General features: G+C 70.4%; 59 protein-coding genes and 1 tRNA gene. 33 read left to right on the top strand and 27 right to left on the bottom strand.

Annotated elements, in window-relative coordinates; all coding sequences use genetic code 11:
• Positions 1 to 345: 345 nt before the first annotated feature.
• The 5 genes from LL648_RS38715 (at position 346) to LL648_RS38695 (ending at position 6,865) form a co-directional block, all read left to right on the top strand.
• The gene (locus LL648_RS38715) at positions 346 to 564 is read left to right on the top strand and encodes a hypothetical protein (RefSeq protein WP_232667937.1); all 219 of its coding nucleotides are present in this window, start codon (positions 346 to 348) and stop codon (positions 562 to 564) included.
• Positions 561 to 3,548: a helix-turn-helix transcriptional regulator gene (locus LL648_RS38710; RefSeq protein ID WP_232667936.1), complete on the top strand. Its 2,988-nt coding sequence runs from the start codon at positions 561 to 563 to the stop codon at positions 3,546 to 3,548. The genes LL648_RS38715 and LL648_RS38710 overlap by 4 nt, the downstream gene beginning before the upstream one ends.
• 48 nt (positions 3,549 to 3,596) lie before the next feature.
• Positions 3,597 to 4,901: a cytochrome P450 gene (locus tag LL648_RS38705; protein ID WP_232667935.1), complete on the top strand. Its 1,305-nt coding sequence runs from the start codon at positions 3,597 to 3,599 to the stop codon at positions 4,899 to 4,901.
• Positions 4,898 to 6,571 (top strand): class I adenylate-forming enzyme family protein, encoded by a 1,674-nt coding sequence (locus LL648_RS38700; protein WP_232667934.1) that lies wholly within the window; start codon positions 4,898 to 4,900, stop codon positions 6,569 to 6,571. The genes LL648_RS38705 and LL648_RS38700 overlap by 4 nt, the downstream gene beginning before the upstream one ends.
• Before the next feature lie 111 nt (positions 6,572 to 6,682).
• Positions 6,683 to 6,865 carry a hypothetical protein gene (locus LL648_RS38695; protein ID WP_232667933.1) on the top strand — a complete coding sequence of 61 codons (183 nt, stop codon included), beginning with the start codon at positions 6,683 to 6,685 and terminating at the stop codon, positions 6,863 to 6,865.
• Between the two features lie 16 nt (positions 6,866 to 6,881).
• Here the strand turns inward: LL648_RS38695 and LL648_RS38690 are convergent, their stop codons facing one another.
• Both LL648_RS38690 and LL648_RS38685 read right to left on the bottom strand, forming a co-directional pair.
• Positions 6,882 to 7,097 (bottom strand): hypothetical protein, encoded by a 216-nt coding sequence (locus LL648_RS38690; protein WP_232667932.1) that lies wholly within the window; start codon positions 7,095 to 7,097, stop codon positions 6,882 to 6,884.
• 218 nt (positions 7,098 to 7,315) lie between these two features.
• Positions 7,316 to 8,446, bottom strand: a complete 1,131-nt coding sequence (locus LL648_RS38685; protein WP_232667931.1) for an acyl-CoA dehydrogenase family protein — start codon at positions 8,444 to 8,446, stop codon at positions 7,316 to 7,318.
• A 125-nt stretch (positions 8,447 to 8,571) separates the two neighbouring features.
• Between LL648_RS38685 and LL648_RS38680 the strand changes: the two genes are divergently transcribed.
• Positions 8,572 to 9,261 (top strand): winged helix-turn-helix transcriptional regulator, encoded by a 690-nt coding sequence (locus LL648_RS38680; protein ID WP_232667930.1) that lies wholly within the window; start codon positions 8,572 to 8,574, stop codon positions 9,259 to 9,261.
• Here LL648_RS38680 and LL648_RS38675 read toward each other — a convergent pair.
• The 3 genes from LL648_RS38675 to LL648_RS38665 are packed head-to-tail and all read right to left on the bottom strand — an operon-like array spanning position 9,233 to position 11,216.
• A complete protein-coding gene (locus LL648_RS38675) occupies positions 9,233 to 9,628 on the bottom strand; it encodes a phage holin family protein (protein WP_232667929.1) in 396 nt (131 codons plus the stop codon). The genes LL648_RS38680 and LL648_RS38675 overlap by 29 nt on opposite strands.
• Positions 9,628 to 10,863, bottom strand: a complete 1,236-nt coding sequence (locus LL648_RS38670; protein ID WP_232667928.1) for a serine hydrolase domain-containing protein — start codon at positions 10,861 to 10,863, stop codon at positions 9,628 to 9,630. Before LL648_RS38670 ends, LL648_RS38675 begins: the two co-directional genes overlap by 1 nt.
• A gap of 32 nt (positions 10,864 to 10,895) precedes the next feature.
• Entirely contained in the window at positions 10,896 to 11,216 is a 321-nt protein-coding gene (locus LL648_RS38665) for a DMT family transporter (RefSeq protein ID WP_232667927.1), read from the bottom strand.
• An 89-nt stretch (positions 11,217 to 11,305) separates the two neighbouring features.
• Here LL648_RS38665 and LL648_RS38660 point away from each other — a divergent pair, with 89 nt between their 5' ends.
• From LL648_RS38660 to LL648_RS38635, 6 genes are all read left to right on the top strand, one after another.
• Positions 11,306 to 12,856 (top strand): FAD-binding oxidoreductase, encoded by a 1,551-nt coding sequence (locus LL648_RS38660; protein WP_232667926.1) that lies wholly within the window; start codon positions 11,306 to 11,308, stop codon positions 12,854 to 12,856.
• Between the two features lie 116 nt (positions 12,857 to 12,972).
• The gene (locus LL648_RS38655) at positions 12,973 to 13,488 is read left to right on the top strand and encodes a 2'-5' RNA ligase family protein (protein WP_232667925.1); all 516 of its coding nucleotides are present in this window, start codon (positions 12,973 to 12,975) and stop codon (positions 13,486 to 13,488) included.
• Entirely contained in the window at positions 13,485 to 14,447 is a 963-nt protein-coding gene (locus LL648_RS38650; protein WP_232667924.1) for a patatin-like phospholipase family protein, read from the top strand. Before LL648_RS38655 ends, LL648_RS38650 begins: the two co-directional genes overlap by 4 nt.
• 110 nt (positions 14,448 to 14,557) lie before the next feature.
• Positions 14,558 to 16,219 carry an FAD-binding dehydrogenase gene (locus tag LL648_RS38645; protein ID WP_232667923.1) on the top strand — a complete coding sequence of 554 codons (1,662 nt, stop codon included), beginning with the start codon at positions 14,558 to 14,560 and terminating at the stop codon, positions 16,217 to 16,219.
• A 61-nt stretch (positions 16,220 to 16,280) separates the two neighbouring features.
• Complete coding sequence (uppS, locus tag LL648_RS38640) at positions 16,281 to 17,057, top strand: polyprenyl diphosphate synthase (RefSeq protein ID WP_232667922.1); 777 nt, start codon at positions 16,281 to 16,283, stop codon at positions 17,055 to 17,057.
• 68 nt (positions 17,058 to 17,125) lie between these two features.
• Positions 17,126 to 17,497: a YciI family protein gene (locus LL648_RS38635; protein ID WP_232667921.1), complete on the top strand. Its 372-nt coding sequence runs from the start codon at positions 17,126 to 17,128 to the stop codon at positions 17,495 to 17,497.
• A gap of 209 nt (positions 17,498 to 17,706) precedes the next feature.
• Here LL648_RS38635 and LL648_RS38630 read toward each other — a convergent pair whose 3' ends face one another.
• A complete protein-coding gene (locus LL648_RS38630) occupies positions 17,707 to 18,462 on the bottom strand; it encodes a class I SAM-dependent methyltransferase (protein ID WP_232667920.1) in 756 nt (251 codons plus the stop codon).
• A gap of 33 nt (positions 18,463 to 18,495) precedes the next feature.
• Between LL648_RS38630 and LL648_RS38625 the strand changes: the two genes are divergently transcribed.
• A complete protein-coding gene (locus tag LL648_RS38625) occupies positions 18,496 to 18,945 on the top strand; it encodes a GNAT family N-acetyltransferase (RefSeq protein ID WP_232667919.1) in 450 nt (149 codons plus the stop codon).
• Here LL648_RS38625 and LL648_RS38620 read toward each other — a convergent pair.
• Both LL648_RS38620 and LL648_RS38615 read right to left on the bottom strand, forming a co-directional pair.
• Positions 18,933 to 19,343: a VOC family protein gene (locus tag LL648_RS38620; protein ID WP_232667918.1), complete on the bottom strand. Its 411-nt coding sequence runs from the start codon at positions 19,341 to 19,343 to the stop codon at positions 18,933 to 18,935. The two genes, LL648_RS38625 and LL648_RS38620, sit on opposite strands and share 13 nt — an antisense overlap.
• A 22-nt stretch (positions 19,344 to 19,365) precedes the next feature.
• On the bottom strand, positions 19,366 to 19,773 hold the full coding sequence (locus tag LL648_RS38615; RefSeq protein WP_232667917.1) for a VOC family protein: 408 nt from the start codon (positions 19,771 to 19,773) through the stop codon (positions 19,366 to 19,368).
• A gap of 89 nt (positions 19,774 to 19,862) precedes the next feature.
• Between LL648_RS38615 and LL648_RS38610 the strand changes: the two genes are divergently transcribed.
• The gene (locus tag LL648_RS38610; protein WP_232667916.1) at positions 19,863 to 20,807 is read left to right on the top strand and encodes a helix-turn-helix transcriptional regulator; all 945 of its coding nucleotides are present in this window, start codon (positions 19,863 to 19,865) and stop codon (positions 20,805 to 20,807) included.
• Here LL648_RS38610 and LL648_RS38605 read toward each other — a convergent pair.
• Positions 20,795 to 21,670 carry a gamma carbonic anhydrase family protein gene (locus LL648_RS38605; protein ID WP_232667915.1) on the bottom strand — a complete coding sequence of 292 codons (876 nt, stop codon included), beginning with the start codon at positions 21,668 to 21,670 and terminating at the stop codon, positions 20,795 to 20,797. The genes LL648_RS38610 and LL648_RS38605 overlap by 13 nt on opposite strands.
• On the opposite strand from LL648_RS38605, the gene LL648_RS38600 reads away from it, so the two are divergent.
• The gene (locus LL648_RS38600) at positions 21,642 to 22,466 is read left to right on the top strand and encodes a nitroreductase/quinone reductase family protein (RefSeq protein WP_232667914.1); all 825 of its coding nucleotides are present in this window, start codon (positions 21,642 to 21,644) and stop codon (positions 22,464 to 22,466) included. The genes LL648_RS38605 and LL648_RS38600 overlap by 29 nt on opposite strands.
• Positions 22,467 to 22,488: 22 nt before the next feature.
• Here the strand turns inward: LL648_RS38600 and LL648_RS38595 are convergent, their stop codons facing one another.
• Entirely contained in the window at positions 22,489 to 23,094 is a 606-nt protein-coding gene (locus LL648_RS38595) for a class I SAM-dependent methyltransferase (RefSeq protein WP_232667913.1), read from the bottom strand.
• Between the two features lie 115 nt (positions 23,095 to 23,209).
• Between LL648_RS38595 and LL648_RS38590 the strand changes: the two genes are divergently transcribed.
• A complete protein-coding gene (locus LL648_RS38590; protein ID WP_232667912.1) occupies positions 23,210 to 23,557 on the top strand; it encodes a VOC family protein in 348 nt (115 codons plus the stop codon).
• Between the two features lie 53 nt (positions 23,558 to 23,610).
• Here the strand turns inward: LL648_RS38590 and trpD are convergent, their stop codons facing one another.
• From trpD to LL648_RS38575, 3 genes are all read right to left on the bottom strand, one after another.
• The gene (trpD, locus tag LL648_RS38585) at positions 23,611 to 24,657 is read right to left on the bottom strand and encodes an anthranilate phosphoribosyltransferase (protein ID WP_232667911.1); all 1,047 of its coding nucleotides are present in this window, start codon (positions 24,655 to 24,657) and stop codon (positions 23,611 to 23,613) included.
• 193 nt (positions 24,658 to 24,850) lie between these two features.
• Complete coding sequence (locus LL648_RS38580) at positions 24,851 to 25,597, bottom strand: class I SAM-dependent methyltransferase (protein WP_232667910.1); 747 nt, start codon at positions 25,595 to 25,597, stop codon at positions 24,851 to 24,853.
• 61 nt (positions 25,598 to 25,658) lie between these two features.
• Complete coding sequence (locus LL648_RS38575; protein WP_232667909.1) at positions 25,659 to 26,270, bottom strand: hypothetical protein; 612 nt, start codon at positions 26,268 to 26,270, stop codon at positions 25,659 to 25,661.
• Positions 26,271 to 26,334: 64 nt separating this feature from the next.
• On the opposite strand from LL648_RS38575, the gene LL648_RS38570 reads away from it, so the two are divergent.
• Both LL648_RS38570 and LL648_RS38565 read left to right on the top strand, forming a co-directional pair.
• Positions 26,335 to 26,679 (top strand): winged helix-turn-helix transcriptional regulator, encoded by a 345-nt coding sequence (locus LL648_RS38570; RefSeq protein WP_232667908.1) that lies wholly within the window; start codon positions 26,335 to 26,337, stop codon positions 26,677 to 26,679.
• Positions 26,680 to 26,754: 75 nt separating this feature from the next.
• Complete coding sequence (locus LL648_RS38565; RefSeq protein WP_232667907.1) at positions 26,755 to 27,549, top strand: hypothetical protein; 795 nt, start codon at positions 26,755 to 26,757, stop codon at positions 27,547 to 27,549.
• On the opposite strand, the gene LL648_RS38560 is transcribed toward LL648_RS38565, so the two are convergent.
• Positions 27,525 to 28,499, bottom strand: a complete 975-nt coding sequence (locus tag LL648_RS38560; protein ID WP_232667906.1) for a helix-turn-helix transcriptional regulator — start codon at positions 28,497 to 28,499, stop codon at positions 27,525 to 27,527. The two genes, LL648_RS38565 and LL648_RS38560, sit on opposite strands and share 25 nt — an antisense overlap.
• Positions 28,500 to 28,562: 63 nt before the next feature.
• Between LL648_RS38560 and LL648_RS38555 the strand changes: the two genes are divergently transcribed.
• Entirely contained in the window at positions 28,563 to 29,681 is a 1,119-nt protein-coding gene (locus LL648_RS38555) for an epoxide hydrolase family protein (RefSeq protein WP_232667905.1), read from the top strand.
• A gap of 4 nt (positions 29,682 to 29,685) precedes the next feature.
• Positions 29,686 to 30,774 (top strand): winged helix DNA-binding domain-containing protein, encoded by a 1,089-nt coding sequence (locus tag LL648_RS38550; protein WP_232667904.1) that lies wholly within the window; start codon positions 29,686 to 29,688, stop codon positions 30,772 to 30,774.
• 24 nt (positions 30,775 to 30,798) lie between these two features.
• Here LL648_RS38550 and LL648_RS38545 read toward each other — a convergent pair whose 3' ends face one another.
• The 3 genes from LL648_RS38545 to LL648_RS38535 all read right to left on the bottom strand — a co-directional run bounded on the left by LL648_RS38545 (position 30,799) and on the right by LL648_RS38535 (position 32,338).
• On the bottom strand, positions 30,799 to 31,185 hold the full coding sequence (locus tag LL648_RS38545) for a hypothetical protein (RefSeq protein ID WP_232667903.1): 387 nt from the start codon (positions 31,183 to 31,185) through the stop codon (positions 30,799 to 30,801).
• A gap of 236 nt (positions 31,186 to 31,421) precedes the next feature.
• Positions 31,422 to 32,030: a hypothetical protein gene (locus LL648_RS38540; RefSeq protein WP_232667902.1), complete on the bottom strand. Its 609-nt coding sequence runs from the start codon at positions 32,028 to 32,030 to the stop codon at positions 31,422 to 31,424.
• Positions 32,031 to 32,257: 227 nt separating this feature from the next.
• Positions 32,258 to 32,338, bottom strand: a tRNA-Tyr gene (locus LL648_RS38535).
• 79 nt (positions 32,339 to 32,417) lie between these two features.
• Between LL648_RS38535 and LL648_RS38530 the strand changes: the two genes are divergently transcribed.
• Positions 32,418 to 32,909 carry a YajQ family cyclic di-GMP-binding protein gene (locus tag LL648_RS38530; RefSeq protein WP_232667901.1) on the top strand — a complete coding sequence of 164 codons (492 nt, stop codon included), beginning with the start codon at positions 32,418 to 32,420 and terminating at the stop codon, positions 32,907 to 32,909.
• Positions 32,910 to 32,982: 73 nt separating this feature from the next.
• Here the strand turns inward: LL648_RS38530 and LL648_RS38525 are convergent, their stop codons facing one another.
• Both LL648_RS38525 and LL648_RS38520 read right to left on the bottom strand, forming a co-directional pair.
• Complete coding sequence (locus tag LL648_RS38525; protein WP_232667900.1) at positions 32,983 to 34,197, bottom strand: tyrosine-type recombinase/integrase; 1,215 nt, start codon at positions 34,195 to 34,197, stop codon at positions 32,983 to 32,985.
• Positions 34,184 to 34,828 carry a hypothetical protein gene (locus tag LL648_RS38520; protein WP_232667899.1) on the bottom strand — a complete coding sequence of 215 codons (645 nt, stop codon included), beginning with the start codon at positions 34,826 to 34,828 and terminating at the stop codon, positions 34,184 to 34,186. Before LL648_RS38520 ends, LL648_RS38525 begins: the two co-directional genes overlap by 14 nt.
• An 88-nt stretch (positions 34,829 to 34,916) precedes the next feature.
• Here LL648_RS38520 and LL648_RS38515 point away from each other — a divergent pair, with 88 nt between their 5' ends.
• The 8 genes from LL648_RS38515 (at position 34,917) to LL648_RS38480 (ending at position 40,253) form a co-directional block, all read left to right on the top strand.
• The gene (locus LL648_RS38515) at positions 34,917 to 35,183 is read left to right on the top strand and encodes a helix-turn-helix transcriptional regulator (protein ID WP_308190448.1); all 267 of its coding nucleotides are present in this window, start codon (positions 34,917 to 34,919) and stop codon (positions 35,181 to 35,183) included.
• Position 35,184: 1 nt separating this feature from the next.
• Complete coding sequence (locus LL648_RS38510) at positions 35,185 to 35,511, top strand: hypothetical protein (protein WP_232667898.1); 327 nt, start codon at positions 35,185 to 35,187, stop codon at positions 35,509 to 35,511.
• Complete coding sequence (locus LL648_RS38505) at positions 35,508 to 35,957, top strand: hypothetical protein (RefSeq protein WP_232667897.1); 450 nt, start codon at positions 35,508 to 35,510, stop codon at positions 35,955 to 35,957. Before LL648_RS38510 ends, LL648_RS38505 begins: the two co-directional genes overlap by 4 nt.
• On the top strand, positions 35,954 to 37,648 hold the full coding sequence (locus LL648_RS38500) for a hypothetical protein (protein ID WP_232667896.1): 1,695 nt from the start codon (positions 35,954 to 35,956) through the stop codon (positions 37,646 to 37,648). Before LL648_RS38505 ends, LL648_RS38500 begins: the two co-directional genes overlap by 4 nt.
• The gene (locus tag LL648_RS38495; protein WP_232667895.1) at positions 37,632 to 38,690 is read left to right on the top strand and encodes a hypothetical protein; all 1,059 of its coding nucleotides are present in this window, start codon (positions 37,632 to 37,634) and stop codon (positions 38,688 to 38,690) included. Before LL648_RS38500 ends, LL648_RS38495 begins: the two co-directional genes overlap by 17 nt.
• A complete protein-coding gene (locus LL648_RS38490) occupies positions 38,687 to 38,980 on the top strand; it encodes a hypothetical protein (protein ID WP_232667894.1) in 294 nt (97 codons plus the stop codon). The genes LL648_RS38495 and LL648_RS38490 overlap by 4 nt, the downstream gene beginning before the upstream one ends.
• A gap of 47 nt (positions 38,981 to 39,027) precedes the next feature.
• Positions 39,028 to 39,681: a hypothetical protein gene (locus LL648_RS38485; protein ID WP_232667893.1), complete on the top strand. Its 654-nt coding sequence runs from the start codon at positions 39,028 to 39,030 to the stop codon at positions 39,679 to 39,681.
• A gap of 239 nt (positions 39,682 to 39,920) precedes the next feature.
• Positions 39,921 to 40,253, top strand: a complete 333-nt coding sequence (locus tag LL648_RS38480; protein WP_232667892.1) for a hypothetical protein — start codon at positions 39,921 to 39,923, stop codon at positions 40,251 to 40,253.
• Between the two features lie 235 nt (positions 40,254 to 40,488).
• On the opposite strand, the gene LL648_RS38475 is transcribed toward LL648_RS38480, so the two are convergent.
• Positions 40,489 to 40,668 (bottom strand): hypothetical protein, encoded by a 180-nt coding sequence (locus LL648_RS38475; RefSeq protein ID WP_232667891.1) that lies wholly within the window; start codon positions 40,666 to 40,668, stop codon positions 40,489 to 40,491.
• Between the two features lie 201 nt (positions 40,669 to 40,869).
• Between LL648_RS38475 and LL648_RS38470 the strand changes: the two genes are divergently transcribed.
• The gene (locus LL648_RS38470) at positions 40,870 to 41,103 is read left to right on the top strand and encodes a hypothetical protein (protein WP_232667890.1); all 234 of its coding nucleotides are present in this window, start codon (positions 40,870 to 40,872) and stop codon (positions 41,101 to 41,103) included.
• Positions 41,104 to 41,231: 128 nt separating this feature from the next.
• Positions 41,232 to 44,693, top strand: coding sequence for a hypothetical protein (locus LL648_RS38465; RefSeq protein WP_232667889.1), 3,462 nt, complete (start codon positions 41,232 to 41,234; stop codon positions 44,691 to 44,693).
• 21 nt (positions 44,694 to 44,714) lie between these two features.
• On the opposite strand, the gene LL648_RS38460 is transcribed toward LL648_RS38465, so the two are convergent.
• Positions 44,715 to 44,996 (bottom strand): hypothetical protein, encoded by a 282-nt coding sequence (locus LL648_RS38460; protein ID WP_232667888.1) that lies wholly within the window; start codon positions 44,994 to 44,996, stop codon positions 44,715 to 44,717.
• Between the two features lie 462 nt (positions 44,997 to 45,458).
• Here LL648_RS38460 and LL648_RS38455 point away from each other — a divergent pair, with 462 nt between their 5' ends.
• A complete protein-coding gene (locus tag LL648_RS38455; RefSeq protein WP_232667887.1) occupies positions 45,459 to 45,917 on the top strand; it encodes a DUF2335 domain-containing protein in 459 nt (152 codons plus the stop codon).
• A gap of 85 nt (positions 45,918 to 46,002) precedes the next feature.
• Here the strand turns inward: LL648_RS38455 and LL648_RS38450 are convergent, their stop codons facing one another.
• The 6 genes from LL648_RS38450 to LL648_RS38425 all read right to left on the bottom strand — a co-directional run bounded on the left by LL648_RS38450 (position 46,003) and on the right by LL648_RS38425 (position 50,429).
• A complete protein-coding gene (locus LL648_RS38450; protein ID WP_232667886.1) occupies positions 46,003 to 46,200 on the bottom strand; it encodes a hypothetical protein in 198 nt (65 codons plus the stop codon).
• 443 nt (positions 46,201 to 46,643) lie between these two features.
• Positions 46,644 to 48,746, bottom strand: a complete 2,103-nt coding sequence (locus tag LL648_RS38445; protein ID WP_232667885.1) for a zonular occludens toxin domain-containing protein — start codon at positions 48,744 to 48,746, stop codon at positions 46,644 to 46,646.
• A complete protein-coding gene (locus LL648_RS38440) occupies positions 48,743 to 48,922 on the bottom strand; it encodes a hypothetical protein (RefSeq protein WP_232667884.1) in 180 nt (59 codons plus the stop codon). Before LL648_RS38440 ends, LL648_RS38445 begins: the two co-directional genes overlap by 4 nt.
• Positions 48,919 to 49,794 carry an ABC transporter permease gene (locus LL648_RS38435; protein WP_232667883.1) on the bottom strand — a complete coding sequence of 292 codons (876 nt, stop codon included), beginning with the start codon at positions 49,792 to 49,794 and terminating at the stop codon, positions 48,919 to 48,921. The genes LL648_RS38440 and LL648_RS38435 overlap by 4 nt, the downstream gene beginning before the upstream one ends.
• Positions 49,795 to 49,992: 198 nt before the next feature.
• A complete protein-coding gene (locus LL648_RS38430) occupies positions 49,993 to 50,184 on the bottom strand; it encodes a hypothetical protein (protein ID WP_232667882.1) in 192 nt (63 codons plus the stop codon).
• On the bottom strand, positions 50,181 to 50,429 hold the full coding sequence (locus LL648_RS38425) for a hypothetical protein (RefSeq protein WP_232667881.1): 249 nt from the start codon (positions 50,427 to 50,429) through the stop codon (positions 50,181 to 50,183). The genes LL648_RS38430 and LL648_RS38425 overlap by 4 nt, the downstream gene beginning before the upstream one ends.
• Positions 50,430 to 50,845: 416 nt before the next feature.
• On the opposite strand from LL648_RS38425, the gene LL648_RS38420 reads away from it, so the two are divergent.
• Positions 50,846 to 51,265 carry a GNAT family N-acetyltransferase gene (locus LL648_RS38420; protein ID WP_232667880.1) on the top strand — a complete coding sequence of 140 codons (420 nt, stop codon included), beginning with the start codon at positions 50,846 to 50,848 and terminating at the stop codon, positions 51,263 to 51,265.
• Positions 51,266 to 51,471 lie beyond the last annotated feature (206 nt).

Genomic DNA, 51,471 nt, shown 5'->3' with positions numbered 1-51,471 from the left:
GATGCGTGCGTTCCGCACGCGAGGGCAGGAAAGCCACTTTCCGGCCCTCACAGGGCAGGAAAGTGGCTTTCCTGCCCTGTCCCCAGCCCCGGGGTGAGCTGAGCGAGTGCCTACGGCCGGCCAAGTGCACGGCACACGCCAGGTGTGCACAAGTGCGGCTTTCCCCACCCGAGCCCGCCCTTCCGGCCCGGCGACGTACCGGCGGTCCGACTAGCCCCTGTCTCGGTCCGGCCCCTCCCCGCCACCCACCCCTGAGGGCCCTTACCCCCGCCGGTGTCCTGAGGCCCCCCAGCACGACGTGATCGCCCGATGCCCGAGGGCATGCCTCAGGCCGAACCTAGAGTCATGTTCTTCGACGCACGCTCAGCCATCGAGTCCGACCACCACCGCCAGGCGCTCCTGGACGACGCCGCGGCCTACCGCCTCGCCAAGCAGGCCCGGGCCGCGCGTCGGAACGCGGCGGCCGACCCGCCGCCCGCCCGTCCTGCCGAGCCCGCTCCCGCCGCGGCCGAAGGGGATCAGCACAACTCCGACGCAGAACGTCGGTATGCCGTGTCACGATGACCGATGTGCCACGGCTCGGCTTCGGGATTGCGCTGGTAGGGCGCCGACAGGAGATGTCGGCGCTCAGTGCCGCGCTCGAACGGGCGGCCGCGGGCAGGCCGACCGGCGTACTGGTGTCGGGGGACGCCGGGGTCGGCAAGTCCCGTCTGGTCGCGGAGACGATCGAGCAGGCGGCGGGGCGCGGGTTCACCGTGCTGCTGGGGCGCTGTCTCGATACGGCCGAGTCGTCGCTGCCCTACCTCCCCTTCACCGAGATCGTCGGGGCGCTCGCGGCCAGCCACCCCGACGTGATCACCGAGCGGCCCGCCTTGCGGCACCTGCTCCCGGGCGGCCACGTCCACAGCGCCGGGCGCGGCGACAACCGCGACCTGGGCCAGCTGCAGGTGTTCGACGCCATGCTCTCGGCGCTCGACGCGCTGAGCACCACGGCGCCGGTGCTGCTCGCCGTCGAAGACCTGCACTGGGCCGACCGCTCCAGCCGCGACCTGCTGACGTTCCTGCTCTCCCGGCTCACCGCGCAGCGGCTGGTGATCATGTCCACCTACCGCACCGACGACCTGCACCGCCGCCACCCGCTGCGTGGCGTGCTGTCCGAGCTGGTGCGGCTGCCCGCCGTCGAGCGCATCGAGCTGCAGCGCTTCCCGCTCGCCGAGTCGGTCGACTTCGTGCGCAGGCTGGCCGATGGCAGCCTCTCGGAGAGCATGGTCCAGCGGGTGGCGCGGCGCAGCGAGGGCAACGCGTTCTTCGCCGAGGAGCTGGTCTCCGCGTCGTCCGACCACCTGCCCTCCGGCCTGGCCGAGGTGCTGATGGCACGCGTCGAGGGCCTCTCCGCGAGCGCCCAGAGGGTGCTGCGAGCGGCGTCCGTCGCCGGCCGCTTCGTCCGCCACGAGCGGCTCGCGGCGGTGCTCAAGCTGCCGGAGGACGAGCTGGAGCAGGCGCTGCGCGAGGCGGTCGCCCACCACGTGCTGGTCACCGAGCCGGCGGGCGCCGTCGACGAGTACTCCTTCCGCCACGCGTTGCTGCGCGAAGCCGTCTACGCGGAGCTGCTGCCGGGTGAACGCAGCCGCCTGCACGCCGCGTACACGCAGCTGCTCGGGAGCGCGACCGCCGATCCGGAGGTCGCGGCCGAGATGGCCTACCACGCGCTCGCCGCGCACGACCTGCCCTGCGCGCTCGCGGCCTCGGTCTCCGCCGCGCGCGAGGCCAACAACCGCGAGGCGCCCGCCGAGATGCTGCTGCACGCCGAGCAGGCGCTGGAGCTGTGGCAGGCGGTGCCCGATGCCGAGTCGGTCGCCGGGATCGACGAGCTCGACCTCACGCGGCTCGCCGCGTGGGCGGCGAGCGCCACCGGCGATCCCGACCGCGGCATCGCGCTCGCCAGCCGGGCGCTCGAGCTGGCCGAGCAGCGCGGCGATCCCGTCGTCAGCGCCAACATCGGCCGCCGCTACGCGCTTCGCCTGCTCGACCTGGCCGGCCGCGAGCAGGAGGCGCTCGACGTCGCACGCACCTCGCTCGCACTGATCGCCGACCGGCCGCCGTCGGCCGACCTCGCGTGGGCCTACGCCGTACTGGCCCGCACGCTCGGCCGGATCGACCGGTGGCAGGAGGCCAGCGAGGCCGCGAAGACGGCGCTGAAGGTGGCGGAGGCCGCCCCGGCCGACGATCTGGACGCGCTCGGGGCGAGGTCCGACGCGCTGATCTCCCTCGCCGTCTCCAACGAGCTGTCGGGCGACCCGGCACGGGCCCGGGAGCAGCTGGCGTCGGCGAAGGGGCTCGCCCGGCGCTCCGGCAACTTCGCCGTCGAGCTGCGCGCCCACTACAACTCCGGCATGTCCCACCTCGACGCGGGCGAGCTCACCGCGGCCGACGAGATGTTCACCGTCGGGGAGGCGCGGGCGGCGGCCAACGGCATCACGTGGAGCGCGTACGGCCTCGACCTGAGGGTCGCGCACGTGATCACCCGCTTCATGTGCGGCGAGTGGGACGCGGCCGAGGAGGGCGCCGAGCTGGCGGGCGAGTCCGTATCGGCCACCGTCGCCGGCCGGCTGGCGGCGGCAGGGCTACTGCTCGCGGTCGGCCGCGGCCGGTTGGAGGCGGCCGCGCGACGGTCCGCCGAGCTGCGCGACCTGTCGCCCTTCGACGAGCAGGTGATCGGCCTGCTCGGCCAGACCCAGGCCGAGGCGGCGCTCTGGAGCGGCCGACCAGCGGAGGCGGCCCGCCACATCGACGAGGCGATCGCCGGGCTGAACGCGCTGTACCCCCACCAGATCGGCACGATCATGCTGGCCGCGCTCGGCGTCGCCGCGCACGTCGACACGGCCGTCACCGGAGAGGTGGCGCCCGCCGACGCGGAGAAGGCGGCCCATTCGCTCGTGGAGGTTGCGGAGGCGACGGCGCTGCACGGCGCGCCGCGCACCGGCGAGCTCGGGCCGGAGGGCAAGGCGTGGCTGCGCCGCGCGCATGCGGAGCTGAGCCGGCTCGGCCCCGGCGCCGAGCCGGCGGCGTGGACCACCGTGATCGAGGCGTTCGGCTACGAGGGCAAGCGCTCCTACCGGCAGGCGTACGGCCGGCTGCGCCGCGCGGAGGCGCTGCTCGCCTCCGGGGAACCCCATGCGCTCGTCGCCGACGACCTCAAGGCGGCGGCCGCCACGGCCGAGCTGCTCGGCGCTGCGCCGCTCGCAGCTGCCGTCGCGGCGATGGCGGACCGTGCGGGAATCCGGCTCGACGCCGCCCCGGCGCCGCGGGCCACGTCGGCCGATCAGCTGACCCCGCGCGAGCGGGCCGTGCTGGGGCTGGTCGCGGGCGGACTGACCAACCGACAGGTGGGCGCCGAGCTGTTCATCAGCGAGAAGACGGTCAGCGTGCACCTCTCCAGAGTCATGGCGAAGCTCAGCGCCAGCAGCCGCACCGAGGCCGTGAGCGTCGCGTACGCGCGCGGGCTGCTGGCCCCGGCGGACCCGCAAATGGCGCGCTCGGACCCTTGAAGCCCGGCCGGGCGTGGTTAAGGTGGGAATGGATCACCATATTCAACGATGAGGGAGATCCAGCCGATGACGTCGCCCGGCACCACCACGGACAGCACATGGACCGGACGGCCCGACCTCTCCGACATCGAGAACTTCTGGACCGCCCCGATCACCGAGCGAGCCGCTGCGTTCGCCGAGCTGCGGGAACGTGAGCCGATCCCGTTCTACCCGGAGCCGGAGCTCTCCTACTTCCCGCGCGGGGCCGGCTTCTACGCGCTGACCCGGTTCGACGATCTCGCGGAAGCCAGCCGCAACGCGAAGATCTTCACCTCTGGTTCCGGCGCGACGTCGGTGGCCGACGCACCGCCGGAGTTTCGCGAGTTCTTCGGCTCGATGATCGAGATGGACGATCCGCGGCACGCCCGCCTGCGCCGCGTCGTCTCCCGCGGGTTCACGCCGCGCCGGCTGAACGACCTCGTCGAGGACGTCGCCACCACGGCGAAGACGATCGTCGACGACGTGATCGACGCCGGCGAGTGCGACGCCGTCACGGCGATCTCCGCCCGGCTGCCGCTCAAGATCGTCTGCGACATGATGGGCGTGCCGGAGAGCCAGTACGAGTTCGTCTTCGAGAAGTCCAACGTCATCCTCGGCGCCAGCGACCCCGAGTACGTCCCCGACGCCGAGAACATCGGGATGGCGCTGCTGCAGGCCGGGCAGGACCTCACCGCCCTGGTCGCCGACCTCGGCCGCAGCCGCATCGCCAACCCGACCGGCGACGTCATCTCCGCGCTGGTCAACGCCGAGGTCGACGGCGAGCGCCTGACCCCGGAGGAGCTGGGCAGCTTCTTCATCCTCCTGGTGGTCGCCGGCAACGAGACCACCCGCAACGCGATCAGCTGGGGCCTGCAGCTGCTCTCGGAGAACCCCGACCAGCGCGCGGCGTGGCTCGCCGACATCGACGGCGTGACGCCCACCGCCGTCGAGGAGATCGTCCGGCTGGCCTCGCCCGTGATCTTCATGCGGCGCACGCTCGCCGTCGACGCCGAGCTGGGCGGCAAGCAGCTCACCGCGGGCGACAAGCTGGCGATGTTCTACTGGGCCGCGAACCGCGACCCCGCCCACTTCGCCGAGCCGGACAGGTTCGACGTGCGCCGCTCACCCAACCCGCACGTCGGGTTCGGCAGCGCGGGGCCGCACTTCTGCCTCGGGGCGCACCTGGCGCGGCGGGAGATGTCGGTGATGTTCCGCGAGCTGCTCACCCGCGTCCCCGACATCCACACCACGGCGGAGCCGCAGCGGCTGCGCTCGATGTTCATCAACGGAATCAAGCACCTGCCCGTGGCCTTCACGCCGGGCGGGGCGCGATGAGCTCGTTGGACTACCCGGAGGTTCCCGTCGGGGCGCTGCTGGCCGGCGCGGCGCGCCGGTTCGGCGAGCGGACGGCCGTGCACTACGCGGGCCGCGAGCTCTCGTTCGCCGCGCTCCACGAGCGGGCGTGCGCGTTCGCGAACGCGCTGCGCGAGGCGGGCATCGGGCGCGGCGACGTTGTCGCGATGCACCTGCCGAACTGCCCCCAGTACGCCATCGCCTACTTCGGCACGCTGCTCTCGGGTGCCACGTTCTCCCCCGCCAACCCGTTGCTGCCGCCGGCCGACCTCTGCGCGCAGCTGGCGGACTGCGGCGCGGTCGCCGTCGTCAGCTGGCTGCCGGCGGCGCCGGCGCTCGACCCGGTGCTCGCGAGCACGGCGATCCGGCTGGTGCTGCGCACCGACCGCGAGCAGGGCCTCGACCCGGCGCACCGGGTGCCGCTCGACGGTGTTGCCGAGTCGGTCGACTTCGAGGCGTTCCACGCCGACGCCGCAACCACCGACCCGGCCGTCGAGATCGACGTCCATGCCGACCTGGCGCACCTCGCCTACACCGGCGGCACAACCGGCCGCAGCAAGGGCGTCCGGCTGCCGCACCGCAACGTCGTGGTCAACGCGCTGCAGTACGCCTGCTGGGGCTCCGGCTCCGTCCCCGCGCTCGACGGCGAGGGCGGGCTGGTGCTCGACCAGCAGGGCTCGCCGGAGGAGTACCCGACCCGCCTCGGCACCGGCATCGCGATCAACCTCACGCCGTGGTTCCACGCGATGGGCACGATCGGCGCGCTGAACATCCCGATGCTGGTCGGCACGACGATCGTGCTGCACGAACGGTTCGACCCGGGCGCGTACCTCGCCGACGCCGAACGGTTCCGGGTGACGTCGATGGGTGGCGCGCCCCCGCTGTACGGGGCGCTGCTGCGGCATCCGGAGTTCGCCACCCGCGACCTCTCCAGCGTGCGCGGGCTGACGTCGGGCGCCGCGCCCCTGCCGGTCGAGATGATCCAGGCCCTGCAGCGGCGGTTGCCCGAGGCCATCATCTCCGAGGGCTACGGCCTGACCGAGGTCACGATGGGTGCCACGACCAACCCGGCAGCCCGGTCGGCTGTGCGCAAGGTCGGGTCGGTGGGGATCCCGGTGTTCGACACCGAGATCCGCATCGTCGACGCGGGCGGCGACGACCTCACACCGCTGGCGGCGGGCGAGGCGGGCGAGGTCTGCATCCGCGGGCCGCAGGTGATGCTCGGGTACAAGGACCGACCGGAGGAGACCGCGGCCGTGCTGCGCGACGGCTGGCTGCGCACCGGCGACGTCGGTGTGCTCGACGACGACGGCTACCTCTCGATCGTCGACCGCAAGAAGGACATGCTCATCTACAAGGGCTACAACGTCTATCCGCGCGAGCTGGAGGAGCTGCTGTTCGCGCAGCCGGGTGTTGTCGGCGCCGCTGTGGTGGGGCGACCCGACGCCGTGGTCGGCGAATTGCCGGTGGCGTTCGTCGTCGCGCCGGAGCTCACCGACACGGATGCGCTCATCGCGGCCGTGAACGAGCAGCTCCCGCCGTACAAGCGGCTGCGGGAGCTGCACCTCGTCGACGCCATTCCCGTTTCGGCTGCCGGGAAGGTGCTCAAGCGGGAACTGCGGGAAAGGCTCGCGAAAACCACATCCGTGTGACAACGGGCTAACGCGGAGCCGGCAGGGAGCGATATTCGGGGCGTACGGACACCCGGATGCGCACCGGGCCGGACACCCCGCCAGTCGCTCGCTCACGAACGGTGGTCACGCATGTCCGAGGTGCGCCCGCTCACCCGCCACCGCCGCACGCCCGGCGTCCTCGACGTGCTGGCGCGCGTCGGCACGCTCGTCAGCTTCACCGCGCTGCTGGTCATCGCCGCAGCGGCGGGCGGAGCGGTCGACGGATCCCCGGCCGGCGAGCCGACCACCGTCACGATCACGTTCGACCGCTGAGGCGCGCGCCTTCGGTCTAGGCCGCGTCGGGCTGCGTGAGCGGTGTCTTCAGCACGTGATCGACCAGGCGCATCACGAGCTGCCTGCCACCGAGCCGGTACCCGAACTCCTCCCAGGTGAGCAGCTCCCGCGAGAGCACCTCACCGACGGGGCCCGGGTACAGCCGGGTGGCACGGAACGCGGCTGCGCGCAGCCGCATCTTCTCGTGATGATCCATGGGTACGGGGTTCATTCCGACTCACCTCCGCTGTTGTGATGCGGTCCGGCGCGTCTCGACCCTGAGTCGCGGCGCCCGTCGTGAGCTACCCACCCTGGGCGTTCGAACGATGGTACGCGAACAGTGACACAGATCTCATCTTGGAGCGGCCCGCGGCGCGAACTTCCCCACCGTTTTGGGCACTTGCGCGCGCCGCAGGCGCGCATCCACCCAAAACGGTGGGGAACTTCGGGTCAGGCGGCAGCGAGTGCGGCTTCGCCGAGCGCGGCGAGCGTCGCCTCCGGGGTGAGCGGGTGGAACGTGCCGCCGCGGACGTCGCGGTAGGCCTGTTCGAGCGGCGAGGTCCGGAAGAACGCCGGCCCGCCGACGACGTCCATGGCGGTGTCGACAACCGCACGTGCCTCCAGGACGGCGTGGCGCTTCGCGGTCATGAGGGTCAGGAGGGTGGCCTCGTCCGCCGCGAATGCGGGGCCGACCTCCTCCACCGCGGCGCGCAGCGCCCACCACGCCACCCGGACGCGGGCCTGCATCTCCCCGAGCTGGCGCACCGCGGACGGCGCCGCCGACGGCCGGCCCCGCACGACCCCGAGCGCTTCGGCGAGCGCCCCGTCGGCGACACCCAGGTAGGTGGCGCCCACGACCGGTGCGAAGTGGATCGCGGCCACCAGCAGCGGGCCGGTGAGCTGCCCGTACGGGCGGCGACCCATGACCTTCTCCGCGGGCAGGAAGACGCCGTCGAACACCAGGTCGTGGCTCGCGGTGCCGCGCATGCCGAGGGTGTCCCAGGTCTCGACGATCGAGACACCCGGCGCCGAGAGCGGCACGCCTGCGTGCAGGACGGTCGCGTCGGGGCCCGGCGGGCCGAGCACCGCCGACGTCGAGATCACCGACGCGGCCGGCGCCTGCGTGCAGAACTTCTTGCGCCCGTCGAGGCGGTAGCCGCCCTCGACCTCGGTCGCGGTCGTCGTGGGGCAGACCCAGTCCGAGCCGCCGCTCGTGGCCATCACCAGGCCCTCGTCGACGATCCGGCGCAGGACGACCTCGGCGTCCGCCGCGCCGTGGTCACGCCGCCAGCACTGCACGAGAGTGAGGTAGTGGTGCATCGTCGTCGCGAGCGCCGTCGATCCGGACCATCCGGCCAGCTCACGCTGCGCGCGCATGACGTCGAGCGTCCCCGCGCCGAGCCCACCGAGGTCGCTCGGCACGGCCAGCCCCAGGTAGCCGCGGTTGCGCACCTCGGCGTAGGCCTCGGCGACGAAGGTGCCGTCGCGGTCGTGCGCCGCTTCGAAGGGCGCGCTCGCCCTACCGATCTCGGCGGCGAGCGCGACGACGTCCGTTGTGGTCTTCTCCGTGGTCAGAGTCATGAGGACGAACGGTAGGAATCGTGGAGACCGGCAGATAGTTCGCGTTCTGAACCCCGGTGCACCCGTCCGGAAGTGCCACCGTTCGGCGACTGGCCCGCCTTCCGCGCCTGCTGGAGCATGTCCGGATGTCCCGGTATGGGCAGTACTGCCCCATCACCCGCTCGCTGGAAGTGCTGGGTGACCGATGGACGCTGCTCATCGTCCGCGACCTGCTGGTCGGCGTCACGCGCTTCAACGAGCTCGCCCGCGGCCTGCCGCGGCTGTCGCGCGGGCTGCTTTCGAAGCGGCTCGACGAGCTGCAGCGGCACGGCATCGTGCAGCACGTCGACGGTCGGTACCTGGTGACGGAGGCGGGTGAGGAGCTGCGTCCCGTCGTGTTCGGGCTGGCCGAGTGGGGTGCGCGGTGGGCGTTCGGCGAGCCGCGGCCCGACGAGCTCGACCCGACGGTGCTGATGTGGTGGATCCGCGGTGGGATCGATCCCGGTGCGTTCGGCCGGCGCCGGGTGGTGATCCACGTGCTGCTGCCGGACGGCGAGCGCAGGAGGTACTGGCTCGTCGTCGAATCGGCCGACGTCTCGCTCTGCTTCACCGACCCCGGCTTCGAGGTCGACGTGCTGGTCGAGTCCCCGCTCGGGGTGCTCTACCAGGTGTGGGAGGGCCGCATCCCGCTCAAGGCGGCACAGCGCGACGGCCTGCTGCGGCTGTCCGGCAAGCGCGAGCTGGTGCGCGCGTTCCCTTCGGCGCTGCAGCTCAGCCCGGTCGCGCCGTACGTGGTGCGGGCGGGTGTCAGCGCTGGTCGAGGCGATCCGGGATGATCAGGTGCAGCACGAAGCTGACCACGGAGACCACGATCGCGCCGAGGAACGCCGCACCGAAGCCGCCGACCACGAACGGCAGGCCGACGCCGTCGGCGATGAACCCGACCAGCATGAACAGCAGCGCGTTCACGACCAGCCCGATCAGGCCGAGCGTCAGGATGTAGAACGGGCAGCCGACCACCTTGATCAGCGGCTTCAGCACCGCGTTGATCAGACCGAAGATCAGCGCGACGCCGACGAGCGTGCCGATGCGGGTGGACGTCGTGCCGGCGGTGTTGTCGATCCCGGGCACGATCAGGGTGGCGATCCAGAGGCTGAACGCGACGACGACAACCCTGATGACGAAGGCGAGGACGTTGGACATCAGTCCACCACCGCCTGCATCACGAGCTTGCGCAGGTGCGGCCGGATCGGATACTGGCTCGACGGCATGAACTGCGTGAAGAACATCGCGGTGATCTCCTCGACGGGGTCGATGTAGAACGCAGTGCTCGCGAGGCCGCCCCAGGCGATCTCGCCCTCGCTGGTCAGCGACTTGCCGGCCGGGGCGTCGACGACGACGGAGACGCCGAGGCCGAAGCCGACCCCGCGGAACTGCGATTCCGCGAAGAGCGGCCGGCCGATGGCGTCGAGGTCGACGCCGCCGGGCAGGTGGTTGCGCGACATGTAGGCGACGGTGCGCGGCGAGAGCAGCCGAGCGCCGTCCAGCTCACCGCCGCGGGCGAGCATCTGGGTGAAGCGGTGGTAGTCGGCCGCGGTGGCGACGAGCCCGCCGCCGCCCGAAAGGAACGTCGGCTGCCTGGTGGCGGCGTCGCCCAGCGACGTGTTGCGAACCAATCCGCCGCCGGCCGGGTTCTGCACGTAGAGCGTCGCGAGCCGCTCCAGGTCGTCCGCCGCGACGGAGAAGGCCGTCTCGGTCATGTCGAGCGGGCCGAAGATGTGCTCGGAGAAGAACTCGTCGAGCGACTGCCCGGAGGCGACCTCGACCACCCTGCCCAGCACGTCCGTCGCGATCGAGTAGTTCCACTCGGTGCCGGGGTCGAACATCAGCGGCAGCTGCGCCCACGCGTCGCAGGCCGCAGCGGTGTCCATGCCGCGCGGTACGCCGAACTCGAAACCCTTCGCGCGGTAGATCTCGTCGACGGCGTGCGCGTGGTGGAAGCCGTAGGTGAGCCCCGCGGTGTGCGTCAGCAGGTGCCACACCCTGATCGGCTCGGTGGCCGGGACCGTTCCCGGGTTGGCGGCGGAGCCGGCGACGTACACACGCATGTCGGCGAACGCCGGGATGTAGCGCGCGACCGGATCGGTGAGCTCCAGCGCGCCGCGCTCGTACAGCATCATCGCGGCGACGGACGTGATCGGCTTGGTCATCGAGTAGATGCGCCAGATCGTGTTGTCGGCGACGGGCCGGTTCGACTCGATGTCGGCGAGCCCGCAGTGGCTCAGGTGGGCCACCCGACCGCGACGGGCGACCGCGACCGTCCAACCGGCGAGCTTGCCGTCGTCGACGAACCTTCCGAAGTGGGAGTCGATCCGCTTCAGCCGTTCGGGGTCGAACCCCACCTCGCCCGGCTCGGTCTCCACTTTCAGCTCCGCCACGTGGCCGACCCTACCCCTGGTTGATCACGTTTTCAGTGCGCGCCGCTGAGGTTCAGCAGTACGACACCGCCGATCACCAGCAGCACGCCGGCGACCTTCGCCGCACCGATCGACTCGCCGAGGAAGAGCACCCCGACGACCACGATCAGGCCGGTGCCGATGCCGGACCACAGCGCGTACGCCGTCCCGACCTCGAACGTCTTCAGCGCCTGCGCGAGCAGGACGAACGCCGCGCCGTACCCGACGACCACCGCGGCCGACGGCAGCGGCTTCGAGAAGCCCTCCGACAGCTTGAGGCTGGCCGTCGCCACGACCTCGCACACGATGGCTGCGATGAGCCAGATCCACGCCATCGCTGCAGCATGCCCCGCCGTGGGACGCGTGACGCGCGCGGTCGGCGTCGTGCAGAGTGCGCGGGGTGGGCGGAGCTGGCAGCGGGACCATGCGGACGCGGTCGTGGTGGGGCTGGGGGTGGGCGCAGGAAGCGCTCCCGGACGAGACGTGCGGGCAGCTCGCGGCAGCGGTCCCGGGGTGCGCCACCGTGCCCGTCCGGGTGCCCGACCTGCGTGACGTCGAGCTGCGGGCGCCGCGGATCCGGCCGCCGGACGTGCTGGCGGACCGGTTCTCCGACTCGCCGCCGGACCGCGCGGGCCACACGTACGGCAAGGCGTTCCGCGACGTCGTGCGCGCGCTCGCCGGCGATCTGACGGCCGCGCCGGACCTCGTCGCGTTCCCGCGCGACGAGCGCGACGTCGCCGCGGTGCTCGACTGGGCGGGCTCGACGGGCGTCGCCGTGCTCCCGTACGGCGGCGGCAGCTCGGTGGTCGGCGGCACCGAGTACCGCGGCGGGGCGCACGCCGGGGTCGTCTCGCTCGATCTCACGGGGCTGACCGGGGTGCTGGAGATCGACGAGGTCAGCCGTGCGGCGCGGGTGCTGGGCGGGACGCTGGGGCCTGCACTGGAGGACGAGCTGCGCCCACGCAGGCTGACGTTGCGGCACTTCCCGCAGAGCTTCGAGTTCTCGACGGTCGGCGGCTGGCTCGCGACCCGCGCCGGCGGCCACTACGCGATGGGTCGGACGCACATCGACGACCTCGTCGAGTCGATGCGCGTCGTGACGCCGGTGGGCGTCGCCGAGTCGTGGCGGCTGCCGGGATCGGGTGCCGGGCCGTCGCCGGACCGGTTGTTCCTCGGCTCGGAGGGCACGCTCGGGGTGATCACCGAGGTGTGGCTGCGGCTGCAGGAGCGACCGGAGCACCGCGCGTCGGCCGCGGCGCTGTTCACCGACTTCGACGCGGCGGTCGAGGCCGTGCGGATGATCACGCAGGCCGGACCGGTGCTCTCCAACTGCCGGCTGCTCGACCACCAGGAGGCCCGGTTCAGCGGCGCCGGCACCGGCGAGCACGCCGTGCTCGTGCTCGGCGCGGAATCGGCGAGCGGTCCCGTCGACGGCGTGCTCGCCGAGGCGGTTGAGATCGCCCGCTCCCACGGCGCTGACGTGCAGGAACGCGGTGGTGCGGTGTCGAGCTGGCGCTCGGCGTTCCTGAAGATGCCCTACGTGCGCGACGCGCTCGCACGTTGCGGCGCGGTCGTCGAGACGTTCGAGACGGCCTGCACGTGGGCCGCGGCGCCGGCGCTGATCGCCGCCGTGCGCGCGGAGGTCGGGGCCGCCGTGACGCAGGTGTGCGGCGCGCCGGGGCTGCTGAGCTGCCGGTTCACGCACGTCTACCCGGACGGCCCGGCGCCGTACTTCACGGTGGTCGCCGCCGGGCGGCCCGGCGCGCAGCTGGCGCAGTGGGACGAGATCAAGGTCGCGGCGATGGAGGTGCTCACGAAGCACCACGCGACCGTCACCCACCACCACGCCGTCGGCCGCGACCACCGGCCGGGGTACGACCGGCAGCGCCCCGACGTGTTCGCCACGGCGCTGCGCGCGACGAAGGCGGCGCTCGACCCGCACGGCGTCCTGAACCCGGGCGCCCTGATCGGATGAATCTTGGGCGGCCGCCCGGCCAGGGGAGTTCAGGAAAGCCACTTTCCTGTCCTCAGAGTTCAGGAAAGTGGCTTTCCTGAACCACCACGCACACGCGGAGGACGAGGGGTGATCGGATGAATGCCGAGTTGAGCGGGCTCGTGGTGCTGGTGCCCGCGGCGGAGCCACTGGTCGGCGAGCTGCGGGCCGAGCTGGACGCGCACGCGGCGTGGGGCGTCCCGGCGCACGTGACGGTGCTCGTCCCGTTCCTCGATCCCGCGGCGATCGACGACGCCGTGCTCGCCGCCCTGCGTGAGGTGGTCGCCACCGTGCCGGCGGCCGAGGTGACGTTCGAGCGGGTCGAGTGGTTCGGGGACGACCTGGTCTGGCTCGCGCCGGAACCGTCGGCGCCCTTCGCCGCGCTCACCGCGGCGGTGTCGGAGCGGTTCGGGCTGCGCCCCTACGGCGGCGTGCACGAGCCGGTGCCGCACCTGACGGTCGCACACGACGCCCCGCTCCCCCGCCTGCGCGCCGCCGCCGACGAGCTGGCCGGCGGCCTCCCGGTGCGCGCGGCCGTCACGGAGGTCGCCCTGATCGCCGGCCGCCGGGAGCCGGAATCGTGGACGACGGTCGCGACGTTCCCCCTCGCGTGAGCGCTGTGGGTCCGGAGCTGCCCGGCGACGACGAGGTGCTGCGCGCCCTCGCGCGGCGTCGCGACGCCGGCACCCGGGCCGACGGCCACCGGATCGCGCTCGTCGTCGGCAGCGGTGGGATGCGCGGCGCCTACTCGGGCGGGATGGCGCACGCGCTCGACGACGCCGGGCTCGGGCCGTGGTTCGACGTCGTCTACGGCTGCTCGGCCGGTGCGTACATCGGCGCCGCGCTGATCCTCGGGCACGGTCGCGGCTCGGCGCACATCTTCTTCGAGGACATGGCGAGCCGGGCGTTCATCGACCCGCGGCGGCTCGGCCGCAGGCAGCCGATGGTGTCGCTCGACCACCTCATCGACCATGTGCTCGTCGAGTCGAAGCCGCTCGCGTGGGAGCTGGTGATGGCGTCGCCGGTGCCGCTGCTGGTGGTGGCGACCGCCGCGGACGACCTCACCGGGCACGTGCTGGAGCCGGGCACCGTCGAGGAGTGGAAGCTCGCGATGCGCGCGACCGCGTCGATCCCGCTGCTCGCCGGGCGGCCCGTCGAGCTGCACGGCAGGCGGTGGATCGACGGCACCGTCGCCGAGCCGCTCCCGGTGCTGCGCGCGCTGCGCGACGGCTCGAGCCACGTGCTGGCGCTGCTCAACCGGACGGTCCCCCAGCTGCGCCGGGCCGACCCCGGCGCCGGACCCGCCAGATGGGCGCGTGCGCTCGACCGGCTTGCGCCGGGGCTCGGCACGATCGCGCAGGAGAGCAGGCGGCTCGGCCCCGTGCTCGCCCTGCTCGACGACGCGGGCCACCCGTCGCGCGCGGGCGCGCACCTGCTCGCCGTCGCCCCGGAGATGGGGATCATCCGCGGCCTGACCACCGACGTCGAGCGCGTCGAGCGCGCTGCCCGCCTCGGCTACGCGGCGATGACGGCCGCGATCGAGCGCGCCGCCCCCGCGTCCCGCGCCGGCTGACCCGAACTTCCCCACCGTTTTGCCAACTTGCACGGCCCCCAAGGTCTGCAGATTGGCAAAACGGTGGGGAAGTTGTTGACCGGCACCGGGTGTGACAGCAGGGTGACGCCATGGACGCCGATGTGATCGTGGTGGGCGCCGGGCTGGCCGGCCTGGTGGCGACGGCCGAGCTCGCGGACGCCGGCAAGCGGGTGCTGCTGCTCGACCAGGAACCCGAGTCGAATTTCGGCGGGCAGGCGTTCTGGTCGTTCGGCGGGCTGTTCCTCGTCGACTCGCCGGAGCAGCGACGGATGGGCATCCGCGACTCGTTCGACCTCGCAATGCAGGACTGGCTCGGCAGCGCGGGCTTCGACCGCGGCGTGGACGACCCGCTCGGCGAGGACTTCTGGGCCCGCCAGTGGGCCACCGCCTACCTCGACTTCGCCAACGGCGAGAAGCGCGCGTGGCTGCACGGGCTGGGTGTGCGCTGGTTCCCGATCGTCGGGTGGGCCGAGCGCGGCGGCGGCCTCGCCGACGGCCACGGCAACTCGGTCCCGCGCTTCCACGTCACCTGGGGCACCGGCCCCGGCCTCGTCGCGCCGTTCGAGCGGAAGGTGCGTGAGGCCGTCGCCAGCGGCCTGGTCGAGCTCCGCTTCCGGCACCGCGTCGACGGCCTGACCAGCACCGACGGCGTGATCAACGGCGTGCGCGGCGCCGTGCTCGAACCCAGCCCGGTCGCCCGCGGGCTGGCCAGCTCGCGCGTCGAGACCGGCGAGTTCGAGCTGCACGCGCAGGCGGTGATCGTCACGTCCGGCGGGATCGGGGCCAACCACGACATGGTGCGGGCCAACTGGCCGGCCAGGCTCGGCCAGCCGCCGAAGGAGATGATCTCGGGCGTGCCCGAGCACGTCGACGGCCGCATGCTCGCGATCACCGAGGACGCCGGCGGGCGGATCGTCAACCGCGACCGGATGTGGCACTACACGGAGGGCATCCGCAACTGGAGCCCGATCTGGGCGCGGCACGGCATCCGCATCCTGCCGGGCCCGTCGTCGATGTGGTTCGACGCGCGGGGGCGCCGGTTCCGCGCACCGAACTTCCCCGGCTTCGACACCCTGAGCACGCTGGAGGCGATCACGGCGACCGGCTACGACCACTCGTGGTTCGTGCTCACGCAGAAGATCATCGAGAAGGAGTTCGCGCTCTCGGGCTCCGAGCAGAACCCCGACCTGACCGGCAAGGACATCCGCGCCACCCTGAGCAGGGTGCTGCCCGGCGCCCCGCCGCCGGTGGAGGCGTTCAAGCAGAACGGCGAGGACTTCGTCGTCGCCGAGACGATCGAGGAGCTCGTCGCGGGGATGAACAAGCTGACCCCCGAGCCGCTGCTCGACGTCGCCGACCTCACCCGGCAGATCGTGGCCCGCGACCGCGAGATCGAGAACACCTTCACGAAGGACCTGCAGGTCACGGCGATCCACGGGGCCCGCAACTACCGCGGCGACAAGCTCTCCCGCACCGCGACGCCGCACCGGTTCCTCGACAAGAAGAACGGACCGCTGATCGCGGTGCGGCTCAACATCCTCACCCGCAAGACGCTCGGCGGGCTGCAGACCGACCTCTCTGGCCGCGTGCTCGGCGCGAGCGGCGAACCGCTGCCCGGCCTGTTCGCGGCGGGCGAGGTCGCCGGGTTCGGGGGCGGCGGTGTGCACGGCTACCGGTCGCTCGAAGGCACGTTCCTCGGCGGCTGCATCTTCTCGGGCCGGCAGGCGGGCCGGGCGGCCGCGCTCGGCTGAACCTCGCCGCGCACATGTGGGCGCGCCGAGGTGACGGGGGTCACGTCAGTACCGTCGCCATATGCGAAGCCTGCTGAAGCGGCCGGCGTACTGGTTCTACGAACGTCATCTGCAGGCTCGGCTCAGCGGGATGCTCCGCCCCCGCCACATCGGGATCGTCATGGACGGGAACCGGCGTTGGGCCCGGCAGATGGGCATGGTCCCGAGCGTCGGGCACCGGTACGGCGGCGAGCACATCGACAACGTCCTCGCGTGGAGCGCCGAGCAGGGCGTCACCCACGTCACGATCTTCGTCGCGTCGCCGGACAACCTGCTGCAGCGCCCGACCGACCAGATCGGCAACGTGCTCACGATGGTCGAGGACGTGACGGACCGGCTCGCGCTCCCCGAGTCGATCTGGCAGGTGCACATCGCGGGCCGCCTCGACTCGCTCCCCGACACGACCCGGCACGCGCTCAAGCTCGCCGAGGAGCGCACCCGGCCGCGCACCACCGGCATGCACGTCACGTTCGCCATCGGTTACGGCGGGCGCGAAGAGGTCGTCGACGCGCTGCGCTCGCTGCTGGACGAGGAGGCCGCGGCCGGCGCCGACCTGCGCGACGTCGCCGAGCGGATCACCGACCAGCGCATCGCCGCCCACCTGTACACCGCGGGGCACCCCGACCCCGATCTGATCATCCGCACCAGCGGGGAGCAGCGCCTCTCCGGATTCCTGCTCTGGCAGTCGGCGCACTCCGAGCTGTGCTTCTGCGACACGTACTGGCCGGCGTTCCGGAAGGTCGACTTCCTGCGCGCGTTGCGCGCCTACGCGACCCGCGACCGCCGATACGGTCGCTGACGCCTGTCGAGATCACCCCGGTGGCTCCGACGTCTCTCCCGACAGCACCCCGAGCAGCGGAGGAACCGATGAAGTACCTGATCCTGATCTACGGCAACCCGGCGACCCGCGAGATGTGGGAGCAGCTCACCGACGCCGAGCGGGCGGCGGGCTGGGGCGCCTACGCGGCGCTCAACAAGGATCTCGCCGCGTCCGGGGAGCTGATCGTCACCGAGGCGCTCACCGACGCGTCCCTCACCAAGCGGGTCAACTCGCACCAGGGCACCACCATGACGACCGACGGCCCGTTCGCCGAGGTGAAGGAGCTGCTCGCCGGCTTCTACCTGGTCGAATGCGAGAGCGAGGAGCGTGCGATCGAGATCGCGGGCCGGATCCCGGAGGCCGGGTTCGGGCTGGTGGAGGTGCGTCCGGTGCTCGACACAGGTGGCATGGAGATGTGACCTGGAGCGTGAGGTCGAGGCCGGGAATGGCGACCTCGCAGCGCCCGGTGCGTCCTCGCGAAGCCGGGATGTGTGCGTTTCGCACGCGAGGGCAGGAAAGCCACTTTCCGGCCCTCACAGGGCAGGAAAGTGGCTTTCCTGCCCTCCCCAACCCAGCTGACGACCACGTCGGATGTACGACCGCGGTCGGGTTCGGTGAACCTGTCCGGTCAGCGTTTCCGCGCCTCGATGAGGAACCGGGTCGTGACCGCGACGAACCGGCCCTCGCGCTCGATCAGCTCGTGCATCTCGCGCAGCTTCGGCAGGTACTGCTCGACGGTGAAGCCCGGCACCATCCAGATCACCTTGCGCAGGAAGTAGACGACCGCACCGATGTCGCAGAACTCGGTGTGCAGCTCCTCGAGCCGCAGGTCGAGCACGTCCAACCCGGCGGCTTCGGCTTCGGCGCGGGCGTGCTCGACCGACCGCGGTTCGTCGCCGCGGGGTTGCGGGCCGAGGAAGAACTCCACCACCTCGAAGACGCTGCGCGGCCCGACCTGCTGCGACAGGTAGGTGCCGCCGGGGCGCAGCACCCGCGCGATCTCGTCCCACCAGGTCCGCACCGGGTGGCGGCTCACGACGAGGTCGAAGGCGCCGTCCGCGAACGGGAGCGGTGGCTCGTCCGAATCGGCGACCACCACGGCACCACGCGGGCCCAGCCGCGTCGACGCGACTGCAAGATTCGGCGGCCACCCCTCCGTCGCGACCATGACCTGCGGGAACACCGGTGCGGTGGCCAGCACTTCCCCGCCGCCGGTCTGGATGTCCAGCGCCGCGCTCGCCCTGGCCAGCCGCTCGCCCATCAGCCGCGAGTAGCCCCACGACGGGCGCTGCTCGCTCGCGCGCCCGTCGAGCCACGAGAAGTCCCAGCCGTCGACCGACACCTCGGCGGCCTCGGCGACCAGCTCGTCGAACGTCCGTCCCATCCCGCGAGCATGGCAGCTCGTAGGGTGCGGTTCATGACAATTCTCGTGCGGGACATCGCGGAATCGGATTTCGCGGCCTGGAAGCCGTTGTGGGACCGATACAACGCGTTCTACGGGCGGTCGGGGGAAACGGCGCTTCCCGCGCACATCACGGATATGACGTGGTCGCGGTTCCTCGACGCGTACGAGCCCATGCACGCGCTGGTCGCCGAAAGCGACGGCGAGCTCGTCGGGCTCGTGCACTACCTGTTCCACCGCAGCACGATCCTCGTCCAACCGACCTGCTACCTGCAGGACCTCTTCACGACGGAAGCGGCCCGCGGCAAGGGTGTCGGGCGGGCGCTGATCGAGGCCGTCTCGGAACGCGCGAAGGCCGCCGGCTCACCTCGCGTGTACTGGCACACGCACGAGACGAACGCGACGGCGATGCGCTTGTACGACTCCGTTGCGACGAAGCCCGGCTTTGTCGTCTATTCGCGGTAGCCGCGTTCCTGCAGGACCCAGGTGTTGCCATCGGGGTCGGCGAACTCGGCGAACGAGTTGAAGTTCTGCCGGGCGGGGTCGGGCCCGGGCACCCACCCGTCCGACGTCATGTGCCGGATCGCGCCGACGTCCAGCCCGCGCTCGACGAGCTCGGCGCGTGCGGCCTCGATGTCGGTGACGACGAGGTGGGTGCCGCGGACCGAGCCCGGCGCCGCGTCGGTGATCCCGATCCCGAACGTGATCGAGCACGCGGAGCCGGGCGGGGTCAGCTGCACCACACGGAACGCGTCGCCGGCCGCGTGATCGACGTCGAGCCCGAACCCCGCCTTCTCGTAGAAGGCCTTGGCCCGATCCACGTCGCTGACCGGCAGGAGCACCAGCTCGAGCTTGAAGTCCACGACGGCATCGTGCCACCAGCGCTCACCGGTTTTCGAGCACGTCCAGGTAGTGCTGGTTGAACATCAGCCCGAGCACGTTGCCGAACGGGTCGACGACCGAGGCGGTGACGAAACCGGGGCCGCGCTCGGTGACGGGCTCGTTCAGCGTGGCGCCGTGCGCGAGCACCCGCGCCAGCGACTTCTCGATGTCGTCGACGTGCCAGTAGACGATCGCCCCTGCCGCCTGGCCCACCTCGTGCGGCGCGAACCGGGCGTTGAGCAGCCCGAACTCGCCCTGGTAGTCGCCGATGCGGAACTCGGTGTAGGCCGGCGTGCCGTCGGGGGTGGAGCGCTCGAAGTACGGCTCGACGCCGAACAGCTCCGCGTACCACCTGGTGGCGGCCGCCATGTCGGCGACGAAGAAGCTGACGGTGCACATCCCACGCAACATCGGGGGTTCCTTCCGGTTCGGCTTGATGACACCCATCCTCCGCCGCAAAGTGCTCATCCTCTGAGCACTTTCCCTGACAAACTTCCGGCATGCGCGCTGATCGGCTCGTCGCCACCCTCCTGCTGCTGCAGTCGCGCGGCCGGGTTACAGCGGCGGAGCTGGCCGACGAGCTGGAGGTCTCGGTGGCGACGGCCCGCCGCGATCTCGAAGCGTTGTCCACAGCCGGTATACCGGTCTATCCACAGGCGGGCCGTGGCGGCGGATGGTCGCTCGTCGGCGGTGCCCGCACCGACCTCAGCGGGCTGTCCGCGACCGAGGCGCAGGCGCTGTTCCTGCTCGTCGGCCCGGCCGCGGCGATCGCGCCGGAGGCAAAGGCCGCGCTGCGCAAGCTGGTGCGGGCGCTGCCGACGACGTTCCGCGCCGACGCCGAAGCCGCGGCGAGCGCCGTCGTCATCGACCCGACTACGTGGGGCGGGCGCGGCAAGCCGCGGCCGGAGATGGTGGACCGCCTGCAGGCGGCGGTCGTGCGCAGGCTCAAGGTGGAGCTGGTCTACGCGCGGCGGCTGCAGGAGCGCACCACCCGGCTCGTCGACCCGTGGGGGCTCGTAGACAAGGACGACGTCTGGTACCTGCTGGCCGGCACCGACGCGGGGCAGCGGACGTTCCGCGTCGACCGCATCGTCGCGGCCGAGGTCACCGACCAGCCCGCCCATCGGCCGGCCGATTTCGAGCTCGCAGCGGCGTGGGAGCGGGTCGTCGACGAGATCGAGCAGCGACGCTCGCTCGTCTCGGCGACCGTGCTGGTGCCGGCGCGGTTCGTCGACGTGCTCCGCGGCCAGTTCGGGAGGCACTGCGAGCCGGGCGAGGAGCAGCCGGACGGTCGGGTCGGCGTGCGGATCGCCGCGCAGACCGCGTTGAACATCGCACAGGTGCTCGCCGGGTGGGGTGCAACGATCGAACTGGTCGACGGCCCCTCGGTGCGGGCCGAGCTCACCCGGCTCGCGGCGGAGCTCTCGGCGCGCTATCCCGCGTGAGGGTCGACCGGGCGGTCGTCGCGATGCGCCCCGAAGAACTCGACCTGCCGCTGCATGATCGTGCGCATCGGGGTGGCGCGGTCCACGCCGTAGACGGTGCCGGGAAAGTCCAGCGCTTGCTGCACCTCCCACAGCTCGTCGTGCCGGTCCGGGGAGAACAGCTGCGCCGGGTCACCCGCCGCGATCCACCCGATCGGCACGACCGATTCCGGCTCGAGCCGCGAGTTCACGTGCACGACCGAGTTGATCCGCAGTTCGCTGCCGGGCCCGACAACAGCACCGGGAAACACCGAAGCGCCCGTCGCGACAAAGCATTCGTCCCCGATGACGGCGCCGTTGACGTGCGCGTGCGGCCCGATCAGCACGGCATCCCCGACGATCGCCGGATGCCGGCTCCGGCCGCGGACCAAAGCGTTCTCCATCACGACGACATCGGCGCCGATCCGCACGTCGCCGTCCTCCGCCGTGAGCACCGCGCCGTGCAGGATCCGGGCCCTCTCACCGAGCACGACCGCGCCGCACACCACCGCCGTCGGGGCCACGTACGCCGATTCCGGAACCACCGGCTGCCTGCCGCGATGCTCGAGGATCATGCGGAAAGAGCATACGGGATCACATTGCGCGGGGCCGGTGCCGCACAGTAACCTCCAATTCATGACTGCCGGGTCGGCCATTGGCCACAAGCGATTGAGGCACCCGGCCTCCGCTTGACCTCCGAGCGGGCCCGCGGCCCGCCAGCGGTTCTCCTCTTCCTCGTTCCCGACCTTCCTCGTGCGCACCGCCGCGCGAGGCACTTCGTCATGCCCGAAAAAGAAAAGGAGAACAGAAACCAGAATGCCGATCGATTTCAACCAGCAGGTCATCGAGGAGTTCCGCGCCAACGAGGGACGTGTCGGCGGCAACTTCGAGGGAGCGCGGCTGCTCCTGCTCACCACCACCGGCGCGCGCAGCGGCGCGCGCCACACCGTCCCGCTCGGCTACCTGCCCGACGGGCCGGGCCGCGTGCTCGTGCTCGGCACCGCGGGCGGCTCGCCGCGCCACCCCGCGTGGTTCCACAACGTCAAGGTCAACCCGGACGTCACCGTCGAGGCCGGGGTCTTCACCTACGACGCGCGCGCCGTCGTGCTGGATCCCGCCGCGCGCGACCGCGCGTTCGCCAGGGCGGTCGACGACGACCGGGGCTGGGGCGACTACCAGTCCGGGGTCACGCGGACCATCCCCGTCGTCGCGCTGGAGGAGGTCGCCGCCGGCCCGCCGAACATCGCCAACGCGCGCTCGATGGGCGAGGCGCTGCAGATGATCCACAACGGGTTCCGGCACGAGCTCGCGCTGATCCGCAAGGAGGTGGCGGGGGCGGGCGCCGGGCTCGGTGCGCAGTTGCGGCTCAACTGCCTGTCGCTCTGCGCGGGACTGCACAGCCACCACGAGGGCGAGGAGGCCGGCATGCTCCCCGCGCTCGCCCACCGCTACCCGGAGCTGGCCCCGGAGATCGAACGGCTGCACGCGGAGCACGCAACGGTCGCCGCGCGCGTCGCCGACCTGCAGGAAGCGATCGCCGAGAACGACCCGCTGACCGTCCGCACCGAGGTCGACCGGCTGATCGACGAGCTGGAGGCGCATCTGGCGTACGAGGAGGAGATCCTGCTGCCCCTCCTCTAGGGCCCCGGGATTGGCGCATCAGTCAGGCCGGCGCTCGCCACACCAGCGAGTAGCGCCAGTAGAGGTGCCTGCGGTAGCGGACGCCCGGCAGCACCTGCCGGGCGATCCGCCGCATCCCGCCGTACGTCTCCGGCGGCGGCCACACCGTCGGCGCCGAGTGCTCCCAGTACTGCTGGCGCAGGAGCCTGCGGTAGACCATCGCGACGACGCTCGCCGGCTCGACCGCAAGATCCTTGACGCCGCGTGGGCGGGCCAGCCCGACGACGACCAGCACACCGCCCGGCCGGACGAGTTCGCGCACCCGCGTCAGGCCTTCGCGGGCGTCCATGTGGTGCAGGGTGGCGATCGAGGCGACCAGGTCGAACGAGCCCGGCTGCACGACGTCGTCGCGCACGTCGCCGACCACGTACTTCAATCCGTCGTCGCTGCTCGTGGCCTCGGCGAGGGCGATGCTCGGCTCGTCGGGGTCGATGCCGACGACCTCGGGGACACCCGCCCGGCGCAGCTGGCGCGCCAGCATGCCCTCGCCGCAACCGACGTCGAGGGCGCGTGCGCATCCCGTCGGCAGCGCACCCAGCACGACGCGGTGGTAGTGGATGTTGTGGTTCCAGCGTCCCTCGACCGTCATCCCGGCCGGAGGGTAGTGACTCCCATAACGCAACCAATGGGTTGCATAGCTGCATCCGAACTGCAACCATGTGGTTGCGTCACGACTTTTCGGAACGTCACGAAGGAGATCCGACATGACCACGCTCAAGCCCAGCAGCATGCTGCTCGGCACAACCCGTCCCACCGAGATGCGCGACTGGTACATCAAGGCGCTCGCGCCGGGGTTCACCGGCGACGGCCCGATCGACCTCGGCGGGTTCCTGCTGGTCATCGACGGGCGCAACGACGTCGAGGCGAAGAACGAGCAGCCGGGCCGCGCGATCATCAACTTCGACGTCGACGACTTCGACGCCATGGCCGCCCAACTGGACACCGCCGGTGTGCACTGGGTCTCGATCGAGGACCGCGAGAACGGCCGGTTCGGCACGTTCGCCGACCCCGACGGGAACTACCTCCAGATCATCGAGTGGAAGCGGGCCTGACCCCGACGTCCCCGCGGGCCCGGTCGGCTCCCCTCGCCGACCGGGTACGCCCGTCACCGCGACCGGTTGCTGGCGCGGATCCACGCGGCAAGGGTATGAGCGGCCGCCCCGGAGTCGACCGAGCGGCTCGCGAGCTCGACGCCGGCCGCGAGCGCACCGACGACATCAGGCAGCGGACCGGCCACGCTGTCGTGCGCGACCATCGCCGCGGCGGCATTGAGCAGCACGGCGTCGCGCACCGGGCCCGACCGGCCACCGAGCACGTCGTGGACGACCGCGGCGTTGTGCGCCCGGTCGCCACCGCGCAGCGCGCCGACCGGTGAACGCGGGATGCCCACCTCGGCCGGGTCGAGCGTCCGGCGGTCGACCCGGCCGGCGGCGGCGATCCACATCGTCGAGGTCGTCGACGTCGTGAGCTCGTCCATGCCGTCGTCGCCGCTCACGACGAGGGCGGTGGCCCCGCGGTCGGCGAACACCCTCGCCATCAGCGGGGCCGTGGTGGCGTCGGCGCACCCGAGCAGCGTCGCCGCTGGCCGCGCCGGGTTGATCAGCGGCCCGAGCAGGTTGAACACAGTCGGTATACCGAGCTGGCGACGCGGTACCGCAGTGTGTCGCAGGCCCGGCTGGAAGACCGGCGCGAAGCAGAAGCCGATGCCGCAGGCCTCGACGGTGGCAGCCACGCCGGCGGCGGGGAGGTCGATCCGCACCCCGAGCTCCTCCAGCAGGTCGGCCGTGCCGCACCTCGACGACGCGCTGCGCCCACCGTGCTTGACCACCCGCCGTCCGCTGCCGGCAACGACTAGCGCGGCCATCGTCGAGATGTTCACCGTGTCGAACCCGTCGCCGCCGGTGCCCACGACGTCCACGCAGGTTCCGTCGATCGGGACGGGGGTGGCGCTGCGGCTCAGCGCCGCCGCCAGCCCGGCGATCTCGGCGGGCGTCTCACCCTTGGCGCGGAGCAGCACGGCGAAGGCCGCGATCTGGGCCGGCGTCGCCTCGTCGCGGACGATCGTGTCCATCACCTGCTCGGCGACGGGAGCCGGCAGGTCGTCAGCGCGGATCAGCGCGGCGAGCACGTTCGGAAACAGGTCGGGCGGCATCGGGAAGTCCTTCCGGGAATGCCGACCGCGCGGGACGCCGGATCCGGGAGGGAGGTGCTCGGCAGCCGCTGCGGGCGGCCGAGAACGTGCAGCTCACGGTCGCCGGGGCGGCGACCACCAGAGCTGCAGGGGCGAGAGCACCCGGCCATCTCAGCATCCGGTGCGGATCCGGGCCACGCGGTTTCGGCTCCCGTCAGGGTTTGCGGGCCTCGACCAGGTAGCGGTGGTCGTGGAACACGACCCGGCCGTCCCTCCGGATCGTCGCGTCGATGGCCCGCAGCTGCGTGTCGTAGCGATCCACGTCGAAGCCGGGCACCTGCCACGACACGGCCTTCAAGAAGTAGACGAGCGCACCGATGTCGTGGATGGCGTGCTCGGGCGTCTCCTCCTGCCCGTCGACGATCTCCAGACCGGCCGACCGCAAGGCCTTGGCCGTCGTGTCGAGCAAGGCCCGCTCCGCATAGGCGCCGTCCGGCGCACCCAGCGCCTGGTTCAGGTCGGCGAGGTTGCGCGCGCCGACCCCCTGCTCGAGGTAGGTGCCGCCCGCGCGGAGCACGCGGGCGATCTCCGACTCCGATGCGGCGCCGTGCCGGTTGACGACGAGGTCGAACTCACCGTCCTCCGCGGGCAGCTCGTCGCCCTCGGGCACCCTGACCTCGACGCCCAATGGCGCAAGGCGACCGCGGGCGACCGGGATGTTCGGCTCCCAGCTCTCCGTCGCGACGCAACGCTCGGGCAGGGGCGCGAGGCTCGCGAGCATCTCCCCGCCGCCGGTGCACACGTCGAGCAGAGCCGTCGCGTCGACGATCAGCGCGCGGGCCCGCATCTCGTACGACCACGACGGGTCGGCCTGCCGCGTCCGCCCCTCCAGCCAGCCGAAATCCCATCCCCGGAAGGGAGCGTCGAGCGCATCTGCCACCAGCTCCTCGTACGACCTCATGGACGCGACGCTAACGCCGTGGCTGCACGCGGCGCCCCCGGTTTCCCCGGGCGCCACCCGCTCACGCGACGGCGGTCCGCGCGGCGGCCGGGTCGACGACGGCCGCGGGGCTGTCGACCTTTCCCGTGAGGTTCACCAGGCACATGACGTGCAGGACCAGCGTGAGCGGCACGCCGAAGGTCGGGATCAGGCTCATCGGGATCACCGACATGGGCTCCATGCCGGTGGGGGTGGTCACCCCGAGCGACACGGCGAGGACCAGGTCGACGATGCCGAGCAGCGTCCATCCGATGTAGCCGGGGCGCTGCCACCGCTTGCTGTTCCCGGTGAGGTAGAGCGCAGTGAGCGGGGCGCTGAAGCCGATCAACATGTCCCCGATTCCGGCGGGCAGGGCGAAGCGCGCAGGGAGCTCCGCCGCGGCGTACAAGGCCAGGATGGCGAAGCCCGCGACCCGCCACGCCTGCAGCAGTGTGAGGAACCGCAGGTCCAGGCCGCGGATCCAGGCCCGAACCCGGGACGAGAACACCGCCGCCGCGAGCACGAGCAGCGGCGGCAGCCCCGCGGCGAGACCGAGCGCGATCGACGGCGCTCCGGGCGGCGCGACGAACACGCCGGCCAGGCCGGCGAGCAGTGCCGCAGCGAGCCACGCGGCGATCACAACAGCAGCGACCATCTCGACCTCCAGTGACTTGCAATGTGCAAGTGACGGTAGGCGCAGAGACTTGTAAAGTGCAAGTGTGGCTTCGAGAGCAACCCGACGTTCGGACTGCGCCATCGCCGGCACGCTCGACCTCGTCGGCGACCGTTGGTCGCTGCTGATCGTCCGCGACCTGCTGGTCACGGAGTCGCTGCGCTACGGGGACCTGCTGGCCTCCCACGAGTCGATCCCGACCAACACGCTCGCCGACCGGCTGCGCAAGCTGGAGGATGCCGGGATCCTCACGAAGGAGCGCTACCAGGACCGTCCTCCGCGATTCGCGTACCGCCTCACGGAGCGCGGCTACGCGCTGGCCCCGACCCTGGACGCACTCGCGACGTGGGGCACCACCCACCTGCCCGGCACCCGTCGGCTGATCGGCTGATCGACCGGGAACCGGCTGTCACCGGGGTCACAGCGGCAGGACAAGGTGCCGGAGCTCGTACGAGCATCTACTCAAGTGACGCTGGTGCTGCTGAAACTGCTCCTCGCTCCCGGGCTGGTTGTCGCCTCGACGCTGGCGGGTCGGCGGTGGGGACCCCGGGTCGCGGGCGTGCTGGTCGCCCTCCCGATCGTGGCCGGGCCGATCCTGCTGTTCACCTACCTCGATCACGGTGCCCGGTTCGCCGCCGCGGCGGCGAGCTCGTCGCTCCTCGGTCTCGCAACGCTCGCGCTCTTCGCGGCGACGTTCGCGCGGCTCTCGCTCCGCCTGGGCTGGGCGGCATCGCTGGGCGCGAGCTGGATCGTCTGCATCGCGGCCGATCTCGCGTTCTCGATGGTGCGGGTGCCACCGCTGGTCGGGTTGTGCGTCGCGGTGGCCGTGACATATGCGGCAGCGCTCACGCTGCCCGCGACGTCGCAAGCACCGGCGCCGGACCGGCCCGGCTGGCCGTGGTGGGACCTGCCCGGCAGAGCCGTCGCAACGGCCGTGCTCGTGCTCGGGGTGACCGGCGCATCGGCTGCCCTCGGGCCGGAGCTGACCGGCGTGTTCGCCCCGTTCCCGATCGCCACGAGCGTGGTCGTCGGGTTCGTGCTGGCCCAATCGGGATCCGACGCCGCGATCGCGACGCTGCGCGGGGTGCTGCTGGGCCTCACCGGGTTCGCGCTGTTCTGCTTCCTGCTCGCGGTCCTGATCGAGCCGGCCGGCGGCCCGGCGGCCTTCTGCATCGCGACGACAACTGCCCTCGTCACACCGGTCCTGCAACGCAGGCTGGTGAGCGACACCGGCGGCTACCTCGCCGGCCGGCTGCGGTGAGCCACGGCACGGGCGTAGCGCTCGGAGAGCAGGGTGATCCGCTCGACGAGCTCGGGCGGATCGTCCACCTCGAAGTCCACGTCGAGCAAGGCGAGGTGCACGGCGAGACCGTCGATCGTGTCCGATCCGGTGTGCAGGACGCAGGAACTCCCGTCACGGGCCTCGACATAGCCGGCCGCCGGCGGGATGCGAGGCGCGACCTCGTCGGCGGGGGCGTGCACGAGCACCCGGGCCCGGTGGCGCCATGCGGCGGCGGAGACACGTCCGGACAGGTAGGCGGCGACGTCGTCGCTCGGCAACGGGCGGGGGGTGAACCGCGGTCCGGTGGGGATGCGCGGTGTGATCCGGTCGGCGCGGAAGGTGCGCCAATCGGCCCGCTCGACGTCCCACGCGAGCAGGTACCACCGACGGCCCCACGCGACGAGCCGGTACGGCTCGACATCACGGCGTGACTCACCCCCGTCGTGGGTGCGGTAGTCGAAACGCAGCCGCTCGGCGTCCCGACAGGCCGCCGCGATGCCCGTGAGCACGTCGGCGTCGACCTGCGGTGCCGGGACGTCAGCGGGTATACGCAGTGCATACTCGTCGAGCGCAGCCACCCGCCTGCGCAGGTGCCGGGGCAGCACCTGCTCCAGCTTGGCCAGCGTGCGCAGGGAGATCTCCTCGATTCCGGCCAGGCCGGTCGCGGCACGCAGCCCGAGCACCGTGGCGACAGCCTCGTCGTCGTCGAGGATCAGCGGTGGCAGCTGGGCGCCGGCGCCGAGCTGGTAGCCGCCCGCCGCGCCGCGGGTTGCCACGACGGGGTAGCCGAGCGCCCGCAGCCGCTCGACGTCGGCGCGGACGGTCCGCTCGGACACGTCCAGTCGCCGGGCCAGCTCGGGGCCGGTCCACCCGCGACGTGCCTGCAGGAGCGAGAGCATGCGCAGCAGCCGGGCCGAGGTCTCCAACACATCTCGAATTCTGCCGCACAATCAGGAACGAACCCTGCCTGATTGGGTCGTAACGTTCGAGCCATGGAGATCACGCCCTTCCGCATCGACGTTCCCCAGGCCGACCTCGACGACCTCGCCGACCGCCTCGCCCGCACCCGCTACACGGAGGAGCTCACGACCGGCGGCGACTACGGCGTCCGGGTCGACCCCGTGCGCGAGCTCGTGAGCCGGTGGCGCGACGGGTTCGACTGGCGCGCCGTCGAGCGGCGCCTGAACGAGATCCCGCAGTTCACGACCACGATCGACGGGCAGAACATCCACTTCCTGCACGTCCGCTCCCCCGAGCCGGACGCGTTCCCGCTGATCCTCACGCACGGCTGGCCCGGGTCGTTCGTCGAGTTCCTCGACGTGATCGGCCCGCTCACCGATCCGCGGGCGCACGGCGGCGACCCGGCGCAGGCCTTCCACGTGGTCGTGCCGTCGCTGCCCGGGTTCGCGTTCTCCGGGCCGACGACCGAGCCGGGCTGGAACCGGTACCGCACGGCGAAGGCGTGGGCGCAGCTGATGGCGGGCCTCGGCTACGAGCGCTACGGGGCGCACGGCAACGATGGGGGCTCGTTCGTCGCTCCGGAGCTCGGCCGGTTCGACGCCGAGCACGTCGTCGGCGTGCACGTCGACCAGATCTACTCGTTCCCGACCGGCGACCCCGCGGAGTTCGCGGGCATGTCCGAGGCCGAGATGGCGGAGCTGGCGCAGCTGCAGGAGTTCAGCGCCGACAAGCTCGCCTACAACGAGCTGCAGGCGATGCAGCCGCAGAACCTCGCGCACGCGCTCGCCGACTCACCCGCCGGCCAGCTCGCATGGAGCTACCAGCTCTTCGGCGACGCCGTCTCGCCCGAGTTCGTGCTGACCAACGTCGCGATCTACTGGTTCACCCGCACCACGGCGTCGTCGATGCGGTTCTACTGGGAGGACCGGCACACCCCCGAGGACGCGAAGCCGCAGGGGCCGACGACGGTGCCGCTCGGGCTGGCCGCGTTCGCCTTCGACTTCTCGGGCATCCGGCGCTTCGCCGAGCGCGACCACGCCAACATCGTCTCGTGGACGGAGTTCGATCGCGGCGGGCACTACCCGGCGCACGAGGTGCCGGACCTGCTGGTCGGTGACCTTCGACGATTCTTCGCCGGGCTGCGAGGCTGACCGCATGTCCGACGTCCTCGGCCCGCGCTCGCTGAACCGGGCCACGCTCGCGCGCCAGTTCCTGCTGGAGCGCACCAACCGGCCGGTCCCCGACGTGGTCGAGCACCTCGTCGGCATGCAGGCGCAGACCCCGCATTCGTGGTACGTCGGGCTCTGGAGCCGCATCGCCGGCTTCCGGCCCGACGCCACGGCCGAGCTGCTCACGGACGGGTCGCTCGTGCGGCTCGCGCTCATGCGGTCGACCATCCACCTCGTCACCGAACGGGACGCGCACGGCCTGCGCGGCGCGGTGCAGCCCGTGCTCGACAGCGACCTCATGGTGAACCACCTGCACGGCGCCGCCGTCCGCGGGCTCGACCTCGACGAGGTCGTGGCCGCGGCCCGACCGGTGCTGGCCGAGCGGCCGCGGACCCAAAAGGAGCTGGGCGCGTTGCTGCAGGAGCGCTGGCCCGACCGGCCGGCCGGCGCACTCGCCTATGCGGTGCGCAACCGCCTGCCGCTCGTCCAGGCGCCGCCGCGTGGGGTCTGGGGTCGCAGCGGGCCCATCGCGCACACCTATCTCGACGGCGGTAGCGACAGCGTCCCCCTCACGACGTTGGTGCACCGCTACCTCGCCGCGTTCGGCCCGGCCACGATCAAGGACGTGCAGGTCTGGTCGGGGCTCACGCACCTGCGCGAGGTGGTCGAGCCCATGGGCGACCGGTTGCGGATCTTCCGCGACGAGCACGACCGGGTGCTCTACGACCTGCCCGACGCACCACGTCCCGACCCGGACACCCCGGCGCCCGTGCGGTTCCTCTACGACTTCGACAACCTGCTGCTATCCCACGCCGATCGCAGCCGGGTGCTGACCGAGGAGTTCCAGCGGGTGTTCCGCGCGCGGCAGAGCCCACAACCGGCCGCCGTGCTCGTCGACGGCACCACCGCCGCGCATTGGACGCTGGAGCGGGATCGGGCGACCGCAACCCTCACCGTCCGCCCGCACCGGCCGCTCACCGGCGACGAGACGGACGCGGTGGCGTCGGAGGCGGCCGGGCTCCTGAAGTTCGTGGCGCCGGATCTGCGGCCGGAGCTGCGGCTGCAGTCCGCCTGACGCGGCCCGCGGGGCCCGACCGGATCACCGCCGGAAGATCGGCTCGTACCGCGAGCGCTCGTCGCCGACGACGTGGGGAAGGTAGTCCGGAACCGTTCGTGCGGCGACGGACCTCAACCGGGCCGCCGCTTCCTCCTCGGAAAGCGGTGACAGCGCGAGAGAACGCACGAGACCAGCGCGCTGGTCGTCGAAGTCGGGGCGGTCGTCGCGGATCTCCGAGCCCGACTCGGCGATCGTGAAACCTTGTGCGAGAGCACCCCAGAACGGCAGCGCCACCACGAGTGTGAGGGCCTCGACGAGATCGGCGCCGAGGAGCGTGGCCCGGCCCTCCGAGTCGGTGTAAAGGACGGGCCGCTCGCCCTCGGCCTCCTCGCACACGAAGTAGGTGCCACCGTCGCCGCTGCCGGCCACGGGGCGGAGCGGGGTCCCGGTCGGGAGGGCGAGATCCTCGACGGGATCGCGGCGATCGACATCAAATCGCTGAACCAGGCCAGCGCGGCAGCCAGTTCAGGATCGGCCTCGATCCGGTGGAGGAGATCGTCTGCGGCGGTCACGGGCAGAACGTAGCGCTCTTCGAGAGGTCGTCCACCGTCGCATTTGAGCGTGCTGACATCGTGGTCGCGCTCGATCTCCATGTCATCGAACGATCAGGTACTGGAGATCGCGCGTTGGCAAATGTCATGAGCGCTCGCTTCGTCGACGGCTGGAAGAAGCAGCCCTGCGGGCGTTCTGCACCACCAATTGCCCGCCGGATCGCGGAACGTCATCGCGACCCACAGCTCACCGGAGCTGATCAGCGCCTCCGGCTCGCCGTCCGGCAGGAGCGCCTGCAGAGCGCGGGAGGCTCTCCCCATGGTCCGCCGACCGCTGAGCGGTCCTACGAAGTTGTATGCCGCACGGCTGACTCCCCGAGGGGTCCCGACGTAGACCACGACCTGATAGAACGGGACCTCGTTGGAGTTCACGAGGCCTACCGAGACGACACGGCTCGGGCTCGGCGAGAGCGTTATCCAGCACACGAACTTGGCCGCGTATTGCGACCTCCTCGTTTCTTGGCGATCGGCTTCTGCTCTTTCGAGCGTCTCGATCTGAACCGCTTGCTGCTCGATCGTCGCGCGTGCCGCGCGGACTGCCGATCGCGCGAAGACGAGCGCGGTGATCGCTGCGATTCCGGCGAGCCCAGTCGGGAACCGATCCCCAATCGATGGTCTGCACACGGGGAGCATGTCAGCCCCGCACACTCCGTTGCGCAGCACGCGAGCGCATGCAGGTGGCTCTGCCCGACGCCCACCAGACCTCTCATCACGAGCGAAGATCAAGCCGTGTCCGGCGTCCGGCCGACTCGACAGGATGGCCCACGCCCGGCCCACCACCGGCGGTGGACGGCTGTCGTGCTGAGGAACGACGAGTGGAGACCCTCCGAGACAGCAGTACGGCCTCTGAGCAGCGTTTCCGCTGGTCAGGGGCCGTACTGGCTGGGGTGTGGCGGGTAGAGGATTCGAACCTCTGTAGCTTTCGCGACGGATTTACAGTCCGCTCCCATTGGCCGCTCGGGCAACCCGCCGGGTGCGCCGTGGCGCGTGTACGAGGATACGACAGCAGGAAACCGAGTTCGCAGGGACCCGTCCCGCAAGGAGGACCGCATGGCCGACCCGTCGTTCGACGTGGTGAGTAAGGTCGACCGGCAGGAGGTCGACAACGCCCTCAACCAGGCAGGCAAGGAGCTCTCGCAGCGCTTCGACTTCCGCGGCACCGGCACCACGATCGCCTGGTCCGGTGAGGAGGCGATCACGATCGAGTCGGAGACCGAGGAGCGTGCGAAGGCCGCCGTCGAGGTCTTCAAGGAGAAGCTGATCAAGCGCAACATCTCGCTCAAGGCGTTCGAGGTGGGTGAGCCGGCGTCGTCGGGCAAGGTCTACAAGGTCGGCGGCAAGATCCTCCAGGGCATCGAGTCGGAGAAGGCCAAGGAGATCAGCAAGGCCATCCGCGACGAGAAGTTCAAGGGTGTGCAGGCGCAGATCCAGGGCGACCAGCTGCGCGTGTCCGGCAAGAAGAAGGACGACCTGCAGGCCGTCATCGCGCTGCTGAAGAGCAAGGACTTCGGGATCGCGCTGCAGTTCACCAACTACAGGTGATCAGGAGGTGCCCTAGCGCTCTGACCAGCAGCGGAGCGCTGGGGTGCCGACCCCGGCACAGATTCGGCCCAAATCATGCGACCGCCTCCGGTACCCGGAACGCGCCGAGCGAGTCCTCGACGAGCGTCCGTGTCCGGTCGATCTGATCGGGCCACTGGCCCACGTACTCGTTCAGCGTCACGATCGGCGTGCTGTGCCCGAGTGCGAGCTGAACGGTCTTCACCGAGGCGCCCGCATGGATCAACAATGTGGCGAAGTAATGCCTCAAGCAGTGGAAGCCGGTTCGCTCCGGGAGTCCGGCAGCGCGAGCGGCCGGCTGCCAATCGTGCGACCAGCTCGCCCGATGGATCGGCCGCGACTGCGTGTTCGTGAACAGCAACTCCGCCGACCGCACCTTCGGCGATCGCCGATCAAGCTCATCCGGGACCTCGACGAGGACGGCGGGGTGCTCGCGCAGGTGCCACGCCAAGGCGTCCGCGGTCGGCTTCGGTAGCTCGACAATGCGCCTACTGGTCTTCGTCTTCACCGGCGCGATGAACGGGCTGCGGCCGCTGGTCACGGTCAGCTGCTGCTCGACGTGGATCTCGCGGCGCAGGAAGTCGACGTGCCGTCGCTCAAGACCGAGGGCCTCGCCGTGCCGGAGGCCACAGCCGGCGCCGACATAGACGAGTGCGCGGTACCGCGGCGGCAGATTCGCAGCGATGGCACGAATCTGGTCCGGCGTCGGGATCAGGTGGCCGGCCTTGTCCACTGCAGGAAGCGTGACGCCAACGCAAGGACTCGTCGCAATCACGCGGTCCCGGACCGCCGTTCCGAACAGCGCCACCAGGTACGAGTACGCGATACGCGCGGTGCTCGGCGCGAGATCGACGTTCTTCGCCCAGCTCTGCAGGTGAGAACTCCGCACCCGGCCGATAGGAATCTCGCCGAGCACCGGAGTGATGTGCCGCCGGAACGTGCGCTCGACGAGCTCGTAGGTACTCCCCCGGTGCAGCTGCGCCGCGCGCCATGTCTCGGCGTACGCCTCTACGGTCTGCCGTCCGTCGGCCGGGTCGATGTACAGGCCGCGGTCGACGTCGGTGTGAACGCCCTGATCGAATCGGACCGCGTCAGGCTTCTGCTCGAACAGCCGCTCGCGCGGCTTGCCGGTGTCGTCGACGTACCGCACCCGCCACCGCTTGCCGCGCCCATGTCGCCTCGTCGGGGTCGGCGGCAGCATCTTCTTCTTCCCGTCCGCGCCGACTACCGAGTCTCGCTTCGAGGAGTACCAGAGGTCATCGACCGCCATCGCCGGCCTCGTCAAAACGGATCTTGCGTGGGTGTGCCGTGGTCGACGTGCCGAGGTCCTCGACGGTGTCCGTTGGCGCGTCCTTCACATACCCGCGGCGACGCGCGACTGAGATCCAACGGCTGGCCTTCCCGCGTGGCACCCCGTACTCGCGCTCCAGAAGGCCCAGCGGAGCGTCGCCGGTCGCCAGGGCCCAGTGGTAGAGCCGCGCGACCTCGCGCAGCACGTCGTCGGTCATCCCCGCCTCGGCAAAGTCTGGCGGTGGCGCCACGAACGGATGAGTCTGCCCCTCCTTCTCGACGTCAACCTCGAAGACCGTCAAGCCTGAGGCGGCTGCCTCGCGCAGGAAGCGCCCTACAGGGATTCGGCGCAAGACCTCCGCCGTCACGCTTGGGCCTCCCTGGACCATTTCGACGTCGAGACGCGTGCAGACCAGGCGGCCCTCGACGACGTCGAGATGCATGACCACGGTGTGCTCGATCGGCTCGAGGTCGTCGGGACTCGGCTCGACACGCACCTTCGTGGGCACGGCCGCGCGGAACATGCCACCGCCGACCGCCTTCTGTTGTGCGAAGGCCTGCAACGACTCGGGCATGAAGTGATAGCGGGGCACCTGCGGATCCAAGGACACCGAGCGAAGGTACGTCAAACGATACGTCCTGACAAGACGTCACGTCAGATAGTTGCGAACCAACACGGGACGTGTTAAACCTTTCCGCATGACATCTCGACGGACTGTCTCGCACATCGGCGAGACCGATGTAACGGACTACGTCGCGAACCGCGCCGAGCGCCGACACCCTGACCGGCTCGCATCCCGGTCAGAGGTCGCGGCATACCTCGGGCTGCCGGTCGCGACGTTGAGCCAGTGGGCTTACAAGCGGGTAGGGCCGCCGTACCGGGTCATCGGCAAGCACGCCCGGTACAGGTGGGCCGACGTGGACCGATGGGTCGCCGCACAGACCTCCGGAGGGGACGCGGCCTGAGATGACCCCCAAGAATGCGACCGCCGGCCCCCTGACCGGAGCCGGCGCCGCCACCAACCACGTGAGCGCTCCCCAAGAGCAGCGCCCACATCGTAGCGCCGGCGCCGACAACTTGGTGGTCGCCGCGACCCTCTTCCTCGCCACCGGGAACGCCGCGTTCGACTGGATGGTCGTCCGCAAGTGCCCCTTCTGCGGCCACGCCCATCGGCATGTCGTCTTCGAGCGCGGCGCCACGACCATCGAGCGCGCCCCCAGCTGCGCGCGCCACCGGCTCTACACGGTCACGGCCAGCAGCGTGGTGCCCTCCGACAGCAGGAGGGCAGCGTGATGGCCGAGTACAACGTCCGGCCGAACGAGCCGCTCACCGTCCAGTTCAGCCCGCTCTCGATCGTTATGGCCGCGCACTTTGTCCATTGGGACATGCCGGTCGGCCCGGACGAAGCTGGGTGGACCTACGTCGGCGACGGCATCGTGCACGAGCTCAAGCCGGTGCTGGGGGTGTTCCTCCGGCACGACGTCAACGAGATCGGGCAGGTAGTCGGCGCCCGGCAGGAGTTCGCGATCCAGCTGGAGGACAGCCAGGAGCTGTGTACCCCGGCCGAGTACCTCGCCTACGGCGGGAGCTGCACCGCGCTCGTCGGCATCTACCCCTACAAGATCAAGCACGAGCCGACCACGGAGGAGATCGAGGCCGCGGTCAGCGTTGGGCGTCGGTTTCAGGCTGAGCGCGCCAGGCGCGCGTCGGCGGGGCCACCTCATGTGAGGTCCGCATGACTCTGACTTCGCTCCCCAGCTCGACAGAGTCTGCAACCTGTGGTGCCCATCGGATTCTCGACGGCGACACCGACCCGTGGGGCCCCGACGTCCACGAGGTCACCAACCCAGTCGAGTCGTTCCGGTGGGTGCTGCAGGAGCTCGGTGCGCGCGGCCTGTCGGCGATGATGCGGCGCGGCAGCGAGCTCGTGTTCTGCTCCCGGCTCGACGAAGACGGCTACGTGCCGCCGCGTGACGAGCGCGACGACAACGGGCCAGCGACGATCAGCCAGGTCACCTCCGAGGTCGTCGTCGCCCGGCTCGCCCTGAACTACTTGGTGTGGAAGTGGGGTGGTCCGGCGAAGGACCCGGTCAGGGTCGAGACGTTCATGCCGACCGGCTTGGTGCGCAACGCGCTCGCCGCGATTGACGAGGCGCCGAACCTGCGCGTGCTGCGCGGCGTGACGCACACGCCGATGGTCCGCGACGACGGCAGCATCCTCGACGCCCCGGGCTACGACGCCACCACGAACTTCCTCTACCTGCCGACCGTCGAGGTCGCCCCGGTGCCGACCAGCCCCACGACGATGGAGGTCAAGGCAGCCACGAAGCTGCTGCGCGGGCTGGTCGACGAGTTCGTGTGGGCCGGCAAGCACGACGAAGCCAACTACCTCGGGCTGCTGCTGACGCCGCTGCTGCGTGAGCTCTGCCCTCCGCCGTACAAGTTGGCCGCGATCATGGCGCGGCAACCCGGCTCCGGGAAGTCGCTGCTCGCGCGACTCGCACGCGAAGTCCACGGCGGGGTCTTCCGCAGCGAGATGCCGCACGACGATGCCGAGCTGGAGAAGTCGGTGACGTCGATCCTCACCCAGACGACCGCGCCGATCGTGGTCTTCGACAACGTGACGGGAATCCTGCGCAGCTCGCGCCTGGCCGGCCTGCTGACCTCGCGGGCCTACTCCGGGCGCGTCCTCGGATCCACCAACAACATCGAAATGGTCAACGACCGGCTGTGGACGATCACGGGCAACAACCTCGCTCTCGGCGGGGACCTGGTGCGGCGCACGATCTGGGTGACCATCGACCCGAGGGTGCCGGATCCGGAGAGGCGCACCGGGTTCCGCATCGCCAACTTGCCGGCCTACGTCACGGCGCACCGCGGCGAGATCCTGCACGCCCTGTTGGTGTGGGTGCGAGCCTGGATCGTCGCCGGCAAGCCCCAGGAGATGCGCTCCAGCGATGACTATGCGCACTGGTCGGCCGTCGTTCGCGGCATCTTGCAGGTGGCCGGCGTGCCGGGGGAGTTCGACCACGAGGAGTCGGCGCAGCAGACCGTCGCGGTCGGTGATGACGACTGGCGGGATTTCCTCGAGGCCATCGACTCGGCCGTCGGCAGCAGCACTTGGAGCGCCAAGGAGTTGCTCTCCAAGGTCCACGACGGGCGCGAGCTGAACGCGACGTGGAACGCTGCCAGGGACTACGAAGCTGCCCATCCGATCCCGCTCGAAGCCGTGCCGGCGGAGCTGGTGGAGAAGTTGTCGAGGAACCACTCAGCCGGGCTGGGCGGGCTTTCCCGGTCGCTTGGAAGGTGGCTGGCGAACCGCGAAGGGCGGTGGGCCGGAGACCTGACGGTCCGCCGTGCCGGGGAGGACCGAACCAAGCTCGCCCTGTGGAAGGTGGAGCGCTTCCAGCGAGGTGACAACGTTGCGTAGTCACGAAGACGCGGAACGTACCGATCTTGCAGGGTTTGCAGGGTTTGCAGGATTTGTTTCCCACCCAAGCGCGGGAGGAAATTTCGGTAAAAGTAGTAACGGCGACGGGCCGGGAAAAACCCTTCAAACCCTGCAAACCCTGCAGCCGACCCCCGCGGAGTTCATGGCCCGCCGGCACGCCAGCCGAGGCGATGCCGACCCGTTCCGATGGTTCGAGGCGCTGCTGACCGCCGTCGGTGCGCAGCAGGTCGGCCGGAAGTGGCAGTGCCCCAGCCATGCGACGACAGGTGAACACACCGCGAGCCTCCGCCTTGCCCGAGGCGACGACGGCCGGCTGCTGCTGTTCTGCCACGCCGGATGTGACTTCCGCGACGTCCTCCGCGCCCTTCAGCTCCCCGGCAGCGCGCTGATGACCGCGCCGCCCACCAAGCCCGAGGTGCACGCTCGGTTCTACCTGCGGAAGCTGACATTCCCCGAGCCGAAGGCCGGCGGGTCGCCTGCCGATCGCGGGTTCCGATTCGAGGCCGAACACCCGTACGGCGTTCCTGAGCCCTACGCCTGGAAGATCCGCCTGCGGCACCCCACCACCCGGGCGAAGGAAGTCTCCTGGGAATCGCTGAACTCGAAGGGCGAGCGAGTGCCCGGCCTCCTCGGCCGGCGGCAGGCCGACTTCCCGCTCTACCACGAGCGCGAGATCCGCATGGCCATCGCCGCCGACGAGGTCGTCATCGTCTGCGAGTCCGAGTCGTCCGCGGACGCGCTCGTCAAGACCGGCTGGTACGCGACCACGTGGGCAGGTGGCGCGGCTGATCCGCCGGTGTCGCGCATCGCGGAACTGCTCGGTCGCCACCCGAACGCCCTGCTCATCCCGGACAACGACGACGCCGGACGCCGCTGCGCAGAGAAGTTGATCCGCGGCGCCGCCGTGCAGCACCTCCTCCTCGGCAACGAAGGCGAGGACGCCCGCGACCTACTGGTGCGGCTCGGGCCAGCCGAGTTCCGGGTCGTCATCAACGCAGTGTTGAAGGAGAAGGACTCATGACCGACCAGCCCGACGAGTTCGACGAGGACGTCCGCCGCGATGTCAACGAAGCAGGCCGCCGCGCCCTGCACCTGGTCATGCTCCGCACCGTCGACCGCGACGACACCGCATGGCCCGCGGAGCTGAAACGCATCGTCCACGAGGAAGACGCGATGTTCGCCGGCCACATCGTGTCGGTGCTCATGGGATTCGTCGACACGCTGCTCTCCCGGCTCACTCCGGCTGAGCGCGACGACTTCCTCGCCAGGTCGGCCGGCTACTACGGCCCCGACGACCTTCAAGACCTCTGACCCACCACGAAAGGAAGATCCGTGAACAACAAGACCGAGGCGGCGGCGTGAACGCCATCGCGCAGCTGCTCAGCGAGATTGTGGCCACCGGGCAGGTCCCGACCGACGAAGCGATCGCCGAGGTCGTGACGAAGGGCCGCAGCGTCGCCGCCCGGCGCGAGGCTCGCCAGCGGATCCGCAACACCGCCCGCCGCATCGTGAACGCCCTCGACAGCGGACTGCCGGACCAGGCCGGACAGCTCGCCGAAGACGTCGGCGAAGACCTCGCCGGCTTCACCTCCGGCGGCGGCGGGAACGACCCGCGCAGCCTCGCCGAGAAGGTCGGCCGCCCCAAGTACAGCGAGGACCGCCCCAAGCAGGACCGGTCCCACGTAGCGCAGCTGCAGGATCTGCTGCGCTCCCGCATCCGGGTCGGCGTCACCAGCGACGACCTCACCACCGTGCAGCTGCGCGACGACGCCACACCCGCGCAGCGCGCCGAATGGGCAGACCAGGTGAAGACCGCCAGCCGGCGCATCGCCAACGCCTACCAGGGCGGGCAGCAAGGGCTCGCGCGCGAGCTGACGAGCGAGTACGCCGCCAAGTACAGCGACCTCGTCGCCCCCACCGGGGAACGCCGCGACCCGAACGAACACGTCGACGACCCGCGCGAGCTCGCCGCGCTCGTCCGCCGCAACGACCTGCCGCCGGACGCGGCCTGATGACCGGCGCCGGTCCCGCGTGGCCCCCGAGCTCTCTTGCCGCCCGTCGCCACGGGTGGACGGCAGGTCGGGGCGGGACCGGCGCCACCACCCGTGCAGCCGGTGCTGCGTCAACGCCCCCGGGCAGGACGTCGTGGGGAACGCCGACGCCAGCGCACACCGGACCGAAGCGAGGAACCCCTCACCTCGCTGCGCAGCACCGGCCGCACACCCTCCCGCTCCCCAACGAAGGACCACCCATGTCACTGCTTCTTGATCACGGCCCTCACAGCATCGTCGTCTTCCCGGAAGAGGACTACACCGACACTCGCGGCAACCCCCGGAAGCGACCGGCCGAGGTGGGGGTGACCGTCACCGGCGTGCTGATGACCCCGATCAGCAGCGCGCGCGACCCCTTGTCGGACAGGCGGATTGACGGCGGCTACCGCCTCATGGCCCGCACCGCGCCGCTCGGCCCGTGGGCCGCAGTCGAGTTCAACGGCCGACGGTTCACCGTCGAAGCAGGGCCGGTCGAGCACGCCTCCAGCCCCGCCACCACCCACGTCAGCGCCACCTTGATTCCCGCCGACTAGGGCGCCAAGGCGATGACCACTCCCCACCACCCCAACCAGCGCGGCGCCACAACGCCTGAGCCCTACGCCATCGCACCACCGTCACCGTGCAGCTCAGCGCTGACAGCACGCACAGCACCACGACACAACGCAGCACAGCCCGCCCTCAGTGCGCTCGTAACAACATCAACAGGACAGGTGCATGTTAATGACCTGTCCAACTCGCGGCGAACTAGGACACGACACACGTTGTCGATCACTCACTGATCACCATCACCTCAGTGACCAGCCGACCAACAACACGAGCAACACCATCACCACCACGAGCACAACCAACACCCGACGCAGCAGCACCGACCACGAGCAGCTCGCTCCCCACGAGCAGCACGACCACGCCGACCACCAGCCCGACGGTCAGCTCCCCGACTCCCCCCACCCCCTGGCCACCACCCCCACCCCCCGGGTGCTCTCGACCGGTCGTGGATAGCACCGCACCATGTGCGTCCGGGCGGCCGTCGATTCGAAAAACCACCGGAGAATCCCGATGACAGCAAGTAGCCACCCACTTTGTGCCCAGTGCGGTCGTTCCTTCGTGCGGAGGTCGGCTCGTGGCCGCCCGCAGCGGTATTGCGGGCAGGTGTGTCGCCGCGCGGCCGAGTACGAGTTGAACCGGGCTCAGGGTTTGTTGCGGCGGGCGGAGCAGAAGCTGCAGGACGCGCGGTTGAAGACCGTCACGGAGCAGCGTCACTTCCGTGTCGACGCCGACAAGGTCGTGGAGTTCTGGGAAGCGGAAGTGGATCGGCTCCGGGTCGAGTTGCGCCGTTTGCTGGAGGCTTCCGAGGCTTCGTCGGAGTTCCTGAAGCCTGCTTAGCGGGGTAGTATTACTCCTGAGTTCGCGGGTTGTTTCCCGCAGCTCAGGGCAGTTAACTCGGACCTTCTGCACCGGGCGCCGGCGGGCGACACCACGACACGAATTTCTCGTGTCGGAGGCCCGCCTCAATGTCTTCTCCTACCGGTGGCGACGACGTCGTCGGCAAGCTCGCAGTCCGGGTTCGCCCCGACACGACAGGGTTCCGCAGCGAGCTACAGCGTGAGCTGAACGCGCTCGAGCGGACGCTTGAGCTGACCGTTCCGGTCAAGTTCGACGTCGACCCGAACGAACTGCGGACACAGCTCGCGGCGATCACAGCGTCGATCAGCGTCCCGGTCAGCTTTGACGTCGACACCGCTGCTCTGCGGGCGCAGTTGCAGGCGTTGGACGGCTCGTCGATCACGGTCACCGCCGACATTGACCTTGACGCGGCCGCTTTTCAGGCGCGGCTTGCCGCGCTGTCTAACGCTGCGATCGACATCCGTGTCTCGGTCGGTGGTGTTGCGCTCGCGATCTCCGAGCTGACGGCGCTGGAGCAGATTGTCGACCGGTTGGATGGCCGCCGGATCCGCATCGACATCGACATGGACACCGCGGGCACGCTCGCGCAGATCGCGGCGATCGAGACGGCGCTGCTCGGGCTGCGTGGGTCGATCGGGTCGCTCAATGCCGGCGGTGGCGGTGGTGGCGCGCTCGGCGGGATGGCGGGGTCCGCGCTCAGCGTTGTCGGGTCTCTCGCTCAGGCGTCTGCGCTGGCTGCCGGGTTGGCTGTGGCCGGCGCCGCGGTCACTGCGGCGTGGGCCGCGGCGGCCACTGCAGTTGCTGCGCTGCCCGCTGCGCTGTTCCTGGTCGCAGCACCGGTCGCGGCGCTCGCGATCGGTTTCGACGGCATCAAAGAGGCCGCGAAGACGCTGAAGCCGGAGTTCGACCGGCTTCAAAAGGCTGTTGAGACCTCGTTGCTGCGTTCGTTCACGACGGCGTTCACAACGATCCGGCCGATCTTCCCGCAGCTGCAGGCCGGGCTGGTGGGTGTTTCGGATGCGGTCGGAAACGTCGTCGTCAACTTGTCGCAGATGGCGGTGGCGGCCACCAACTCGGGTTTGCTCACCGCGATCTTCACGAATGTTGCCCGGGCCATCAACGATGTGTCGCCGGGGATCCGGAACATCTCTGAGGCGCTACTTGAGGTCGGCGGACGGTCTGCGGCGTTCGATGCGCTGACGGGAGCGGTCAACCGTTTCGGTACGGCGTTCGAGCAGTCAGTTTCACGGCTCATCACCTCAGGTGAGCTCGACGCGGCGTTCCGCGGCCTCGGTGAGGTGCTCGGTGAGGTTGGTGAGGCGTTCGTCAGCCTCGTCGACAACGGTATTCAGGCATTCGTTGGTGCCGCACCTGGGATCACAACATTCCTGAACGACCTCACGGGGTTCTTCGACCGGTTCGATTGGGCGGCGTTGGGTGCCGCTGTCGGCAGCGTGTTCGAGAGTCTCGGCACTGCGCTAAGCAACGTCCCGCAGGGTGTCATCGACGAGATCACCGCTTCGTTCGAGGAACTCGGCGCGGTCTTCCAGGACCAGCAATTCCAACAGGACTTGCTGAACATGATCGAGGGCATTCCCGACGCGGTCGGTGCGATCAAAACGTTCACGGAGGCGTTCTCCGGGATCGGATCCGCGATCGCCGACGGACTTGCCGCGTTCGACGGGATCTCGACCAAGTTCACCGAGGTAGCCACCTGGTTCGACGATCTGTCGATCAAGGCCGGCCAGGCCATGAAGGACATCTTCGGGCCGGAGTTCGGGCAGGAGCTACGCAACCTCGACGACGACATCGACCGCTGGCTCGGGATCATCCCGACCACCGTCGACCAAGGTTTCCAAGAGGTAGGGACCGCCGCCCAGCAGGGCGCCAAGAACGCGTTCGCTCCGCTGCCCGGTGAGATCTCCGCCGGCGTTGCCCCGCTGCCCGGGGCGGTCGAGTCGGGCTTGGCACCGATCCCACCCGCGGCGGAGGCTGCGCTCACCCCAATCGGCCAGTCGATCGCGTCGGCCTTGTCGGGTTTGCCACCCATCGTTCAGGACTCGTTCGCCGCGCTGGAGGTGCCGGCGATCGTCGGGATGGCCGCGATCGCCTCCGGCATCACCGAGGGCCTGATCTCCGTCACCGGGGCGCTGCGGACCGGCCTCGACGGGCTCGGCCCGATCGTGCAGACCGCGTTCAGCACACTCGGTGCGACAACCGCCGTCGGCATGCAGCAAATCTCCACGGCGGTGACCACCGGAGCTGCGCAGCTCGGGCCGCTGTTCACGACGTCGCTGGCCCCGCTGAACACGGCGCTGACGACGTCGATGCAGGGTCTCGCGTTGGCGGCGACCACCGGGATGACCAGCGTGTCCGCCGCGATCGGCCTCGGGTTCGACCTGATCGCGACGAACGTGTCGACGCGGATGATCACGCTGCAGGCGAGCTTCACGACGCCGTGGCCGGCGATCGCGTCGTCCGTGGGCACCGGGATGGGACTCGTCGGGTCGGCCGTGGCCGCCGGCTTCCCCGGGATCACACAGTCGGTCGCGATCGGCATGTTGTTGGTGCAGCAGGCATTCACTACCGGGTTCACGACGCTGTCGACGACGACGATCCCGACGGCGATGCAGACCTTGGCCACTGCGGTGACCACCGGGTTCGTCCTCATTCAGGAGTCGTTCCGGACCGGCATGACCGCCATCGGCACGGTCATCAGCGAGGTCTTCTCCACGACCCTGGTGATCGCGGTTCAGACCGGGATGATCGCGCTGAACGCGGCGTTCGTGCAAGGGTTCGTCACGATCGTCGAGTCGGTGCGGGTCGGGTTCGCGAACGTGCAGACCGCGATGAACGAGGGGTGGGCGGCGGTCAACCTCGCCACTACCACTGCGATGACCGAAGCGACCACGGCCGTCACGACCGGCATGACCGAGATGACGACCGCGGTCACGACCGGGATGACGGAGATCCGCACGTCGGTCGAGACCGGGATGAACGAGGCGTTGACGGCGGTGCAGACCGGTGTCAACGACATGGTCGCCGCACTCAACGCGAGCGTTGGGCAGTTCCGTGCGGCCGGCGAGAACATGGGCCAGGCCCTCGCCGACGGGCTCCGGTCGAAGGTTGGAGAGGTGCGCGCTGCCGCGCAGGAGCTTGCCGACGCCGCCGCCGCTGCTACGGCCGCCGCAGCTCAGATCAACTCGCCGTCGCGGGTGTTCCTCAACCTCGGCTCGTTCATGGGTCAAGGGTTGACGGCCGGGTTGTTGTCGGAGAAGTCGCAGATCATCGCCGCTGCGCGTGATCTCACCACCGCGCTGCAGGACGAGTTCAGCACGGTCAGCGCACCACCGATCGGGGCGGACTTCGCTGCCGGGTTCGGCACCGCTCTGGATCGGAAGGTGCGGGCGGCGATCGCGGACGTCGACCTGCACGGTGGCTCGTCGCAGTCGGCCGGCCCGGTCACCCAAAACTTCTCGGTGCCACCTGGCTACTCCGTGAAGCAGCTGTCCGACGAGGTCGGGTTCCAGATGCGGAAGGCACGCCGCGGAGGCGTGCACGCCCGCTGAGGCGCCCGCGTTGCCTGAGCGCTACCCCTTGTCGGGTGGGTCGGAGTCGAGGAGCGATCCGACCCATGGCATGCCGAGGCGCATGTTTTCCAAGTACCGGTGGACCTGGTGACGGTCGTCGTCGAGGGAATATGCGAGCAGCTCGAGGTGTAGCCCCCCGATCGCTGTGATGAGGCCGGCGGCGAGCTCGGGGTCGTCATAGGCGCCGGCGTCGCGGAGCGCGGTGCGGGCTGCGGCGTCGTCGCGGTTGTTGAGCGCGATCAGGACGTCCACCGCCACGACTTTCGCTGCCTCCGGGTCCACATAAGCAGTGTGTCGGACTCAGGCGGTGACGCAGAAGGCCCAACCCCCACACGCGCCGGGTCGGGCCTTCACTTCGGCCGGGTTCCAGATGCGTAAGGCCCGTCGGGGAGGCGTGCATGCCCGCTGACCTGCGTCATCGCAGGTGGGGTAACGATGCCGACCCAGGGAGTGGAATGTAGTGCACGCTCTACATGTACGTGGCAAGGTGGGGAGCCGGGTCGATCGCTCATACGGGGGAGACGGATGACCAAGCGCAAGCGACGTTCAACGAGAGTCGGCTCAGGGTCTCTCATGGATCTGAGTGGGCAGGCCACCGCCAAGGCTATGAAGGTGCGCCCTCAATCTGGCCGGCACACAAGCAAGGGGATCGCCTCGGACTGGGAGGCGGTCGGCTCAGCGCTACGTCGAGCAGCCGGGCGTGTCGCTCGGGACGGCAAGGGCGAAGGCGCGTAAGACAGGCAGGTGACTGTCGCGACGCCCGGGGACGATGAGCAGCCGTACCCGCCTGACCAAGGGCAGCAGCTAGCGCTGGGGATTGAGTTTCGGCAGACGAGCGGCCCGATACCTCCGCCAGAAATCTTGCTCGGCTACAACACGATTGATCCGACGCTGGCCAGTCGGATCATGAGGATGGCCGAGAACGAACAGGCGCACCGTCACGCGATCGAGCGTATAGAGACGGGCGAGCCGTTCAGACTCGCCCGTCGAGGACAGATGCTGGCTCTGAGCGTAGTTGTCCTCATCCTGGTTTTCGCGAGCTTCCTGGCGATCATCGGTCACCCGTACCTAGCCGCCACCGTGGTAGGCATTGATCTGCTCGGCTTGGTCATCGTGTTCATCACTGGACAGTCGACCCGGCCAGCGGAGCCGTCTGAGCCAGCGGTTGAGCCTGAAGCCGAGCAGCCGCCCCAAGGGACCTAGTCGCGGGCCGTCTCGGAGACGACCCCAGGGTCACCGGTTATTCTCGGTACCGGCGATCCTGGGGCGTCCTGAACGCGCCTGCGTGCTACTCGGACTGGCCCATCTCGATGACGTCGGCCAGGTGGTTGATGGCCCTTGCGACGGCGAACAGGCCGCCGGCGACCGACCGTCCTTCGCCGTACTCGGAGTGGAGTTCGGCGGCCTGGTAGCCACCCAGCCCCTTCTCAATCGCTTCGGAGATCGTTCTTGCTGCGTCGGTGAGGTCGGTGCTGTCGATGCTCATGGCGGCATGATCCTGGGCTCGCGCCGCCTGGCGGGACCGCCGAGTCAGCGAGACAGCCACGCGAAGAAGGTGTCCCGCGCCGGTGACCCGTCGCCGTTGCGGACTCTGTCCTTCCCGTGCCAGGCGATCTCAGGCCATCCGGGGCCGCCGGGCTTCCAGGCCCACTTCTGGCCGCACGCGGGCACTTCCAGCGCTTCTTCGACGGGCCGCCGGCCGGAACGTCGCACCTGTGCTTGGGCATCAGATCTCCTACACGCTGAGTAGTTGAACTGCTGATGAAGGAGGGAGCCGGCGACCGCCCGCCATCACCGTCAATTGACGGTGAATCCGCACGTCGTAGCGCCGGGATCCCCGGCATCCCCAGATGATGTTGTTGCAGGTCAAGCAGGGGAGTCGCGAGAGGGAGCCCTCCAGGGAGAACTCCCTCTCACACGGTTGGCTCCCTACGGGGCGACGCCCTCGGCGCCAGCCTCGTCGTCACCGTCGGTAGCACGCTCGGCGAGGGCCTCAGCGACCCGGTCAGCCGCAACGACCATCAGGCCGCCGCTCTTGTACGGGCGTGCCCCGTCGGGCAGCGCCGCGGCGAGCCGCTCGAACGTCCAGCCTCGATAGGTCGCCCTGTCGAGCACAGAGAGCCCGGACAGCACCTCCTGCGTCCTGAGCCGCTTGTGCCCGGCCAGCACCGTCGCGATGTCCGTCAGCGGGTCGCGCTCGGCCGGCCGCTCGAGCGCCGGCGCCTCGACGCCGGCTTCCTCGCGCATCGCGACGGCCCGCCGGACGATCGGGGTGAGCTGGTCCACCTCGGCGTCCTTCTGAATGTGGAAGGCGCGCAGCAGACCGGGTTTCGCCGCGAACCCGGACGCCATCGCGGTGCCGACGTCCTCGCCTGCGACCAGCCCGGTGGCGGTCACTCCTGAGCGGTGCGCGCCAGTCCCCAGGATCGCGTCATTGCCCTGGTGGTCGCCGATGGCGAAGCAGACGCGGTGGCTGGTGGTCTTCGCCAGGTCCCGCGGCAGGTTGTCCGCCGACGGCGCCGGCGTCACGAACACCAACGTCAGAGCACACTTCCTGGCCTTCATCATGACCTTGATCGCGAGCTCCTTGGCCTCCTTGCCGAGGCGTTCGTGGCGGAACATCTCCTGACATTCGTCGAAGACGATCACCCGTGGGCGCAGCCGCGGGTCCCGCTCGGCGAGGCGACGGGTCACCTTCGTCTCGTCCCCACCGAGGTCGGCGAGGATCTTCCCGCGCTTGGTGACCTCGTCGCGAAGCCCGCGCAGCGCCTCGATGGCCGCTTCGACCTGCTCGTCCTCGTCGCCCTTGATGAACGTCCGCAGCCGCGGGCGCATGACGTCGTAGTCGGCGTTGAACGCCATGCAGTAGATGTCGATGTCCACGAGCGGGTCGAGCATGGCGCCGGCCAGCAGGTCGATGACCAGCGACGTCTTTCCGGAGCCCATGATCCCGGCGATGCCGTAGTTCGAGGCCATCAGCTTGCCGATCACGGCGTCGCCGCGCTGGTCCTGCCCGACCGGGACACCCCGGAAGTAGTCGGTGCCGCCGTCGTGCAGCAGCGGGTACGGGTCGATGGGCCGGGTGAGAACGCCCTGGTCAGCGGCCCACAGGTCCAGCACACCGGCTTGGTCGCGCGGCTCGATCGGCCACACCTCCACCGGCTTGCGCACCAGGTTGTGCGCCAGGACCGTCTTCTTGTCGTTGATCATCTCGACGGTCACGCCGAGCGGGAGCTGCAGCTGGGTGCGGTAGCCCTTCCCGTCGCGGCAGGTCGGCTGCACCCAGCGGGGCTGCCACCCGTCCTTGACCGCCTTGTTCAGCGCCGGCAGGCCGAGGTTCTGCAACGCCCGCAGGATCGCGCCCTCGTCGGGCACGACGTCACGCTCGTCGCCCTGGCTGGCGGGTGCGATCCACGCCGGCACCGTCGCCCGGGTGCGCCCCGTCTGCCACAGCCAGGCGATCGCGCCGACAGTGACGGCGGTGAGCAGCAGCGCGCCATACGCCGTGAAGAACCACACGGCCCAGACGATCGCGGTGATCAAGCTGACGATCGGGCCGATCACCTGCCGGAAGTCGCCGGTACCGATCGCGAGCACCACCCCCAGCGCGAGCAGCAGCCCCGCGACCGCGGCGATCCCGATAGCGAGTGCCTTGACCAGCTGCAACGGCGACTGAACCCAGTCCATGACCCGGCCGTGGCGGCGGGCCTTCTCCTGGACGTCGCGCTGCTCCCAGTCCAGCAGCCGGTCGTAGTCCCCGGCCACCTCCGCAGCGCGCATCATCCGCTCGTAGCGGCTCGACCCGTGCGCGTCGCGCCAGCGGGCGAACACCACGCCGGCGCCGGCCACGATGTACCAGCCGTTCCGGGCTGTGCCGCGCACGCCGGTGCGGACGGTGGGCGACGTCTTCAGCGTCGTGATCAGGTGCACCCGTCGCCGCGACGGCGAGCTCTTCACGAGCTCCGCGTCGACGACCAAGGGCGGTGGCACCGCCTTTACCGGACGGTTGGGCTTGTGCAGGTTGATGGTCATCGCTGGCGCCTCCCTCGGCGTCGCGGCTTCGGGGTGGGCGTCAAGATCAGGACGAGCCGGCCTTTCTTGTCGCGCATGAAGATCCCGCCGACCAAGGTCTTCGCCGGCTTCGAGAACGCCGAGGCGATCAGCAGGGTCGCGACGATGGCGATGACGAGCGCGGCGGTGGTGCTCACGACGCCTCCTGCCGGTGGATCATGTGGATCAGTGCGGCGCCGGAGCCGAGGACAGCCACCGGCAGGCACGACACGAACGCGGTGATCGGCCACGGTGCGACGGTCATCCCGGCGGCGGTCATGAGGTGGTAGGCCACCTGTCCGAGCGCACCGAGTGCGAGCGACCCGAGTGCGCTCCACCGCGCGAACCGCCGTGCGCGGGCTGACACCGGTGCGTCCGAGAGCCAAGCCCACATCGCGAGCGCGCCGTAGCACTCAACCCCGAGCGGCAGAGTGATCGCCGAGTTGATGACCCACTCGTCGGCGATGCCCGGCAGTAGCACGACCGGTCCGAAACCGGTGAGTTTGCCGAGGCCGACCCAGCCGGACCAGATAGCCACGAACGCGCCGAGGGCAATGATCAGAAGTGGCCATCGGGGCACGGTCCGGACGCGCGTGGGGTGCACTGCACCTGCGACGTCCTCTACCAGGGCTTCTACGGCGATCTCAGCGCCCGCTGTACCGACCTCCGCCACCTCGTCGGACGCGGTACTCGCTGCGCGCGGCGCCGGAACCGCGTGCTGCTCCTGGCCGTGCTCAGGCTGAGCGCCTGCCCCCTGGAACGGGTGCCCGTCGTGCACGCGCTCGAACCCGGTCCGGCGCAACTCGGCGAGCGCACCGTTCGCACGCACCGCACCGCACCGGAAGGTGCGCATGACTCTGCGCTTCGACGGCAGCTCACCGAGCTCGGCGGCGAGCGCGGCGACTTTTTCCGCGAGCACATCGGATGGCATCGGGTAGGCGCTGGTCACTGGATCTTCCTTCCGCAGCCGCAGCAGAACGCGGAGGTGAAGATGACTCCGAGGTGCACGCACACGTCCGCGGTCGCGCACTTCGGGTACCGAGCGGCGTGCCGGTCCGCAGCACGATCGGCCGCACGTCGTTGCCCGGCGGTCACCTTGGCTTCGCTCCAGTCGGAGCAGCGGTGCCCGCTCACCGGAACCACCGCCACACTCGGCGCGGCCGGTCACAGATCGGGCACGTGCCGTTCGTGTACAGCGTCGACCCGCACGTGCCGCAGCGTGAGCTCCTCACGACAACCACCACCGCAGCAAATCGCCGGCAGTGAGACCGGCGGCGGCGGTGAGCGGGATCAGCCAGACGGCGGCGTAGACCGACTTGCCGGTGCCGGGCGGCAACGCCTCGGACCAGTGGGGCGACTCCTGCAGATCTGCAGTAGTTGTTCGCCCGATCGGCGCATCATTTGAAATGAGGGTGCTCATCGGGACACCTGCAGCTGCTCAAGCTGCTCGCCGGCGCAGACGAGCGCAGCGGCCAACAGGCGGGCGTTCGCCGCGCTCAGCCAGGCGTCGTCGACCTCGACGGGCCGACCGGCGAAGGTGACGGACTCGTCGTCGCGCAGCGACAGGCTGACGTGAGGCCGGCCCGGAACGTCGAACGCGCCGACTTCATCCTGCTGGGACAGGCCGACGGTGACGAGGGTGTGACAGTCGAGGCGCCAACTCATCGGCGCGGACCGGTGGAACAGGTTCGAAGGGGTGCTCTGGCACAGGCGTGGGTCGCACCACTTCGGGTGTGCGTAGGACAAACTCATGGCGGGTCAGCTCCTGTTCAGCTGATCAAGTCCCCGGGGCCGGTGTCTTCAGCACCGCCCGGGGGCGTCCTTTCCGGACTGCCCGACGCTTCACGGGCACAAATCCGGCACAACTCACGTCGGGATCAGACCCGAATCGATGAGAGTCAATGAGAGCCGTTAGCCCAGCTCAGCGGGGCTTTCGACGGGATCAGCCCAGGTCAGGGCCGCGCAGATGGCAGTTCACCAACTACCGCTGACTTCGCACACCTATTGGTGTTGTCACACAGGTCATGCCCTGTGTGACGGCACCAACAGGTGTGTGACGTGCGTCGGGGATCCTTGCCGGCGTGCCCGTTGCGATCAGGCCGGCCGAGCCCGCCGACTTCGCCGCCGTTGCCACGGTGATCGACGCGTGGTGGGGGCGTCCGGTTGCGGCTGCCCTACCCCGCCTGTTCCTCGACCACTTCCACGCCACGAGCTCCATCGCCGAGGATCACGAGCTCGCCGGCTTCCTGGTCGGCTTCCACTCACCCGGCCTCGACGGCGTCTCGTACGTGCACTTCGCCGGGGTCCGGCCGGACCAGCGCCGGACGGGCCTGGCCCGCCGCCTCTACGGCCGGTTCACCGACCAGGCGCGCGAGGCCGGGAGCCGGGAGCTGAGAGCGATCACCGGCCCGTCCAACACCGGGTCCATCCGGTTCCACGAGCGGCTCGGGTTCACCTCGGGGGGCCGGTCCCGGACTACAACGGGCCCGGCAAGCCGATGATCACGTTCACGATGCGGCTGAGTTGATCCCAGCAGAGGGCAGGAAAGTCCGCCATGGCCCTCCGGGCCGCCACGATGGATGAGAATCGGTGCTGGGTGCGGCACTCGGGGGTACGCCGCAGTAGGGGTCGGTGACCGAACGGCACTTTCGTCCATACCTAGTGGACGAAAGTGCCGTTCGTTCGTTTCCGGCCCGACGGGTGGGTG

Origin of the sequence: Pseudonocardia sp. TRM90224 (assembly GCF_021245725.1) — a bacterium.
GTDB lineage: Bacteria > Actinomycetota > Actinomycetes > Mycobacteriales > Pseudonocardiaceae > Pseudonocardia.
This window is presented reverse-complemented; position numbering and strand designations above follow the sequence as displayed.

Coding starts and splice junctions, on each gene's coding strand:
- LL648_RS38695 (WP_232667933.1), top strand. CDS start 6,683: ATGTCCGAGGTGCGCCCGCTCACCCGCCACCGCCGCACGCCCGGCGTC.
- LL648_RS38630 (WP_232667920.1), bottom strand. CDS start 18,462: ATGGGACGGACGTTCGACGAGCTGGTCGCCGAGGCCGCCGAGGTGTCG.
- LL648_RS38575 (WP_232667909.1), bottom strand. CDS start 26,270: ATGGTCGCTGCTGTTGTGATCGCCGCGTGGCTCGCTGCGGCACTGCTC.
- LL648_RS38425 (WP_232667881.1), bottom strand. CDS start 50,429: ATGAGTTGGCGCCTCGACTGTCACACCCTCGTCACCGTCGGCCTGTCC.
- LL648_RS38525 (WP_232667900.1), bottom strand. CDS start 34,197: ATGGCGGTCGATGACCTCTGGTACTCCTCGAAGCGAGACTCGGTAGTC.
- LL648_RS38450 (WP_232667886.1), bottom strand. CDS start 46,200: ATGAGCATCGACAGCACCGACCTCACCGACGCAGCAAGAACGATCTCC.
- LL648_RS38680 (WP_232667930.1), top strand. CDS start 8,572: ATGTCCCGGTATGGGCAGTACTGCCCCATCACCCGCTCGCTGGAAGTG.
- LL648_RS38625 (WP_232667919.1), top strand. CDS start 18,496: ATGACAATTCTCGTGCGGGACATCGCGGAATCGGATTTCGCGGCCTGG.
- LL648_RS38595 (WP_232667913.1), bottom strand. CDS start 23,094: ATGACGGTCGAGGGACGCTGGAACCACAACATCCACTACCACCGCGTC.
- LL648_RS38600 (WP_232667914.1), top strand. CDS start 21,642: ATGCCGATCGATTTCAACCAGCAGGTCATCGAGGAGTTCCGCGCCAAC.
- LL648_RS38605 (WP_232667915.1), bottom strand. CDS start 21,670: ATGACCTGCTGGTTGAAATCGATCGGCATTCTGGTTTCTGTTCTCCTT.
- LL648_RS38710 (WP_232667936.1), top strand. CDS start 561: ATGACCGATGTGCCACGGCTCGGCTTCGGGATTGCGCTGGTAGGGCGC.
- LL648_RS38610 (WP_232667916.1), top strand. CDS start 19,863: ATGCGCGCTGATCGGCTCGTCGCCACCCTCCTGCTGCTGCAGTCGCGC.
- LL648_RS38550 (WP_232667904.1), top strand. CDS start 29,686: ATGTCCGACGTCCTCGGCCCGCGCTCGCTGAACCGGGCCACGCTCGCG.
- LL648_RS38700 (WP_232667934.1), top strand. CDS start 4,898: ATGAGCTCGTTGGACTACCCGGAGGTTCCCGTCGGGGCGCTGCTGGCC.
- LL648_RS38430 (WP_232667882.1), bottom strand. CDS start 50,184: ATGAGCACCCTCATTTCAAATGATGCGCCGATCGGGCGAACAACTACT.
- trpD (WP_232667911.1), bottom strand. CDS start 24,657: ATGCCGCCCGACCTGTTTCCGAACGTGCTCGCCGCGCTGATCCGCGCT.
- LL648_RS38555 (WP_232667905.1), top strand. CDS start 28,563: ATGGAGATCACGCCCTTCCGCATCGACGTTCCCCAGGCCGACCTCGAC.
- LL648_RS38590 (WP_232667912.1), top strand. CDS start 23,210: ATGACCACGCTCAAGCCCAGCAGCATGCTGCTCGGCACAACCCGTCCC.
- LL648_RS38715 (WP_232667937.1), top strand. CDS start 346: ATGTTCTTCGACGCACGCTCAGCCATCGAGTCCGACCACCACCGCCAG.
- LL648_RS38685 (WP_232667931.1), bottom strand. CDS start 8,446: ATGACTCTGACCACGGAGAAGACCACAACGGACGTCGTCGCGCTCGCC.
- LL648_RS38675 (WP_232667929.1), bottom strand. CDS start 9,628: ATGTCCAACGTCCTCGCCTTCGTCATCAGGGTTGTCGTCGTCGCGTTC.
- LL648_RS38705 (WP_232667935.1), top strand. CDS start 3,597: ATGAGGGAGATCCAGCCGATGACGTCGCCCGGCACCACCACGGACAGC.
- LL648_RS38615 (WP_232667917.1), bottom strand. CDS start 19,773: ATGTTGCGTGGGATGTGCACCGTCAGCTTCTTCGTCGCCGACATGGCG.
- LL648_RS38660 (WP_232667926.1), top strand. CDS start 11,306: ATGCGGACGCGGTCGTGGTGGGGCTGGGGGTGGGCGCAGGAAGCGCTC.
- LL648_RS38645 (WP_232667923.1), top strand. CDS start 14,558: ATGGACGCCGATGTGATCGTGGTGGGCGCCGGGCTGGCCGGCCTGGTG.
- LL648_RS38530 (WP_232667901.1), top strand. CDS start 32,418: ATGGCCGACCCGTCGTTCGACGTGGTGAGTAAGGTCGACCGGCAGGAG.
- LL648_RS38510 (WP_232667898.1), top strand. CDS start 35,185: ATGACCCCCAAGAATGCGACCGCCGGCCCCCTGACCGGAGCCGGCGCC.
- LL648_RS38635 (WP_232667921.1), top strand. CDS start 17,126: ATGAAGTACCTGATCCTGATCTACGGCAACCCGGCGACCCGCGAGATG.
- LL648_RS38465 (WP_232667889.1), top strand. CDS start 41,232: ATGTCTTCTCCTACCGGTGGCGACGACGTCGTCGGCAAGCTCGCAGTC.
- LL648_RS38515 (WP_308190448.1), top strand. CDS start 34,917: ATGACATCTCGACGGACTGTCTCGCACATCGGCGAGACCGATGTAACG.
- LL648_RS38490 (WP_232667894.1), top strand. CDS start 38,687: ATGACCGACCAGCCCGACGAGTTCGACGAGGACGTCCGCCGCGATGTC.
- uppS (WP_232667922.1), top strand. CDS start 16,281: ATGCGAAGCCTGCTGAAGCGGCCGGCGTACTGGTTCTACGAACGTCAT.
- LL648_RS38665 (WP_232667927.1), bottom strand. CDS start 11,216: ATGGCGTGGATCTGGCTCATCGCAGCCATCGTGTGCGAGGTCGTGGCG.
- LL648_RS38500 (WP_232667896.1), top strand. CDS start 35,954: ATGACTCTGACTTCGCTCCCCAGCTCGACAGAGTCTGCAACCTGTGGT.
- LL648_RS38445 (WP_232667885.1), bottom strand. CDS start 48,746: ATGACCATCAACCTGCACAAGCCCAACCGTCCGGTAAAGGCGGTGCCA.
- LL648_RS38655 (WP_232667925.1), top strand. CDS start 12,973: ATGAATGCCGAGTTGAGCGGGCTCGTGGTGCTGGTGCCCGCGGCGGAG.
- LL648_RS38580 (WP_232667910.1), bottom strand. CDS start 25,597: ATGAGGTCGTACGAGGAGCTGGTGGCAGATGCGCTCGACGCTCCCTTC.
- LL648_RS38690 (WP_232667932.1), bottom strand. CDS start 7,097: ATGAACCCCGTACCCATGGATCATCACGAGAAGATGCGGCTGCGCGCA.
- LL648_RS38480 (WP_232667892.1), top strand. CDS start 39,921: ATGTCACTGCTTCTTGATCACGGCCCTCACAGCATCGTCGTCTTCCCG.